This window comes from Moorella naiadis (nom. illeg.) (genome assembly GCF_051020825.1).
Classification (GTDB): Bacteria; Bacillota; DSM-521; order Neomoorellales; family Neomoorellaceae; genus Neomoorella; species Neomoorella naiadis.
Genome location: NZ_JAXGFQ010000005.1, coordinates 56649 through 112161, shown reverse-complemented (window position 1 = coordinate 112161; position 55513 = coordinate 56649). Strand labels below are relative to the sequence as shown.

Below are 55513 nucleotides of genomic sequence, written 5' to 3'. Positions count from 1 at the left end.
CACCTCCTATGCGCGAGTTTCCACCTTGACCAGGTGGGCGAGTTTCTGAATCTGTCCCCTGATCACCGGTGTATCCGGACGTACCACCTGGCTGTGGAGTTTCCTCAACCCCAGGGCCCGGGCTGTTTTTCTTTCCGTCTCCGGCCGGCCGATGAGGCTCCGGACCAGGGTAATTCTAAAATCCGCCACTGACTATTCCTCCTAGCCGATGAGTTCGGCCGCCGTTTTACCCCGGAGGCGGGCCACTTCTTCCGCTCTTTTCAGGCCCCGCAGGCCTTCAATGGTAGCATAAACGGCATTATTGGGATTGGCCGAACCCAGGCTTTTTGTTAAGATGTCCCGAATTCCCGCAGCCTCCAGGACCGCCCGCACCGGACCACCGGCGATAACACCAGTACCGGGGGCCGCCGGCTTTAATAAGACCCGGCCTGCACCAAAGTGACCAATAATTTCATGGGGAATGGTCGTGCCGACCATGGGTACTTTGATCAAATTCTTTTTAGCGTCTTCGATGCCCTTGCGAATGGCTTCCGGCACTTCACTAGCCTTACCCAGGCCGGCACCAACATGACCCTTGCCGTCGCCGACGACTACCAGGGCAGCAAAACTAAAACGACGACCACCCTTGACTACCTTGGCTACCCGGTTGACATGGACCACCTTTTCCGTCAGATCGAGTTCCCTGGCTTCAATACGCGCCATTTTTTCCCTCCTTCCCTCCTTAAAAGTCGAGTCCCGCTTCCCGGGCACCTTCGGCCACGGCAGCGATCCGACCATGATAGATATTTCCACCGCGATCAAAAACCACTTTAGTGACGCCCTTCTCCCGGGCCTTCCGGGCGATGAGCTCGCCGACCTTCCTGGCGGCCTCTTTGTTCCCGGTGGCTCCCAGGTCCTTTAAAGCCGGATCCAGGGTCGAGGCTGCCGCCAGGGTTACGCCCCGGCTGTCATCGATGACCTGGGCGTAGATATGGTGGAGGCTCCGGTAAATGCTTAAACGGGGCCGCTCGGAGGTGCCCACCAGGCGCCGCCGCACCCGCAGGTGCTTCTTTTGCCGCGCGCGTTTCCGGTCTTTCTTGATGAACATCCCTTTACCTCCTATTTCTTGCCGCCCTTGGCACCGGTCTTACCGACCTTGCGCCGGATATGCTCGCCCTCATATTTAATGCCTTTGCCTTTATAGGGTTCCGGCGGACGTACCTCGCGGATATTAGCCGCCAAGGTGCCGACTGCTTCCTTGTCAATCCCCTTGACAATGACCTTATTGGGGGCGGGCACTTCTATTTCCAACCCTTCCCCGGGGATCATCTCCACGGGATGGGAATAGCCCACCGTCAAGACCAATTTTTGGCCCTGTTTGGCAGCCCGGTAGCCGACGCCGACCAACTCCAGCCCCTTTTCAAACCCCCGGGTTACGCCATCGACCATATTCTGCAATAAGGCCCGGGATAGGCCGTGCAGGGAACGGTGGGGTTTGGCGTCCGAGGGCCGGCTAACCTGGAGTTCCTCTCCTTCCCGGGCAATGGTTATCACCTCCGGGAACTGGCGGGTGAGCTTTCCTTTGGGGCCTTTGACAGTGACGGTATTGCCTTCGATATTAACCTCTACTCCAGCCGGTATTTTAACCGGCTTCCTGCCTATCCGTGACACCTGATCACCTCCAGTCCTACCAGATGTAGCAGATTACCTCGCCGCCGACGCCTTCTCGGCGGGCTTCTTTATCCGTCAGAATGCCTTTACTGGTAGAAATCACCGCGATTCCCAGGCCTCCCAGGACCCGGGGTACTTCCCCCTTTTTGGCATAAACCCTGAGACCCGGGCGGCTGATCCGTTTCAAACCGGTAATTATTTTTTCCCGGTTGGGACCATATTTGAGGTACAACCGCAGGATACCCTGCTTGTTATCCTCAACGTATTCATAGCTTTTAATATACCCTTCGGTCTTTAAAATCTCGGCCAGGGCCCGCTTGACCCTGGATGCCGGCACCTCGACCTTTTCCTGATAGACCATATTCGCATTGCGGATGCGGGTCAGGAAATCGGCGATGGGATCGGTCATCAATGCAACTACCCCCTTCCTTCTAGTCCCCGCGGTTACCAGCTGGCTTTATTGATGCCGGGGAGTTCCCCTTTATAGGCTAGCTCCCGGAAACAGATCCGGCACAGGCCAAACTTCCGCAGATAACCATGGGGACGCCCACACCGCCAGCACCGGTTATAAGCCCGGACGGAGAATTTGGGTGGGCGGGATTGCTTGATGCGCAAAGACTTTTTGGCCATGGATGTCCTCCTTATTAATGTTCCCGGAACGGCATGCCAAAGCCGCGTAAGAGTTCCCGGGCCTCTTCATCGCTCTTCGCCGTCGTGACCATGATGATATCCATTCCCCGGACCTTATCGATTTTGTCGTACTCGATCTCGGGGAAAATCAATTGTTCTTTGATGCCTAGGGTATAATTCCCGCGGCCGTCAAAGGAGTTGGGCGATATGCCGTGGAAGTCCCGCACCCGGGGTAGGGCGACGCTTACCAGGCGGTCTAAAAACTCGTACATCCGGTCACCCCGCAGGGTTACTTTGCAACCGATGTTAGTACCCTGGCGCAGCTTAAAGGCGGCGATGGATTTCTTGGCTTTGGTGACTACGGGTTTCTGCCCGGTGATGGCCAACAGATCCTGGACGGCACCATCGATAGCTTTCGGATTCTGGGTAGCCTCACCTACGCCCATGTTAATGACGATTTTCTCCAGCTTGGGGATCTCCATGATATTTTTATAGCCAAATTTAGCCTGCATGGCTTTACGGATATCCTGCAGGTATTTATCTTTTAGTCTGGCCACAAGCAGCCCTCCTTTCCCTGGGCTTAATCAAGGACTTCGCCGCACTTCTTACAGACCCGGGCTTTACTCCCATCGGCCAGGATCTGGCGCCCAATCCTGGTGGGGCGATTGCATTTGTTACAAAAAAGCATCACGTTGCTACTGGCAATGGGGGCCTCTTTTTCAATAATACCACCCTGGGGCAGTTTCTGGGTAGGACGGGTATGCCTTTTAACAATATTGACGCCTTCCACGATTACCCGGCCTTTGGCAGTGGCAACGCTCAGGACTTTGCCTTTTTTACCGCTATCCTTGCCGGTAATTACCATGACAGTATCGCCTTTTTTAACGTGCACTCTGGGCGTGGTCAAGGTTTTTCCACCTCCCTTTCCCTAGAGCACTTCCGGTGCCAGGGAAATGATCTTCATAAAATCCTTTTCCCGCAGTTCCCGGGCCACCGGTCCAAAGATACGGGTACCCCTGGGGTTATTCTGGTCGTTAATAATTACTGCCGCATTTTCATTGAAACGAATATAGGAACCGTCTTCACGTTTAACTGCCTTTTGGGTCCGGACGACTACCGCCCGGACAACGTCGCCTTTTTTAACCACGCCCCCCGGCGTTGCTTCTTTGACGGAGGCGATAATGACATCACCTACCCCGGCATAACGTCGTTTCGACCCGCCCAGGACGCGGATACACATCAGCTTCCGGGCACCGGTATTGTCGCCGACTTTGAGGAGCGATTGTTGCTGGATCATAATTTACCTCCTTCCCTGTGCAGATGCGGCTATTTGGCTTTTTCCATAATCTCCACTACCCGCCATCTTTTGTCTTTGCTCAAGGGACGGGTTTCCATGATCTTGACCTTGTCACCAATGTGACACTCGTTCTTTTCATCATGGGCCTTAAATTTCCTGGTGTTGCGGATAATCTTATTAAAAAGCGGGTGCCGCACCCGATCTTCAACGGCCACTACTACTGTCTTATCCATTTTATCGCTGACCACATTCCCGACCCGGATCTTGCGGTAGTTGCGCTCCAACAAAGCTGCCCCCCTTCCTTCGCGTCCTTAGCTTAAGCTCGTTCCAACTTTAATTCCCGCTCGCGCAGAATGGTCTTGGCCCTGGCGATATTGCGCCGGACCTCTTTTAAACGCATCGGGTTATCCATCTGGTTGGTTGCCAGCTGGAAACGCAGGTTAAAGAGTTCCTGTTTGAGTTCGTTAACCTTCTGCTGGAGTTCCTCGGTGGTCAAATCACGTATCTCTTTAGCCTTCATTGGCCTCACCACCCAGTCCCGTCCGCTTGACGAATTTAGTTTTGATGGGCAGCTTGTGGGCTGCCAGGCGCATGGCCTCCCGGGCGATCTCTTCGGTTACACCCGCCATCTCAAAGAGAATCCGGCCTGGCTTCACTACGGACACCCAGTATTCCGGAGCCCCTTTGCCGCTACCCATGCGGGTTTCGGCCGGCTTGGCGGTAATGGGGGTATCGGGAAAGATTTTAATCCAGACCTTGCCGCCGCGTTTAATATAACGAGTCATGGCAATACGGGAGGCCTCAATCTGGCGGCTGGTTATCCAGGCCGGTTCCAGGGCCTGCAGGCCATAATCGCCAAAGGTCACCTCATTGCCCCGGGTGGCCTGGCCCTGGGTCCCCGGCCGGTGGGGTTTGCGGTATTTTACCCTTTTGGGCATCAACATTATTTTTTGCCCCCTTCCTGGACCCGGGCCCGTTCAGGCAGGATTTCACCTTTGTAAATCCAAACTTTAACCCCGATTTTGCCGTAGGTGGTATTGGCCTCGGCAAAGCCGTAGTCAATATCGGCCCGCAGGGTGTGGAGGGGAACCTTGCCTTCGCTGTACCACTCCGTGCGGGCGATCTCCGCCCCGGCCAGGCGGCCACCGCAGGCAATCCGGATCCCCTGGGCGCCCAGGCGCATGGCCCGGCTGACAGCCTGCTTCATGGCCCGCCGGAAGGCGATCCTCTTTTCCAGCTGGGTAGCCACGTTTTCCGCCACCAGCTGGGCGTTGAGCTCGGGCTTTTTGATCTCGGCGATATTTAAATTAACTTGTTTACCGGTTAGCTGCTCCAGGTCCCGGCGCAGGGCTTCCACTTCGGTGCCGCCGCGACCGATGACAATCCCGGGTTTGGCAGTGTTGACAATGACTTTAATCCGATTGGCCGCCCGCTCAATCTCCACACTGGCAATTCCCGCCTGGTAGAGGCGTTTCTTGATAAACTCGCGGATTTTGAGGTCTTCGTGGAGTAGCGCTTTATATTCTTTGCCAGCGTACCAGCGGGAGTCCCAATCGCGGATGATCCCCAGGCGCATGCCCTTAGGGTGTACTTTTTGACCCACGAAATCAGTCCTCCTTTTCCCCGACCACTATAGTTATATGGCTGGAGCGTTTCCGCCGGACATTGGCCCGGCCCATGGCCCGCGGCTGGTAGCGTTTCAGGGTTGGCCCCTCATCCACGTAAGCGCGGCTGACCACCAGGTCGCTGGCATCCAGGTCATAGTTATGTTCGGCATTGGCTACGGCCGATTGCAAAACTTTGGCCACGGCCCGGCTGCCCCTTTTGGGTGTCACCATTAAAATGGCTTCGGCTTCCCGCACCCCTTTGCCACGAATCAGGTCGATTACCTGGCGCACCCGGCGCGGGGAAATCCGGATATACCTGGCCACTGCTTTAGCTTCCACCTTTTCAATTTACCCCCCTTACTTCAGCGCCGTGGAGCGCTCCGTATGGGCGCCATGCCCCCGGAACATACGGGTGGGAGCAAATTCACCCAGTTTGTGGCCGACCATATCTTCGGTAATATAAATCGGTACGTGCTTGCGGCCATCGTGAACGGCGATGGTATGCCCCACCATTTCGGGAAAGATGGTCGAACGGCGGGACCAGGTTTTGATTACCCTTTTCTCGCCCCTGTCATTCATGGTGATGACCTTTTTCAGGAGCCTCTCTTCACAATACGGTCCTTTCTTCAGGGACCGGCCCATACCAGGGAACCCCCTTTCAGCCCTTTATTTATTACGCGGCTTGACGATTAGTTTATCGGAAGGCTTCCGTTTCTTGCGGGTCTTGGCACCCATGGCCGGTTTACCCCAGGGGGTAACCGGGTGCTTGCGTCCCACCGGTGCCCGGCCTTCACCACCACCGTGGGGGTGATCAACGGGGTTCATAACCACGCCGCGGACTGTGGGCCGGATGCCCAGCCAGCGCTTACGACCGGCCTTGCCGATGCTGATATTCTCCCAGTCGAGGTTACCCACCTGGCCTACTGTCGCCCGGCAATTCTCCTGGACCTTGCGTACCTCACCGGAGGGCAACCGCAGCAAGGCATAACCGCCCTCCTTGGCCATTAACTGGGCGCCGGCCCCGGCGGAACGGACCATCTGCCCGCCCTTGCCCGGTTTGAGTTCGACGTTATGGACCATGGTACCAACAGGTATCTGGCTCAGGGGCAGGGCATTACCTACTTTAATATCAGCCTGGGGGCCGCTGATTACCTGGTCCCCGACCTTGAGATTCTCCGGGGCCAGGATGTAGCGCTTTTCCCCGTCGGCATAACTGACCAGGGCAATGTTAGCGGAGCGGTTGGGATCATATTCAATAGTTGCCACGCGGCCGGGAATGCCGTCTTTGTCGCGCTTAAAGTCAATTATTCGGTAGAGGCGTTTGTGTCCCCCACCCTGGTGGCGCACACTCAGGCGACCCTGGCTGTTGCGGCCCCCCGATTTTTTTAACGGTGCCAGCAAGGGTTTGTAGGGATCCGCCGCCGTGATCTCCGCGAAGGCCGAAACCGTCATCTGCCGCCGGCCGGGGGAAGTCGGTTTAAACTTTTTAATGGCCATCCCTGTTCTCTCCTTTCAGGTTAGGCTACTCCAGGCCTTCAAAAACCTGGATTTTATCGCCAGGCCGCAAGGTGACTATAGCTTTTTTGCGGTCAGATTGGCGACCCTGGAAACGGCCCACCCGGCGCAGCTTGCCTCGATCGACCAGGGTATTCACCTTTAAGACCTTGACGTTAAAGAGCTTTTCGATGGCATGCTTGATCTCGATCTTATTGGCACCGGGAGCGACTAAAAAGGTATATTTATTGTCGGCCATGAGGCCGGTGGATTTCTCCGTCACCAGGGGCCGGATGATAATTTCTTCAGGAGCCCGCATCAGGCCAGCACCTCCTCTACCCGGGCCACGGCGTCTTTGGTCATGACCAGTTTGTCGTGGGCCAGGAGATCATAAACATTAATCCCGTCGGAGGTTAAATAGCTTACTCCTGGAATATTGCGGGCCGAAAGTTCAACATTGGGTTCCCGGGTGGCTGTAACTACCAGGGCTTTATCTTTGCCGGCCAGGGTCTTTAAGATGCCAGCCATCTCCCTGGTCCTGGGTTGTTCCAGTTTGAGCTCATCGAGGACGATAATGTTGCCGTCGCGCACTTTACTGGCCAGGGCGGAACGCAGGGCCAGACGGCGTACCTTCTTGGGCAGTTTATAGCCGTAGGCCCGGGGTTGGGGGCCAAAGATTACCGCCCCACCCCGCCATAGGGGCGACCGGATACTACCGGCCCGGGCCCGGCCGGTACCCTTCTGGCGCCAGGGCTTGCGACCCCCGCCGCTAATGTCAGCCCAGCCGCGGGTCGCCGCCGTACCCTGGCGCCTGCTGGCCAGTTGCATGACTACTGCGTCGTGGAGTACGGCCTCATTGACTTCGCCGCCAAAGACCCGTTCATCCAGGTCCACTTCGCCTACCTGCTGGCCGTTGATATTGTATAAGGCTACTCTGGGCATTCCCTGTTAGCCTCCCTTTACCGAATTCTTGATTACCAGCAACCCGTGCCGGGGCCCGGGTACGGAACCCTTGATTAACAGCAGGTTCCTCTCCGGATCCTGCCTGACAACCTCCAGGCCCTGGACAGTTACCCTGGTGGCCCCCAGGTGGCCGGGCAACCGGCGCCCTTTGAAAACCCGGGCCGGGCCCTTGGCTGCCAGCGAGCCGGGCCGGCGGTGATACTTGGAACCGTGCTCCATGGGGCCACGATGGAAACCGTGACGCTTAATGCCCCCGGCAAAACCCTTGCCCTTGGATGTGCCGGTAACGTCTACCCTTTCGCCGGGGGTAAAGACATCCGCCTTTATCTCCTGGCCTACCTGATATTCCCCCGGGTTCTCCACGCGCAATTCGCGTACATAACGGAAAGGTGTGACCCCCACTTTGCTAAAGTAACCCTGCCGGGGTTTGTTAACCTTTTTCTCTTTTACCGGTTCAAAGCCGACCTGCAAGGCATTATAGCCATCGGTGGCTGCTTCTTTACGGCGCAGCACAACGCAGGGCCCGGCCTGCACTACCGTCACCGGGACGACCCGCCCCGCCGGATCAAAGACTTGGGTCATACCGATTTTTTTGCCTAAAATACCCTTCTGCACCTGATCTTACCCCCTAGAGCTTGATCTCAATATCGACCCCGGCCGGGAGATCCAGGCGCATTAAGGCATCTACCGTTTTTGGCGTCGGTTCGAGAATATCGATTAACCGCTTGTGGGTCCGCATCTCGAACTGCTCCCGGGAATCCTTGTTCACATGGGGTGAGCGTAAAATGGTAAAGATATTCTTTTCCGTCGGCAAGGGTATGGGACCGGAGACTACTGCTCCGGTGCGCCTGGCGGTGTCGACGATTTTTTGCGAGGATTGATCGAGAACCCGATGATCAAAGGCCTTCAGGCGGATACGAATCTTCTGTGTCGCCATGCGTTAATTACCCTCCTTCATGGCACGGGATCAGGCTGTTAAGCCTGATCCCTCGCCGCGTAAGTTATGCGTTAATCCCGGTAACAACGCCGGCGCCTACAGTTCGACCACCTTCACGGATAGCGAAGCGCAAGCCTTCCTCAATAGCAATGGGGGTGATAAGTTCGATGTCCATGCGGATGTTATCACCCGGCATGACCATCTCGACACCCTCCGGCAGGGTCACAACCCCGGTAACATCCGTCGTCCGGAAGTAGAACTGGGGCCGGTAGCCGTTGAAGAAGGGCGTATGCCGGCCGCCTTCTTCCTTAGTTAATACGTAAACCTGACCTTGGAATTTGGTATGAGGCTTGATGCTGCCCGGCTTGGCCAGAACCATACCGCGTTCGACTTCTTTGCGATCGACGCCCCGGAGCAGGGTGCCGATATTATCGCCAGCTACGGCTTCGTCCAGGATCTTGCGGAACATCTCCACGCCAGTGACGACTGTCTTCCGGGTCTCATCCCGCAGGCCGATAATCTCGACTTCGTCACCGACTTTAATTTTACCCCGCTCCACCCTGCCGGTAGTCACGGTACCGCGGCCGGTAATGGTGAAGACGTCCTCAATGGGCATCAGGAAGGGTTTGTCAACATCGCGTTCGGGGGTAGGAATATAGCTGTCCACGGCATCCATGAGTTCCCACACCTTACCGCACCACTCGCACTCCCTCTTGCCGCAACCGCATTCCATGGCCTTCAGGGCGCTACCAGTAATGATGGGGATCTCGTCGCCGGGGAATTCGTACTCGGTTAACAGTTCCCGGACTTCCATCTCTACCAGTTCCAGGAGCTCGGGGTCGTCGACCTGGTCAACTTTATTCAGGAAAACGACAATGTAAGGAACACCGACCTGGCGGGCCAGGAGGATGTGCTCCCGGGTCTGGGGCATAGGGCCGTCGGCCGCCGATACTACCAGGATGGCACCGTCCATCTGGGCGGCACCGGTAATCATGTTCTTAACGTAGTCAGCATGACCCGGGCAGTCGACGTGGGCATAGTGGCGTTTTTCAGTCTCGTACTCAACATGGGCGGTGGCAATGGTAATCCCGCGCTCCCGCTCCTCCGGCGCCTTGTCGATTTGGTCATAGGCCGTCGGTGTCGCCCCGCCGGCCTTGGCCAGGCAGAAGGTGATAGCTGCCGTCAGGGTGGTTTTCCCGTGGTCAACGTGGCCGATGGTGCCGACGTTGACATGGGGTTTCTTGCGTTCATATTTTTGTTTGGCCATGATCTTTTAGCCTCCTTAAAAATATAGCTCTTTTAGTGTGAGTAGAATCCTTAACACCAGGGGAAGGCCTCTCCCCTCCCCACCCAAAACTTTTCCTAGGCGCCCTGGCGCTTGGCAATAATGGTTTCGGCTATATTCCTGGGCACCTCGTCATAATGGTCAAACTGCATGACATAGGTGCCGCGACCCTGGGTTCGTGACCGCAGGTCAGTGGCATAGCCGAACATCTCGGCCAGGGGTACATGGGCGCGAATGATCTGGGCCCCGGCCCGGGGTTCCATGCCCTCGACCCGGCCCCGACGGGAATTGAGGTCGCCGATGACGTCGCCCATATACTCATCGGGCACGACGACCTCGACCTTCATTACCGGTTCCAGCAGGACTGGCTGCGCCTTCCGGGCGGCATCCTTGAAGGCCAGGGAACCGGCGATCTTAAAGGCCATTTCCGAGGAGTCAACCTCGTGGTAGGAGCCATCGACCAGGGTCGCCCGGACATCTACCACCGGGTAGCCCGCTAAGACACCATTGGCCATGGCTTCCTGAATGCCGGCGTCGACTGCCGGGATGTATTCCTTGGGAATGACACCGCCGACAATCTTATTAACAAATTCGTAACCCTGGCCGGGTTCCTGAGGCTCGATCTCAATGACCACATGGCCGTACTGGCCGTGACCGCCGGTCTGGCGAATGAACTTGCCCTCCGCTTTAACAGACCGGCGCACCGTCTCTTTGTAAGCCACCTGGGGCCGCCCGACCTTGGCGCCGACCTTAAACTCCCGCAGCAGGCGGTCGACAATAATCTCCAGGTGCAGTTCACCCATACCGGCGATAATGGTCTGGCCGGTCTCCGGGTCAGTATGCATCCTGAAGGTCGGATCTTCCTCCGCCAATCTTTGCAGGGCGATGCTCATCTTCTCCTGGTCGGCCTTGGTTTTAGGCTCAATGGCCACGTCAATAACCGGTTCCGGAAATTCCATGGCTTCCAGGATAATGGGATGCTGCTCATCACACAGGGTATCTCCGGTGGTCGTTTCTTTCAAGCCCACGGCGGCCGCAATATCACCGGCATAGGCCTCTTCGACCTCTTCCCGGTGGTTAGCGTGCATGCGCAGGATCCGGCCCACCCGTTCCCGGCGCCCTTTGGTAGAGTTGTAAACGTAAGAACCCGACTTTAAAGTCCCGGAGTAAACCCGGAAAAAGGTTAGTTTGCCCACATAGGGGTCGGCCATAATCTTAAAGGCCAGGGCGGCAAAGGGCTCCTTATCGCTGGAATGGCGCTCGTCCTCGGTGCCGGTTTCCGGATCGACGCCCTGGATCGCCGGGACATCGGTAGGGGCCGGGAGGAAGTCGACAATGGCATCCAGAAGGGGCTGGACGCCCTTATTCTTAAAGGAAGACCCGCAGAGAACGGGGACCATCTTGACGGCTATAGTTGCCTTGCGAATGCCGTTTTTGATCTCCTCCGGCGTTAGTTCCTCGCCTTCCAGGTATTTTAACATTAGTTCTTCGTCACTCTCGGCTACGGCTTCCAGCAGCTTTTCCCGGTATTCCTGCACCAGGTCCTGCATAGCGGCAGGAATAGGCTCCTCATCAATGGTGGTCCCTAGTTCGTCGGTATAGTAAATGGCCTTCATGGTGATCAGGTCTACCAGACCCCGGAAGCTATCCTCAGCGCCGATGGGTAACTGTACGGGTACCGGGTTGGCCCCCAGGCGTTCGGCAATCATCCGTACGCCCCGAAAGAAATCGGCGCCGACGCGATCCATTTTGTTAATGTAAGCAATCCGGGGGACGCCATACTTGTCAGCCTGGCGCCAGACGGTTTCCGACTGGGGTTCGACCCCGCCCACGGAACAGAAAACGGCCACGGCTCCGTCCAGGACCCGCAAGGAGCGTTCCACTTCCACGGTGAAATCCACGTGGCCTGGCGTGTCGATAATGTTAATCCTGTGATTCCGCCAGAAGCAGGTGGTTGCCGCTGAGGTAATGGTGATCCCGCGTTCCTGTTCTTGAACCATCCAGTCCATGGTAGCATTACCATCATGGACCTCGCCCATACGGTGTAAGCGACCAGTATAAAAAAGTATCCGCTCGGTGGTAGTAGTCTTACCGGCATCAATATGGGCCATGATGCCGATGTTCCGCGTTTTTTCCAGTGGGTATTCTCGAGCCATGGTTTCATCCCTTCTATTAATCAGGTTGCCGGTCACCGGTGGTCACCACGTGGTGAGCCCCAGTCCCCCGGGCCCCTGACCCCCACGCCTACCACCGGTAATGAGCAAAGGCTTTATTGGCTTCTGCCATCTTGTGGGTATCTTCCCGCTTCTTTACGGCCCCGCCGGTATTATTGGCGGCATCCATTAATTCGGCCGCTAGCTTTTCCTGCATACTCTTGCCGCTCCGGGCGCGGGCGTAATTGACCAGCCAGCGCAGGCCCAGGGTCTGGCGGCGTTCCGGCCGCACCTCAATGGGTACCTGGTAGTTGGCGCCACCCACCCGGCGCGCCTTAACCTCCAGGACCGGCATGACATTTTTTAAAGCCTGTTCGAAAACCTCTACCGGCTCTTTGCCGGTTTTGCTTTTGATGGTGGCAAAGGCCTGGTAACAAATCTCCTGGGCTGTTGACTTTTTACCATCCAGCATGATCTGGTTAATCAATTTGGCAACTTTGGTATTCCCGTAGAGCGGGTCCGGTAAAACGGCCCGTCGGGGAATTCTGCCGCGACGTGGCAATCTTATCCCCCCTTTACCTGCTATTTCTTCGGCCGTTTGGCCCCGTATTTGGAGCGGCCCTGGTTACGATTCTGCACGCCGGCAGAATCCAGGGTACCCCGTACGATATGATAGCGGACACCTGGCAGGTCCTTAACCCGGCCGCCCCTTACCAGGACTACCGAGTGTTCCTGCAGGTTATGGCCAATGCCGGGGATATAGGCGGTTACTTCAATGCCATTGGTCAAGCGGACCCGGGCGACCTTACGCAGGGCCGAATTCGGCTTCTTAGGGGTAGTGGTATAAACACGGGTACAGACACCGCGTTTCTGGGGCGATTCCTTGAGGGCCGGAGCCGTTGACTTGACCGTGACTTTTTCCCTCGCCTGCCGCACCAGTTGCTGTATTGTCGGCATCCCTTCCACCTCCTTCCCCGGTTTACTCTTCTAGAATAGCGGCTGAGGCAGAGCCGACTTCAATGGCGCAGGCCTGCCCCAGCTCTTTCATGGAATCTACTTCGACTACTTCCACACCCCGTTCACGGCAAAGCTGGTAGAGGGGCCCGGTTATATGGCCCTCGGCATCCCGGGCGATATAAACCACGCGGGCCTTTCCCTGGCCGACGGCCTTGGTTACCTGCTTGGTACCCACGGCTCGCTTTTTAGCTGTCCGCAAACGTTCATAGGGCATAAATCAACCCCCCAGGACAGTCACACTAATAGATATTATCATTTTCCAGTAGCCGTGTCAACAGTTTCCGCCGGAACTTCCCTGGTATCGACGGCAGGGGCTGTCAGTTGCAGCTGGCGGTAACGGTTCATGCCGGTCCCCGCCGGAATTAGTTTGCCGATGATAACGTTCTCCTTGAGGCCCAGGAGGGGATCGACCCGACCCTTGATAGCCGCCTCCGTCAGCACCCGGGTGGTCTCCTGGAAGGAGGCCGCCGAAAGAAAGGAGTCCGTAGCCAGGGAGGCCTTGGTGATGCCTAGCAGCACCGGCCGGGCTGTAGCCGGTTTACCGCCGCTGGCCGCGACCTTGAGGTTGGCTTCTTCAAAGTCAAAGATGTCCACCAGGGAACCGGCCAGGAGGTCGGTATCCCCCTGGTCCTCCACCTTCACTTTACGCAGCATCTGCCGGATCATCACTTCGATGTGTTTATCGTTGATATCGACGCCCTGAAGGCGGTAAACCCGCTGCACCTCCCGCAGGAGATAGAGTTGGACGCCGCGGACACCTTTAACCTTTAACAGGTCATGGGGATTGACGGAGCCCTCGGTCAACTCATCCCCGGCCTCCACCTGGTCACCCTCAACCACCTTCAAGCGGGAACCATAGGGCACCTGGTAAGAGGACTTCTCACCCTCGACGGTGGTAATCTCGATCTCCCGCCGGCCCCGGATCTCGCTGATCCCGGTGACTGTCCCGCTGGACTCGGCAATGATAGCCTGGCCTTTGGGTTTACGGGCTTCGAAGAGTTCTTCTACCCGGGGCAGGCCCTGGGTAATATCGTCCCCGGCCACGCCGCCGGTATGGAAGGTACGCATGGTGAGCTGGGTGCCGGGCTCGCCGATGGACTGGGCAGCGATGTGGCCGACGGCTTCGCCGATCTCCACTTCCTTGCCGGTGGCCATATCGCGGCCGTAACACTTACGGCAGACGCCGTAACGGGTCCGGCAGGTAAGGACGGAGCGGATCTTGACTTCTTTGATCCCGGCGGCCACTATGGCCCGGGCCTGCTCGTCGTTGATCATGGTGCTGGCAGCTGCCAGGAGTTCTCCGGTTTCCGGATGGCGAACATCTTCCAAGGCGTAACGGCCAGCCAGTCGCTCTTCCATCTTTTCGATGACCTGGTTGCCTTCCTGGATCTCCCGGACCTCAATGCCATTGGTGGTACCGCAGTCGTCTTCCCGGACAATAACGTCCTGGGCGACGTCCACCAGGCGCCGAGTCAGATAACCGGAGTCAGCCGTCCTTAAGGCGGTATCGGCCAGACCTTTACGGGCGCCGTGGGTGGAGATGAAGTACTCCAACACCGTCAGGCCTTCCCGGAAGTTGGCTTTAATGGGCAGGTCGATAATCCGGCCGGAAGGGTCGGCCATGAGGCCGCGCATCCCGGCCAGCTGGCGGATCTGCTGGATATTACCGCGAGCGCCGGAGTTAGCCATCATGAAGACCGGGTTGAATTTATCCATGCCCGCCATAAGCTGTTTGGTCAGGGTATCGGTGGCGTTGTTCCAGAGGGAGATGACTTTCTGGTAACGCTCTTCTTCGCTGATTAAGCCCTTGCGGTACTGCTGGTCGATCTTCTCGACGTTGGCCTCGGTGCTAGCGAGAATCTCCTTTTTCTCCCCAGGCACGACGATATCATCGATGCCGATGGTAAAGCCAGCCAGGGTGGAGTAGTGGAAGCCCACCTTTTTAATGCCGTCCAGAAGGGTGGCGGTGGCTTCTGTACCCAGCAGATCGTAACACCGGGCGATAATCTCCGTTAGTTTCTTTTTGTCGACCTCGCAGTTGTAATAACCGAGTTCCTTGGGGATAGGAATTTCCCGGTTAAAGATGAGGCGACCCATGGTTGTTTCCTGCAACTGCCCGTCTTCCTGGCGGACTTTAATCAAGGCGTGAATGTCAATAACCCGGTTGAGATAGGCCATATGGGCCTCATCATAACTGCTGAAGACCTTGCCCTCCCCCCGGGCGCCCGGGCTGGCAGTGGTCAGGTAGTAGGAGCCCAGGACCATATCCTGGGTGGGGGAGACCACCGGTTTGCCGTCCTTGGGGTTTAAGATATGATGGGCGGCCATCATTAAAATCCGCGCCTCGGCCTGGGCCTCGGCCGACAGGGGCACGTGGACGGCCATCTGGTCGCCGTCGAAGTCGGCATTGTAGGCCGTACAGACCAGGGGGTGGATCTGGATGGCCCGGCCTTCCACCAGCACCGGTTCAAAGGCCTGGATACCAAGCCGGTGCAGGGTCGGCGCCCGGTTTAAGAGCACCGGGTGCTCGGCGATGACCTCTTCCAGAACGTCCCAGACCTCGTTTTTGACTCTTTCCACCATACGCTTGGCGCTCTTGATGTTGTGGGCCAGGCCGGTATCCACCAGACGCTTCATGACGAAGGGCTTAAAAAGCTCCAGGGCCATCTCCTTGGGCAGGCCGCACTGGTGCATCTTTAACTCCGGGCCGACGACGATGACCGAGCGGCCGGAGTAGTCCACCCTCTTGCCTAGCAGGTTCTGGCGGAAGCGGCCCTGTTTGCCTTTCAGCATATCGCTCAAGGACTTCAGGGGCCGGTTGCCGGGGCCGGTTACCGGCCGGCCCCGGCGGCCGTTATCGATGAGGGCATCGACGGCTTCCTGGAGCATGCGTTTTTCATTGCGGACGATAATGTCCGGGGCGCCTAAATCCAGCAGCCGCTTTAACCGGTTGTTCCGGTTGATGACCCGCCGGTAAAGGTCGTTCAGGTCGGAGGTGGCGAAGCGGCCGCCGTCCAGCTGGACCATGGGCCGCAGTTCCGGCGGGATCACCGGTACGACATCCATTATCATCCATTCCGGCCGGTTACCCGAGGCCTTGAAGGCTTCTACTACTTCCAGGCGGCGCAGGGCGCGGATCTTGCGCTGGCCGCTGCTGTCCTTTAACTCCTGGCGCAGTTCGGCGGCCATCTGTTCCAGGTCAATCTCCTGCAGCAGCTCTTTGATGGCTTCTGCTCCCATGGCCGCCCGGAAGGTGTTACCGTATTTATCCCGGTATTCCCGGTACTCGGCCTCAGTCAGGAGCTGCTTTTTGACCAGGGGTGTGTCCCCGGGGTCAATGACGACATAGGAGACAAAGTAAAGAACCTTTTCCAGGGAGCGGGGGGACATATCTAGAATCAGACCCATCCGGCTGGGGATGCCTTTAAAATACCAAATATGGGATACCGGGGCGGCTAGCTCAATATGACCCATGCGTTCCCGGCGCACCTTGGCCCTGGTGACCTCCACGCCGCAGCGATCGCAGACAATGCCTTTATAACGGACCCTTTTATACTTGCCGCAGTGACACTCCCAGTCTTTGGTCGGGCCAAAAATCCGTTCACAGAAAAGGCCGTCGCGTTCTGGCTTCAGGGTGCGGTAATTGATGGTCTCTGGTTTTTTCACCTCACCGCTGGACCAGGCCCGGATCTGTTCCGGTGAAGCCAAACCAATGCGCATCCGTTCAAAATTACTTACATCCAGCATGGAACCAGCCCCCTTAAAGACCAGGATTATTCGTCATCGCCATAATCATCGTCCGGTATAGCCCGGTCATCGCCTCCACTGACATCCAGTTCCAATTCTGAGGGGTCCAAATCGGCGGGATCAAAGTCCAGGTCCTCATCCCTCTCTTCCTCGTTCTCCCCCCCATTTTCCGGTACCGTCTCTGGCTGGCCGTGAACATCCAACCCCAGCTCCTGGGCGGATTCGCCAACGTCGTCGTCATCGTCTTCTTTAATCTCGATCTCTTCATTCTCCTCGGAGAGAACCTTGACGTCCAGCCCCAGGCTCTGGAGCTCTTTAATCAGGACCTTGAAGGATTCCGGCACGCCGGGTTCGGGGACATTCTCCCCTTTGACGATGGCCTCGTAGGTCTTCACCCGGCCGACAACGTCGTCCGATTTGACTGTCAAAATCTCCTGGAGGGTGTAGGCGGCGCCGTAAGCCATCAGCGCCCAGACCTCCATCTCCCCGAAGCGCTGGCCACCGAACTGGGCCTTGCCGCCCAGGGGTTGCTGGGTTACCAGGGAGTAGGGCCCGGTAGACCGGGCGTGAATCTTATCGTCCACCAGGTGGGCGAGTTTGAGCATATACATGTAACCTACAGTTATCGGACGGTCAAAGGGTTCTCCACTGCGGCCGTCATAGAGGATTGTCTTGCCGTCCTCTGGCAGGCCGGCTTTGCGGAAAGCCTCTTTAATCTCTTCCTCTGTGGCCCCGTCAAACACCGGTGTGGCCACGGTAATCCCCAGTGCCCTGGCCACCCGGCCCAGGTGGGTCTCCAAAATCTGGCCCAGGTTCATCCGCGAGGGGACACCCAGGGGGTTGAGGACAATCTCGATGGGGGTACCGTCGGGCAGGAAGGGCATATCCTCTTCCGGCAGGATCCGGGAGATAACACCCTTATTACCGTGCCGGCCGGCCATCTTATCGCCTACTGATATCTTGCGTTTCTGGGCGATATAGACCCGCACCAGTTCATTAACCCCCGGCGCCAGCTCGTCGCCGTTCTCCCGGGAAAAAACCTTGACATCAACAATGATGCCGGATTCCCCATGGGGGACCCGCAGGGAGGTATCCCGGACCTCCCGGGCCTTCTCGCCGAAGATGGCCCGCAGGAGCCGTTCCTCGGCTGTGAGCTCAGTTTCCCCCTTGGGGGTTACCTTGCCCACCAGGATATCGCCGGGTCGCACCTCAGCGCCGATGCGGATAATGCCCCGCTCGTCCAGATCCTTGAGTACGTCTTCACTGACGTTGGGGATATCGCGGGTGATTTCCTCGGGGCCTAGTTTAGTGTCCCGGGCGTCACACTCGTATTCTTCGATATGAATGGAGGTAAAGACGTCTTCTTTGACCAGTTTTTCACTGATCAAGATAGCGTCTTCATAGTTATAGCCCTCCCAGGTCATAAAGGCTACCAGTATATTGCGACCCAGGGCCAGCTCACCCTGGTCGGTCGAGGGCCCGTCAGCAATAGCCTGACCGGCGGTCACCCGTTCGCCCTTGCGGACAATGGGTTTCTGATTAATGCAGGTGCCCTGGTTGGAACGTATGAACTTCTGCAGGCGGTGGGTCTCCTGCTGGCCCTGATCGGTGCGGATAACGACCTCACGTCCGGTAACCCTTTCAACTACGCCATCATTCCGGGCCAGGACCACTGTACCGGAATCGTGGGCCGCCCGCCACTCCATCCCTGTTCCCACCACCGGGGCCTCCGTCCGCAGGAGGGGTACAGCCTGACGCTGCATGTTGGCGCCCATGAGGGCCCGGTTGGCATCGTCGTGTTCCAGGAAAGGGATCATGGCGGTGGCCACACTGACCATCTGTTTCGGGGAGACGTCCATATAGTCTACCTGGCCGGCCGGCACTACCAGGATCTCGCCGCCCTGGCGGGCGTTAACCCTCTTCTCTAAAAAGTGGCCTTCGTCATCCAGAGGGGCATTAGCCTGGGCGATAACATACTTGTCCTCTTCATCAGCAGTTAGGTAATCCACTTGATCGGTAACAATACCCTTTTCCTTGTCCACCCGGCGGTAAGGAGTTTCGATAAAGCCAAACTCATTAATCCGGGCGTAGGTACTCAGGGAACCGATCAGGCCGATGTTGGGGCCCTCCGGAGTCTCAATGGGGCACATGCGGCCATAGTGGGAGGTATGCACGTCCCGGACTTCGAAACCGGCCCGCTCCCGGGAGAGACCGCCCGGGCCTAGGGCCGACAGCCGGCGCTTATGGGTCAGCTCCGCCAGGGGGTTAGTCTGATCCATAAACTGGGATAGCTGGCTGGAGCCGAAGAATTCTTTAATGGCCGCCACCACCGGGCGGATATTGATTAAAACCTGGGGGGTAATGACGTCGACGTCCTGGATGGTCATCCGCTCCCGCACGACCCGTTCCATACGCGCCAGGCCGATGCGGAACTGGTTCTGCAGTAGTTCGCCGACGGAACGCAGCCGCCGGTTGCCCAGATGATCGATATCGTCGGGTTTAACCTCGCCGTCCATGAGACGCAGGAGGTATTTTATGGTATAGATAATATCTTCCTTGGTCAGGGTACGAATGTATTCTTCGTGACCATCTATCTCCTGGGTCAGGATGCCGTGGCCCAGTTTTTTATGGAGCTTGTAGCGGCCGACATTGCCCAGATCGTAGCGCCGGGGATCAAAAAACAGGGATTCCAACAAGTTCCTGGCGCTATCTACCGTCGGCGGTTCCCCGGGTCGTAACCGCTTGTAAATTTCAACCAGGGCTTCTTCTTCGGATTCGGTATTATCTTTTTCCAGGGTGTTTTGAATGCGCCCGTCGTAATCGAAAAGCTCGAGAAGCCGGGCATTGGTGTTATAGCCCAGGGCGCGCAAGAGGATAGTCGCCGGGATTTTCCGGGTGCGGTCAATCCGGACGTAGATGCTCTCGGTATTATCCGTCTCAAACTCCAACCAGGCGCCACGGTTGGGAATCACCGTCGCCCCGTAAACCCGGGCGCCATTGGTATCAATGCCCACGGCATAGTACGCCCCCGGGGAACGAACTAGCTGGCTGACAATAACCCTTTCGGCACCGTTGATGATGAAGGTACCTTTATCGGTCATTAAGGGGAAATCCCCCATAAAGACCTCTTGCTCTTTAACCTCGCCTGTTTCTCTATTAATCAAGCGCACCTTGACCCGCAGGGGGGCAGCGAAGGTCATGTCCCGCTCTTTACATTCATCTTCTGAGTACTTGGGCTCACCTAGGGAATAGTCCACAAACTGCAGGATCAGGTTGCCGGTGAAATCCTGGATCGGTGAGATATCCCGGAAGATCTCCCGCAGGCCGGTGTCGATAAACCACTGGTAGGAGTTACGCTGAATTTCAATGAGGTTGGGTAACTCCAGGGTCTCTTTAATTTTGGCAAAGGTCCACCGTTCCCTGGCCCCGACCTTGACTGGATAAGCCAAAGTTCAAGCCCCCCCACAAGAAATTCAAAAGCAAGGTACTAAAAAACCTCGCTTTTGTAATCTAGTGTTCCTGTTACCTATTATTTCCGTATAAGCCAAAGCTTAATCCTACGCCCATAATTAATGGCATTTTAGTATGATAGCACAAGGGGCGGCTGATGTCAAGAAAAATTTTATAAATTAAAGCCAGGGTTCCCTGGCTCCCTGGCTTGCGACCTGGTTATTTTATCTCGACAGTGGCCCCAGCTTCTTCCAGCTTGGCTTTAATGCCTTCGGCCTCTTCTTTGCTAACCTTTTCTTTAACCGGCTTGGGGGCTTCGTCAACCAAGGCCTTAGCTTCCTTCAAGCCCAGGGCGGTAATCTCGCGGACGACCTTGATGACGTTGATCTTCTTATCGCCGGCTGCTTTTAAGATGACGTCAAATTCGGTTTGCTCTTCCGCCGGAGCTTCCGCCGGGGCGGCAGCACCCGGGGCTACGGCCATGGCCACAGGGGCTGCGGCACTAACGCCGAATTCCTCCTCCAGGGCCTTGACCAGCTCGGACAGTTCCAGAACCGTCAGCCCTTTGACGGCTTCGATGATCTCCTGCACTTTGCTCATAATCAGAGTTCCTCCTTTGAAAATAGACTTCTCCTACGCGGCTTCTTCTTTTTGCTTGCGGATGGCCTCCAGAGCGTAGACCAGGTTGCGGATGTTCCCGGCCAGGACGTTGACCAGGCCGGCCAAGGGTGCCTGGAAGCCACCGACAACCCGGGCAAGGAGCTGTTCGCGGGACGGTAAATCTGCCAGGGCTTTGATGTCGCTGGCGCTAATGACCTTGCCTTGCAGGACGCCGACTTTTATTTGAAAGGTCTTGCTGTTACGCATTACCTCACTCAAAATTTTGGCCGGCGCTACTGGGTCAGTGGAACTGAAGGCGATAGCCGTGGGACCTTCCAGGTACGGTTCCAGGCCTTCCAGGCCTAGTTCTCGGATCGCCCGGATCGTCAGGGTATTCTTAACTACTTTAAATTCCACCCCGGCTTCCCGCAGTTGCCGGCGGAGTTTGGTCATCTCCGCTACATTGAGTCCCCGGTAATCGGCCAGGAGCGAGACTATGGAGGAGCCCAGTTTCTCTTTTATCTCCTTGGTAACTTCTACCTTGGCTGCGCGCTGCTTGTTCACCTTACCACCTCCTGTCTGCCAGAAAAATTTAAGCCCCCGCAGACATACGAGGGCAATATGCAAGTAACCGTTGAGAACGGTTACCCTTCTTCACCTCGGCAGGCAATTTTAGGCCCCTGGGCACCTGCTGTCTCCGGTAAAAACGCTATTTAGTTAGGTAGTTTACCTGCTATTTTACAGCCCGCAGGGGGTTGACATTTATCCCCGGTCCCATGGTCATGGCCAGGCTGATGCTCTTTAAATACTGCCCCTTAGCCGCCGCCGGTTTGGCCTTCACCAGCGCTTCCATAAGTACCCGGAAGTTCTCCTTCAACTTATCGGTCTCAAAGCTGGCCTTACCTATGGGGGCATGGACAATAGCTGTTTTATCGACCCGGAACTCAATTTTACCGGCTTTTACCTCTTTAATAGCCCGGGCCAGGTCCATGGTCACTGTTCCCGCCTTGGGGTTGGGCATCAGGCCCCGGGGACCCAGGATACGACCCAAACGGCCAACCAGGCCCATCATATCCGGAGTGGCGATGGCTACATCGAAATCCAGCCAGCCGCCCTGGATCTTCTCGACCAGGTCTTCCGCCCCGACAAAGTCAGCCCCAGCTTCCTCGGCTTCCCTGGCCTTGTCACCCTTGGCAAAAACCAGGACGCGCCGGGTCTTGCCGGTACCGTTGGGTAGGACCACTGTCCCCCGCACCTGTTGATCGGCGTGGCGGGGGTCGACGCCCAGTTTTACCGCCACTTCCACCGTCTCATCGAATTTGGCGCTGGCCGTCTTTTTTAAGAGTTCAATAGCCGCGTCGGGGTCATAGAGTTCCTGCCGGGATACCAGTTTGCTAATTTCCCGGTACCTTTTTCCATGTTTGGGCACTTGTTATTCCTCCTTGTGGTGCTAGCGGATTGCTCCTCCCACCGGATAATTGTCAGCCTTCTACTTCCACGCCCATGCTTCGGGCAGTGCCTTCGATCATGCGCATGGCTGCCTCGACGCTGGCGGCGTTGAGGTCTTTCATTTTTAACTCGGCTATCTCCCGGACCTTTTCCCGGGAAACCTTGCCCACTTTTTTCCGGTTGGGCTCGCCGGAAGCTGTCTCAATACCCAAGGCTTTTTTCAGCAGCACAGCAGCCGGCGGTGTTTTGGTGATGAAGGTAAAGGAACGATCCTCAAAAACGGTAATCTCCACCGGAATAATCAACCCGGCCTGGGCCGCCGTCCGGTCGTTAAATTCCTTGACAAAGGCCATAATGTTAACCCCGTGCTGGCCCAGAGCCGGGCCCACCGGGGGGGCTGGCGTCGCTTTACCTGCCGGTACCTGCAACTTAACAATCGCCGCTACCTTCTTGGCCATCTCTAAGCACCTCCCTGTTAACCTATTTTTTCAATCTGGTTAAAATCCAACTCAATGGGTGTTTCCCGGCCGAACATGGATACCAGGACCCGCAATTTACCTTTATCAGGCAGAATCTCTTCGATGGAACCAATAAAATTCTCGAAGGGCCCGCTGGTTACCCTGATATTTTCGCCCACGGCGACATCGATACGCGGCCGCGGTTCCTCGACACCCATTTGCTGTAAAATCTGTTCGACTTCGCTTTCCTGTAGAGGAATGGGTTTGTTACCCGTACCCACAAAACCGGTAACCCCGGGGGTGTTACGCACCACATACCAGGAAGCGTCGGTTAAAACCATTTCCACCATGACGTAACCAGGGTAAACCTTGCGTTTGACTATTTTGCGCTTGCCGTCCTTGATCTGGACTTCGTCTTCCATGGGCACGACGATCCGGAAGATCTTATCGCCCATATTCATGGACTCAACGCGTTTTTCCAGGTTGGCCTTAACCTTGTTTTCATAGCCGGAATAAGTGTGGATGACAAACCATGCCTTGTCCATTTTTAACCTCGCAGCCTTAGCGCAAGATCAATTTGCTCAGCAAAAAGCTAAAGGCTGAGTCAAAAATAGATAATAACACGGCCACAATAAGTACTGCTACCAGTACCACCGCGGTATAGGTACCCAGCTCCCGGCGGCTCGGCCAGTGGACTTTCTTGAGTTCGGCCCAGGAACCCTTGAGGAATCTGGTAACCCGCTCGCTGAAGGCTACTTTGTTGGCGGTCGGTTTAGCCACACTCTTGGTTACCATCAATGCAAACTCCTATCTTATTTCGTTTCCTTGTGGACAGTATGCCTACCGCAGAAACTGCAATACTTCTTCAATTCGATGCGATCGGGGTCATTTTTTTTATTTTTGCTGCTCATATAATTACGCCGTTTGCACTCGGTACAGGCAAGGGTAATTCCCACCCGCATAGCCGGCCACCTCCTCCAAAAGACACTCAAGTTAATTTAGCATAAATATAAAGCCCTGTCAATGTCTGTTTGTTGACGCCTTCGGGCCAGATAAGGCCTGGAGTTATATTCTACACCCGCAGGGCTCTTTCCTGCCTGTCCATCTATATTATTGCCGGCTACCTGGAAATTAACTCCTGCGAAATGAGATATGAGATGTGGGAGGTGAGAAGCGGGATTCCTGTAGAAACTGGCTACGCGAGTTTCAGATTAAAGATTGCCTGCCTCTCATTTTTTCCCTTCGTTGGTGGTCCGCCGGTTCGTGGATCGGCCCCAGCCCCCATGAATGACTTCTAATGCTCCAAGGGGGTTGCTTATGACCGGCAATGAGTTATATTAGATTAGTATAGTACGGCCGGTTTAATATTTCCATGGGAAAGGAGGCAGGGTTATGCCTGTCCTGTTTTTCATTCTTATTTCGGTATTCCTGGGTGCCGCGGCCCAGGTCCTGTTCAAGGTCGGCGTCCAGCATCTGGACGGGGTAGTTTTTGACTTGCAGGGATTTATTCGTCTGGGTCTAAGTCCCTTTATCCTGACCGGATTGGTGTCCTTCGCCGCCAGCTTTATCCTCTGGCTGAAAGTCCTGGCCGATGTGCCCCTGAGCTACGCCTACCCCATGGTCAGCCTGGGCTATGTCCTGGTCTTCCTGGTTTCCTGGTTATTCCTGGGGGAAAGCCTGCCACCTTTACGCATCCTGGGTCTGGTTCTAATCATTGCCGGCATCCTGGCTATCGCCCGCAGTTAAAAGGGGGCGCCGGTGCGCCCCCAGGCAATAGCCTCTTCTAAAGCTAATTGCCGAAGAAAAGCAGGATCAGTACCAGAAAGAGGATAAAAGCCCAGTTACCAAAAACAAAACCGTCCGCCATAGTTGGCCCCCCTTCCAATCTCCCCAGGTTTTAGTTTAATCTATGCCGCAGGCTGGGAGTTGGTTACTGTACGGCCGGCGCCGGGTTATATAAAGATAATCAGGCCGATAAGCAACAAGAGAAAAAGAAAGAGCAGGCCGCCGTCGGCAATAATATCCCGCACTTCTACTTCCGGTAGGCTCTGGACTTCAACCATGGATATCCCCTCCGAAAATGATTCTAGCGCCCTTATGGTATTTTATGTCGCTCCTCCGGAACAGGTTACTTTGGCAAATCTATGTCGTCTGGTCACGTTTACCCGGGCAGCGGCCAGGGCTGCCCGAATGGCAAAAAAATCCCCCGTGGATATGGGGGACAAGTGGCTAAAGGTCAACTAAACATTAAAGCGGAAATTGATAATATCACCATCCTGGACTATATAATCTTTACCCTCCAGACGGGCCAGGCCCTCTTCCTTAACTTTATTCATATTGCCGCACCGCTCCAGGTCGGCAAAGTTGACTACCTCGGCCCGGATAAAACCCCGTTCAATATCGCTATGGATCTTACCGGCCGCCGCCCGGGCGTTGGTGCCGGCCTGGATGGTCCAGGCCCGGACCTCATCTTCGCCGGCAGTCAAGAAGGAGATCAAACCCAGGCGGTGATAGATCGCCCGGGCCAGGCGGTCAATGCCCGGTTCGGCGATGCCCATCTCCCGCAGGAAGTCTTCCCTGTCGCCCGGCTCCAGGCGGGCAATCTCGGCTTCCAACCCCGCGCAAAGGGTCAATATCGGTAAACCTTTTGGTTCAGCATAGGACTTGACCTCTTCTTCCCCAGCATAATGCCCGGAGCGGAGCTGGTCTTCATCGATATTGACCACTATAATCATGGGCTTAGTTGTCAAAAAGCCCATATGCCGCAGGTCCTGCCATTCGTCCGCCGTCAAGCCGGCTTCCAAGAGGGGCTTTTCGGCTTCCAGGGCCTCCCGGCATTTCTCCAGGGCCTCCCGTTCGGCCTGCATTTCCGGCTTTATTTTCTTACTGGTGGCAATCCGCTCCAGCCGGGTTTCCACCAGCTGCAGATCCGCCAGAAGCAGTTCCGCATTAATTGTCTCCAGGTCCCGTACCGGATTGAGCTCGCCTTCCACATGGATTACTGCTTCATTACGGAAGGTACGGACGACATGGATCAGGGCATCTACTTCCCGGACAGCACTCAAGAAAGCCGCTCCGGAGCCCCGCATCAAGCCCGGGACATCGATAATCTCCAGGGTGGCGGGGGTGACCTTGCGAGGATGATAAAGGGATGCCAGGAAATCCAGGCGGGCATCGGGTATGGGAGCCGTGCGGATGTTGGTCCTGATACGGCCGGCAAAGGCCGAGGTTTCCGCCTCCGCCTGGGTTAGAAGGTTAAACAGGGTTGTTTTGCCTACCAGGGGTAAACCGATAATACCGCAGGTCAGGGGCAATGCACTTCACCTCGGCCTAAGTATAGCAGTTTCGCCAGCAAAAGGGAAGGCCAGACCCCATTCCGATAGTCGAACTTTATTCCCGGGCGGAGTCCCAAGTGGCATAAAAAAAGAACCAGGCATCTTGTCCGGTTCTCTACGGAAAATGTTTGGAGCCCATAACCGGGATTGAACCGGTGACCTCCGCCTTACCAAGGCGACGCTCTACCTACTGAGCTATATGGGCATGGTTGCGGGGGATGGATTCGAACCAACGACCTTCGGGTTATGAGCCCGACGAGCTACCAACTGCTCCACCCCGCAATATGGATGTGGGATGTGAGATGTTAGAGGTGAGATACTTGTTGGAATTGGCTGCGCCAATTCCTATCTTTATAATCCCACTTCTCATATCCCACTTCTCACTTCTCAAATGGTGGAGGGGGCTGGATTTGAACCAGCGAAGGCTGCGCCAGCAGATTTACAGTCTGCCCCCTTTGGCCAACTCGGGAACCCCTCCATCTTACCTTAATAACCGCTTTTCCTACGCAGCTTCTTCCGAAGCGCGAAGATTATTTTAGCACCCTTTAAGCCCGTCGTCAAGGCTTGTTTGGCTGTAATTTACTGGGTGTCGCCGTCCCGCCGCTCCAAATAGCGCTCTAGTTTGCGCTTAACCCGCTGGAGGGCGTTATCAATGGATTTAACATGGCGTTTCAGGTCCACGGCGATTTCCTGGTAGGACTTGCCTTCCAGATAAGACATTAAGACCTTCCATTCCAGGGAGCTCAGGATCTCCCCCATCTTCTCCTCGATATCCCCGAATTCCTCCCGGCTGATAATCAATTCTTCCGGGTCGGTAATGCGGGTGCCGGAGATAATGTCCAGCAGGGTCCGGTCGGAATCCTCGTCATAAATGGGTTTATTCAAGGAAACATATGAGTTCAGGGGGATATGTTTCTGCCGGGTGGCCGTCTTAATGGCCGTGATAATCTGGCGGGTAATACATAACTCCGCAAAGGCCCGGAAAGAAGAGAGTTTGTCACCGCGAAAGTCGCGAATGGCCTTGTATAGGCCAATCATGCCTTCCTGGACGATATCCTCCCGGTCGGCACCGATGAGGAAATAGGATCGAGCTTTAGCCCTGACAAAGTTACGGTACTTATTAATCAGGTACTCCTGGGCTACTTCATCGCCCTCCTGGGCCTGACAAACAATATCCTCATCACCCATTAACTCATATGGTTGGAAGGATTCCTGCTGCACATTAACGCTCATGTCAACGCCTCCACCCTGGATTTCCAAGCAACAACTGCAGGAGGCCGGTATCTTGTCCAACGACATTTCTAATTATACAAGAAACCACCGTCAACCGCAAGAGTTAACCATCCGTCCCTGTCAGCGCTGGCGCCACCTTTCCAGGATTTGACGCACCGTCTGATGAATCCGCGTATCCAGGCGCACGGTCGGGCCATCATCCTGCCCGGCCCGGTCTATCTCCTGCCGGGCCTGTTCTACATAAACCTTTAATTCGCGGACCGGTATACGCAGGGCTCCTTTGCCTAGGATCATGCGTTGTTCAGCCTGATCAGAAGTGGCGACGTAGACTTGCCCCTGAGTATTGATATTACCTACTAGCTTTTCAATGACCGCATCGGCCGTTTCCCCCTCACGGCTGTAAATGACCTCCACTTCCCCTACCCGTTCTCTTTTTTCGGTGGCTCCGGGGACTTTATGGGCGTCAAAGACGATGATGACCCGCCCGCCCCAGTAAGCCTGGTAGTTAACCAGTTCTGTTATTAGTTTATCGCGGGCGTGGTCAAAACTTGCCTCCTTTAAGCGGGCTAATTCCGGCCAGTTATAGAGAAAATTGTAACCATCCACGATCAACACGTCAGGCACAGGCTCCACCCCGTTCTAAGACCGGACCCGGCCGCGCTGGCGCAATACTTCGTACATCAGAACAGTAGCTGCCGAGGCTACGTTAAGGGAGTTAATCCGGCCGCGCATAGGCAGGCGCACCGTCAAATCGCAATAGGAACGTACCAGGTGGGAGAGGCCCCGGCCTTCGCTGCCTAAAACCAGGACTAGCGGTAGGGTAAAATCAGCGGCATAGGCTTCTTGCGGGGCGTCGCCAGCAGCGCCGACGGCCCAAATACCCTGATCCTTAAGCTCGGTCAAGGTCCGGGCCAGGTTGGTCACCCGGGCTACCGGGACGTATTCCTGGGCCCCTGCCGCCGTCCGCGCAACAGCCGCCGTCAACCCTACCCCCCGCCGCCGGGGGATAATGACTCCATGGACGCCGGCGGCCTCTGCCGAACGCAGAATGGCCCCCAGGTTGTGGGGGTCCTCCACCCCATCAAGCATGACCAGGAAAGGTGGCTCCCCCTGTTCCCGCGACCGGGCCAGGAGATCCTCCAGATCAGCATAGGCTGCCACCGCAGTCAAGGCGACGACCCCCTGGTGATGGGGGCCAGCCATTTTATCCAGGACTGTCCTGTCTACCCGCTGCAGGGGTACACCCTGCTGTCGGGCCAGGTTAACAATCTCGGTGATGATCCGGCCTTCCAGGTGGGGAGCCAGGAAAAGCTTATGTAACGGCCGGCCGGCCCGGAGGGCTTCTCGGACCTGGTTCCGGCCGGCCAGGGGTTCAGTCATAGGCTTTCCTCCCTGCCCCGGGCCGCGGTGACCCGCGGGGTTCCGGTCAACAGTCTGCCTCCTGACAGCAGAAGAGATCATCGGTGATGATCACCCGGGCATAGTGTTCCCTGGGAAAGGTTTGATCAAAATTGATATCGTTAAACAGTACGGGTAGTTTTTCCTTGAAAAGTAGGAGAAGGGGTATGGCCAGCTGCCGCATCTGGGGATGGGCGGTGCTGGCACAGCGCAGGCGGAAAAAGTGCCGCCATTCCCGCAAATTATAAGTAACTACCAGTTCGGTTTTCAGGGAGGTGGGTAGGACGGAACGGGCCTCCTGGGGAGAATTGGTCTGCAATAAAGCCAAGTAACTTTTCTCGGCGGCCAGGCAGGCCTCCCGCCAGATCTCGTAAGCCCCACCAGTAAAGAAAAAGGGTTCAATGACCGTTATCCCGTTGCCGAAGTTATCCTTACCGTAGTTACAGTATCTGGTCGACTCCTGACTGTAAGAACCGATGCGGTGACGGACAATCTCGTGGGATATACCCCGATCGGCGATAATCAAGACGGTGATCTTTTCATGCTCAATAACCGATTCGTGTCCCCGGGCCAGGATCGATTTTAAAAAGGAAGATGCCGAATCGCCCTTGATTTTGTTCTCGGACTTGTAGCAAACCCGGGCGTAACGCTCCAGCCTGGCCAGCAGGCTGTGGTCCAGGGCTCTTTCCGGTACCAGCACTTGGGGTTGCTCAATCAGCATTATCCGTTTTCCCCTCCTTCCCGGCCAGGGTAAAAAGCAGGCTGCCGATCTCCGCCAGCCTGGCGTTATTGCCCTGGAGGTAGAGATAACCCAAGAGGCTTTCTAAAGCTGTGCTGAAGTGATACTCCGCCGGTGCCGTGGTACGGGGCAGGTGTCCAGGACGGGCGTTACGGCCCCGACGCAGGATATCCCGTTCGGCGGGAGTCAAATACTCCTCCAGGACCGGGACCAGCCGGGCCTGGGCCGTGGCCCGCACGTATTTCATAGCCTCCCGGTGCAACTGTTCCGGCCGGGCCGGTCCCTGGCGGACCAGATAGGTCCGGACCAAAAGCTCGTAAACGGCATCACCGATATAGGCCAGGACCAAAGGTGAAAGATCAGCAGTGGGATCCACATTAAACCCCCTTACCCTCTTTTCCAACCTGCACCCGGTCGTTCTTGGTCCCGCGGCTCACTTAATTCCTCTTCCAGCGTGAGCCTTGTAGAGGGCCCGGGCCTGGTCCAGGGAAGTCAGACCCACTCAACTCCTCTTCCAGCGGAAGCCGCGGGGGGTGTCCTCAAGGGTGATCCCCAGTTCCTTAAGGCGGTCGCGAATAGCGTCGGCCGTAACCCAATCCCGACGCTGGCGGGCCTCCTGGCGTACCTGGAGGATCAGGTTCATCAAGCCGTCGAGGAGTTCATCGTCCACCGGCCCGGCAGCCCGGCTAAAGAGGCCCAGCACCTCTCCCCCCAGCTCTGCAAAAACATTAGCCGCCGTTTTCAGGGTTACCGGGTCAATAGCCGTCGCCCCGTTCAAGTAGGTGTTAATTTCCCGGGCCAGGTCATAAAGGGCCGCCAGGGCCCGGGCCGTATTAAAATCATCATCCATAGCGGCTATAAACTCCTGGCGCAGCTTTTCGACCCTGCCGGCCAGGGTGGTCCCCCCGTCCGGGGCCGCTGTTCCCACCCCGCCTGTTATCTGACAACGGGCTTCCCCCAAGAGGCGGCGGGTATTCTCCAGCCGCTCCAGGCCCTTTTCCGCTGCTTGCAGGCCGTCGTCATCAAAGTCAATGGGGCTGCGGTAATGGGTGGCCAGCAGGTAAAGGCGTACCGCCAGGGGCCGGAAATGGCTGCAGATATCCCTTACCAGGAAGAAGTTGCCCCGGGATTTGGACATCTTTTCCTGGTTAATGGTTATAAAGCCATTGTGGAGCCAGTAGCGGGCAAAGGTGCAGCCTGTCTGGGCCTCTGCCTGGGCGATCTCATTCTCATGGTGGGGAAAAATAAGGTCAGCACCGCCCCCATGGATATCGAATCCCGGCCCCAGGTATTGGAGGGCCATGGTCGAACACTCAATATGCCATCCCGGTCGCCCCGGTCCCCAGGGGCTCTCCCAGGATGGTTCCCCCGGGGTGGCCCCCTTCCACAGGGCGAAATCTAGGGGATTGCGTTTGCAGGTATTGACCTCCACCCGTGCCCCGGCCCGCATCTCCCCGGGGGTCCTTTTAGACAGGCGGCCATAGGCCGGAAATTTGGTCACCTCGAAATAAACATCCCCCCCGGCGGGGTAAGCATAGCCCCGCTGGACGAGGGTGGCGATAGCGGTGATGATGGCGTCGATATGCTGGCTGACCCGCGGGTACAGGGAGGCACGCTTGACGTTCAGGGCGTCGGCGTCTGTAAAGAATTCCCCAATATACCGTTCGGCAATAGCCAGGGGATCCTGGTGTTCCTCCCGGGCCCGGTTGATCACCTTATCGTCGATGTCGGTAAAGTTCTGTACGTAAAAGACGTCATAGTGACGGTACTCCAGGTAACGGCGAATGGTGTCGAAAACCACCAGGGGCCGGGCGTTACCCAAATGGATATAATTATAGGTTGTCGGGCCGCAGACATACATGCGTACCCGGCCCGGTTCAGCCGGTGTAAACTCCTCCTTGCTTCCCGTCAGGGTATTGTAAAGATAAATGCCCATCCTTTTCGGCCTCCAATTCTTCAACCCTTTGCTCTAAACGCTGGATCTGTCTCTGCAGGCAGAGGAGCATCTCCGCCACCGGGTCCGGTAGTTCTTCATGGCGGAGGTCTACGGCACTCACTTCGGCGTCGGCAATCTTGCGGCCGTTACGTACCACCACTTTCCCCGGCACGCCGACCACGGTGCAGTTGGGTGGTACATCCCTAAGGACGACGGAACCGGCGCCGATTTTGACGTTGTCACCGATGGTGATGTTGCCTAAAACCTTGGCCCCGGCGCTGATAACCACGTTGTTGCCGATGGTGGGGTGGCGTTTGCCTTTTTCTTTGCCGGTGCCCCCCAGGGTGACTCCCTGGTAAAGGGTGACGTTATTGCCCACTTCTGCTGTTTCGCCGATAATCACGCCCATACCGTGATCGATAAAGATCCCTTCTCCGAGTTTGGCCCCCGGGTGGATTTCAATACCCGTCAGGAAACGGTTAAACTGGGAGATAATCCGGGCCAGCAGGATCAGGCCCCGGCGGTAGCAGGCATGGGCCAGGCGATGGAGGATCAAGGCATGGAAGCCCGGGTAACAGAGGATGACCTCCAGGACACTGTGAGCCGCCGGATCCCGCTGGAAGACAACTTCAATATCCTTCTTCAGCCGCCGCCACAAAGCCGTCATCTCCTTCGCCGCTAAAATAAAACCCCCTCTCCGGTCAGGGACGAGGGGTTCTCGTGGTTCCACCCTGGTTGAGGATTACTCCTCCACTCAGCAGGCTATAATCTCCCGGGCCGTAACGGGGCCGGCCGGCAGGACCTACTCCCTCAAAGATTTCAGCCCTGCAGCTCCCAGGTGCATTTCAACGTCCGGTCATCCAGGGCCACTCCCAGCCACCGATGGCCCTTCTCTGGCGACTCCCGGTACGCTTACTCTCCTGTTCCTCGCTGTTAATACAGGGTAATTATAAACCGGGTCCGGCTGCACTGTCAAGGAGCAATACTACGGCCTGGGCGGCGATACCCTCCCCCCGCCCGGTAAAACCCAGACCCTCGGTAGTAGTAGCCTTGACACTTATTCTATCTGGATCCACTCCCAGGGCGGTGGCGATATGCGCCCGCATGGCGGTAATATAGGGGGCCAGGCGGGGTTCCTGGGCGATAATAATGGTATCGGCGTTGGCCAGGGAGTAGCCCGCCGCGCGGACGTGCCGGTAGGCCTCCTTTAAAAGAAGGAGGCTGTCGGCGTCGCGATAGCGGGGGTCGCCGGGGGGGAAGTAGTGGCCGATATCCCCCAGGGCGGCCGCTCCCAGAAGGGCGTCGGCCAGGGCATGAAGCAGAACGTCGGCATCGGAGTGCCCCTCCAGTCCCCGGGTGTACGGAATGGTTACCCCCCCCAATACCAGCCTCCGGCCGGGAACCAGGCGGTGCACGTCATAACCGCAGCCAATTCGCATTAACTCGCACCCCCCAGGATGGCCCCAGCCAGGACCAGGTCGCCGGGAGTGGTAATCTTAATATTCGTCTCTTCGCCGGGAACCAGCTTGACGGGGTAACCCATTCTTTCTACCAGGGTGGCGTCGTCGGTTGCCTGCCAACCCTTCGCCGCCGCCTCGCGATAGGCCTCCACCAGCCATTCGTGGCGGAAAACCTGGGGCGTCTGAACCGACCAGAGACCGCGACGGTCCAGGGTAGCTGTCACCAGCCCGGCTGCGCCTCCCTGCTTAAGGGTCTCCTTGACCGGCAGGGCCACAATGGCGGCCCCGGTAGTCCGGGCCGCCATAATCACCCTCTCCAGCAACTCTACCGTCAAAAAAGGCCGTGCACCATCGTGCACGGCCACCCATTCTGCTGCCGGCGCCACGGCTTGGAGGGCTGCGGCGATGGAATCCTGGCGTTCGACGCCGCCGGCAACTATCGCCCTGACTTTGTCGCCCCCGTCCCTGGCCGCTACCTGCCAGCAGCGAGGAATATCCTCCGGCCGGGTAACGATTATGATTTCATCCACCAGAGGGGAGGAACAGGCTACCGCCAGGCTATAAGCCAGCATGGCTTTGCCGGCCAGGGGTAGAAAGACTTTATTATCCCCGCAGCCCAGGCGTTTTCCCTGGCCGGCGGCGGCAATAATCAGACTCAAGAAAGGCACTGGTACTCGCTCCGTTCCAGGGTCTGGTGATGGGTGCCCAGCTTGCGTTCGGCACCCTTCGGCCGTGCGAAGATCATTCTCCCGGCAGCCGTCTGTAGGACACTGGTTACCAGGACGGCCACGGTCTGGCCGATGAAACGCCGGCCGTTCTCCACGACAATCATTGTCCCATCATCTAAGTAAGCTACTCCCTGGCCCATTTCCTTACCGTCTTTAATAACCTGGACGGTCATTTCCTCCCCCGGCAGGACAACGGGTTTAACGGCATTGGCCAGTTCATTAATATTCAAAACCCTGACGCCCTGAAGCTCGGCCACCTTGTTCAGATTGTAGTCATTGGTGAGGACCGGGGCGCCCATCTTCTGGGCCAGGCGGACCAGTTTACTGTCAACCTCCGCCAGGTCGTCAAAATCGACCTCGGAGACCTTCACGGTGATATTATTCTCCTTGCGGATCTTATTGAGGATGTCCAGGCCGCGCCGCCCGCGGTTGCGTTTCAGCAGATCCGAGGAATCCGCTATATGGCGCAGTTCTTCCAGGACAAAGGCCGGAATAATGACTGTTCCTTCTATAAAGCCGCTTTTAATAATATCGGCGATCCGGCCGTCAATAATGACGCTGGTGTCCAGGATCTTAGCCCCCGATCGGGCGGCTTCGGCCTTGCCTTTATCCCGCTCCTTGCCTCCCCAGCGGGGGAAAATATTAAAAAGGGCCCACATTTCATCCCGGCGCTTGGTACCCAGGCTCCAACCCAGGTAACCGAAAAGGAGACTCCCGGCCATGGGAATATAGGGTCCCACCAGGGGCAGATGAATAAAGGACGCCCCTAATAAATTGGCGATTATAAGTCCGCAGATTAATCCCAGGGCCCCGCTAATAATCTCCTGCGCCGGAGTGCGTTGCAACCTCCCTTCCAGCCAGTGCATGGACTGGGTAACCAGGTTAATTATGTGCTGGGCCAGGCTATAACCCAGGAGACCGGCTACCAGGGTCACTAGAGCCAGCAGGGTCCAGGTCACCCCCACAGGCGGGCTCACCCCGTGGCCCACCTGCCACAAGTTTAGCCCTACCTGGCCGGCGTAGAAGCCCAGGGCCGCACCCAACAAGCCGACAACCCCGCGTAAGATACGATACAACATCTCTTCACCTTCTTTTTACTTCCTTTCCCTTGGATTCTGCCTCAGGGGACGGCATCTTATACCATCCCAACTTCAGGAATTTCAAGCTAAAAGTTTTTCTAGCAAGTTTTCCACTTGATTCCTTTCGGTGTTGCGGGCCAGGACTAGTTCACTAATCAACATCTGCCGGGCGCTCTCCAGCATTTTCCTTTCTCCCGTGGAAAGACCCCGGTCGTGATCCTGCCTGGCCAGGTTACCCACCACCTCGGCCACTTGATAGATGCTACCGCTCCGCATTTTCTCCAGGTTAGCCCGGTAACGCCGGTTCCAGTTGCCACTGCCGCTCCCCTTGGGCTCCTTGAGGATCTTGATTACTTCCTGGATACCCTTTTCGTCAATCACCTCCCGCAGGCCTACGGCCCGTTCGCTCTCCAAGGGAATCATCACCTTCATGTCACCCAGGGGGAAACGCAGGATATAGTACTTCCGTTTACTGCCCAGGACCTCGCGATCTTCAATGGCCTCGATAACCCCGGCCCCGTGCATGGGATATACCACTTTATCGCCGACTTTAAACATTATGCAACCCTCCCTTTATCGCCCTTCAGTATTTATTATAACAGATTAATTGCTTTCATGCTGCTCGGTGCTAGCTATTTTATTCACATTTATACATCTACCCTTTAACTTCGGGGTTTAACCAGGGCCAGTTCCAGGGCTTCGCCTACTATATGCACATCATATACTTCGTAACCGGGCCGATCTTTCAGGCCCTTACTATTGCCAGCTGGGACGATAAAGCGGTTAAACCCCAACCGGGCAGCCTCTTCAACCCGGCGCTCCAGTTGCGTTACAGCCCGGACTTCCCCTGCCAGGCCGACCTCCCCCAGGACCAGGGTCCGGGATTCCAGGGGACGATCCTGAAGGCTCGAGGCTATGGCCAGACAGACGGCCAGATCCGCCGCCGGTTCGTTGATGGCAATGCCCCCGGCGACGTTGAGATAGATATCATACCCCCCCAGGGGCAGCTTGGCCCGCTTTTCCAGCACGGCCGCCAGTAACAGGGCGCGGTTGAAATCGATACCCGTGGCCAGCCGGCGGGGATTACCAAAATTGGTCCGGCTCACCAGGGCCTGGATCTCCAGCAGCAAGGGCCGGGTCCCCTCCAGGCAGGCCACCACGCTGGAACCGGCTACCCCGGCCGGCCGCTCGGCCAGGAGCAAGGCCGAGGGATTACGGACCTCCTCCAGGCCGGAACCGGCCATTTCAAAGACACCGATCTCATTGGTAGAGCCGAAACGGTTCTTAACGGCCCGCAGGATACGATAGGCCTGGTAACGTTCGCCCTCCAGGTAAAGGACACAATCAACCAGGTGCTCCAGGACGCGGGGCCCGGCCAGGAAGCCTTCCTTGGTAACGTGGCCCACCAGTAATACCGCCGGGCCGCCACCCTTGGCCAAGCGTAAAAAACGGGCCGCTCCTTCCCGTACCTGGGAAACACTGCCCGGGGCGGCCTGGACCTCAGGAAGGATCATGGTCTGGATAGAATCAATAATAACTACTGCCGGTTGCAGTTTTTCAATCTGGTCAATAATGGCTTCGATATTGGTCTCGGCCAGCAGGTAGATGGCGCCGTCCAGGGCACCCAGCCGCTGGGCCCGGAGACGGGTCTGCCCGGCGGATTCCTCACCAGTGACATAGAGGATACAGCCGTACTTGCAGGCCAGCAGGTGCGCCACCTGCAAGAGCAGGGTGGACTTACCAATTCCGGGGGCCCCGCCCACCAGGACCAAAGAACCAGGTACCAGCCCGCCGCCCAGGACCCGGTCCCACTCACCCAGTGAGGTTACCAGCCTCCTGGTGCTGATATCGTTAACTTCCGCCAGCAAGACCGGCGTGGCGGCTGGTGCCGCGGGGTTCTGGGAGATTGTAGTTATTTCTGGTTCCAGCACCAAACTGTTCCAGCTGTCGCAACCGGGACAGCGGCCCAGAAACCCCAGCGATTCATAACCGCACTGCTGGCAGACATAACGTTCTTTGAGCTTGGCCAGTGCTTTTTCCTCCGCAAATAGACTTCTAACAAACCTGTTTCTGGGGGAGCCCCGCATGGGGGCTGACGCGCCCGTCACGAAGGACGAAAATGCAAGTGGAGGCAGGGGCTGGCGGATACAGGCGGAAGGCGACTTGGTTCGCGGCGTTAGCAAACTCAGCGAAGCCGCGGCGGTGAACGGGATAGGGATCGTAACGTAAATTAAGGAACGAAAAATTACGTTCTCCGCGGAGCCTGTACCGCCAGCCCCGCGGCTGTTACTGTAAGTTGCAACCACTTTTGGCTGAACCCTATTTTAGGAGAAGTGGCTCCGCACCCCTGCAGCACACCGCGTGCCTATAGCCTCCGGGGTCATTATAGCACCAGAAAACCTTCTTGGGAAGTCCTGCCATCTTAGACTCTGCCTTCCTGGACTGCTTCCCGGTGGCGGCGATGCCAGCCCAGGTACTCCTTAACGCGATCGACCGTTTTATTCATCACCTGATCCTCGCTAATCCCAGCACTACGGGCGACCTGCCAGGCGCGGGTGAAATTACCGACTGAAGTAAAGATATGAGCATCGCTATTTAACGCTACCTGCACTTTATGCCTTTGGGCGAGTTTGGCCAGTAACTGGCAGCGTGGCAGGCTCCCCTGGCGGCTGACGCTAAAGGAATTATTGTTGATTTCCAGGGCTTTATGCTCACTAGCCGCCGCCAGGACCAGCTTTTCGATATCCACGGGGAACTCAGGGTTGCCTGGATGGACGATAAGGTGGACCCGGGGGTTGGCTATGGCTGCCAGGACGGCCCGAGTATATTCTTCTACGGAGCGACCGTCAAAACCAGTCAGGGCATGAAATCCCGCCAGGACTATATCCAATTCCTCCAGGAGGCGTTCTGGTAGATCCAGGTGCCCCTCGGTATCAATGATATTAGCCTCCACGCCCCGCAAAATTTCCACGCCGCCAATCTTGCGGGGCAGGGCCGCCAGGTTGCCAAAATAGTATTCGTGGGGACCACCGGGCATCTTCAGCCCGTGGTCGGTAATGGCGATCATTTTTAAACCGCGCTTTTCCGCCGCCGCGGCCATCTCTTTAACAGTGCTGTAGGCATGACCGCTGGCGATGGTATGGGTGTGGAGATCGGCTTCAAATAACACTGGCTGCAACTCCCTTCTTATTTACGCTTGCTTCCTCTTGCTAATCCTTTTTGTCCTTCTATAGTATAGCAACAGGTTATTAATCTAATATTAAAGGTCTTTTATTTTAATTTTAAGCTGCCCCTTCTATAAATAATATCCGCCAGGGGGGATTAATACTAACACAGGGTCGGCCGGGGGGCAGATCAGTAACCGCCCGTCGCGGCTTGGCGTTAGTCAATCAGGATTAACGTTGGGTTGGTAAGGGTAGTTGCTGACCTAAAAAAGTGGCCCAGAAAATCTGGGCTGTAAAGTAGTATATATTAAGGAGGTCAGAGGACACCTGGTTGAAGGTAATCAGGTCTTCCTTTCACTGATATTATAACTCATTACTGTTAAAAATCAATATCAGGCCTGTTAAGGTTAGATTAATTTTCAAAGCCCCTTTGCGACGCCAGGCGGTTATTCTTTTTTAACAGTCGCAGGATCATGGTAAAAAAAGCCGGCACCAGTTCCGGGTCAAACTGGGTTCCCGCGTTATCTTCAACTTCTTTTAAGGCTGCTGTTAGCGGGCGAGGTTGCTGGTAGGGTCGGGAGGAAGTCATAGCTTCAAAGGCGTCCGCTAAGGCGATAATCCTGGCTCCCAGGGGGATGTGCACGTCCTTAATACCATTATAGCCGCGCCCATCCCAGCGTTCATGATGATAGGCTACCAGCTCCAGTACCATCCGGTTGGTGCTGGTAGAGGCCAAGAGCTTAACCCCCGCCCGGGCATGGTTCCTGATAACCTGCCACTCCTCCGGCGTCAGGGGGGTTTTCTTGTTCAGGATAGAGCTGGTGATGGTTAGTTTACCAACATCATGTACCAGCGCTCCTTCATAAATAGCCTGGCAATTATTTGTCTCTAAACCGCAGGTCTGAGCCAGGTTCAGTGCCAGGGCGGCTACGCCCAGAGAATGCCGGTAGGTAAAGGGGGAATGGGCTGCCAGCCGGCCCAGCCAAAACTTAATCTCCTGCCACTCCAAGAAACGTTCATCCTCTTCCCCCCAGGGCCGATCCGTCAGATAATAAAAAAAGCCTTGCTCCTCAACAAGACTATGCCGCCACTACGAGCCGGCAGCCTGGCGATCATAGCTTCCCGCCAGTTTCTCCAATGGGGAAGCCTTAGACCCATGGCTTTGTGCCCCCGCCTTTCGACGGGTTTACCCTTGAGCAGCCCTGGTTACAAAAAAATATGCTTTTTAAGCTTTACTTCGACATCTAACGCAATTTCCCTTTCTTGTTGTTTAAATTCCCACTTGCTCCCACCTCTCCCAGGCCCAGTTTTTGGGCCAGGGCCCGATAGTACTTCTCCGCACACCGGCGACAAAGGGTATCTCTACCGATGGTTACCAGATCTACTTGCAGGCCGCAATAACGGCAACTTGGCTGGGAGTCGGCCCGCCGCAGATACCACTCCCCGCCTTCCTTCACCAGAAACTCAATTTCAGCGCCGGGGTATAAATCCAACTGCTGGCGTAACTGGGCCGGCAGGGTTACCCGCCCCTTGTTATCAATAATCCGCCTGTTACCGTCCGGGGCCTGACTCCCAGGTGCTCTGCGCTTCCCGGTAATTTATTCCGCCTCCCCTCCCCCGTTAGCGATCGGAAGGGTAAAGAAGAAACAGCTACCCTGTCCGGGTTTGCTGGTCACATTGATGCTCCCGCCATGGGATTCGACGATATGTTTGACGATAGCCAATCCCAGGCCAGTACCACCCATTTCCCGGGAACGGGCTTTATCCACCCGGTAGAAGCGTTCAAACACCCGGGGCAGGCTTTCGGGTGGAATGCCAATGCCGGTATCTTCCACTTCTACCTGAACTACATCCCCTTCCGGGATGGCCCGCACCATTACCCTCCCCCCAGCCGGGGTATACTTAATCCCATTATCAATAAGATTAAGCAACACCTGGTTCAAATAACTCTCACTAATAGCCAGTGCCGGTATACCCTCAGGGATTTCCGTCTGCAGGTCAACGCCTTTATCGCCGGCCAGGGGGGTTACCGTAGCCAGGATCCGTCCCAGAGTACTCGCCAGGTCAGCCCGGTCCGAAGTCTGGCGCTGGGGCTGGTTCTCCAACCGCGATAAGGCCAGGAGATCCTCAATTAACTGTTGCAGGCGGCGGGCTTCGTTATTAATGATGCCCAGAAAGCGCCGGCTTACCTCCGGGTCTTCCAGGGCGCCTTCCAGTAATGTCTCGACAAATCCCCGGATTGAAGTCAAGGGGGTACGTAATTCATGGGAGACATTGGCCACGAATTCCGTCCGCATCTGCTCCAGGTGGCGGATAGTGGTAATATCACGCATGGTCAGGACAGCACCTACCACCCGGCCTTGCTCGCTGGTAATGGGCATGCCGTGCACCTTAAATAACTGGCTGGTAGTGGGGAAGAGCCTGACCTCCTGTTCCAGGGGCAGGCCGCTGGCCAGGATTTCCTTGACCATTTCATCAATCTCATGGTTACGGATAACCTTGAGGAGGTATTTATGCACAATTTCAGGGCCTTTTTTGCCGATCATTTCCTCAGCTGCCGGGTTCACCATAATCACCCTGCCGACCTGATCGACGGCTACCAGGCCGTCCGTCATACTGGCCAGGATAGCCTCCATCCGGTTACGTTCGGCCGCTAGCTCCCGGAAATTATTGCGCAGGTTTTCCACCATAACATTTAAGTGGTGGCTTAATAAACCTACCTCGTCATCGCTCTGTATCTCAATCCGCTGTTCCAGGTCCCCGGCGGCAATCCGGCGGGTAAGGGGCAATATAGCCCTGAGGGGGGTGATTATACCACCGGCCAGGATAAAGGTGCCTCCAGCCAGGAACAGGAAAACCAGGAACATGACCTTTAAGAGCTCCCCTTCCAGCTTGCCGGCCAGGGGCCCCGCCTGGAAGGGAGGAAGCAGAGGCAGGCTCAAGGCATTGAGGATGACCAGGTGGAGGTAAAGATAGGCCCCCAGCAAGGTTAAGAAAAGTAGCGCTACGAAGTTCAGGGTGATTCTCCAGCGTAAGGAGTGCATAATCCTGATCCCTCGCCTTCCACTGCGGTTTATCCGGTTTGTACCAGACTATGTAGGTTATGTTAGCAGGCACGAGGCGACACCTACAATCTTCGGGTCAAACTGGCTCCCGGCACCTCCGGCCAGGACCTGGACGGCCTCCGCGGGGGTACGCGTCCACTGGTAGGGCCTGTTGGAAGTCATGGCATCAAAGGCATCGGCAACGGCAATAATCCTGGCTCCAGCTGGAATCTCGCCGTCATGGAGGCCATAGGGATAACCTTTACCATCATAACGTTCGTGGTGCAAGCCGGCATCCCTGGCCAGGTCCTTCAAGCCGCTCACCCCGCTTAATAACTCAATGGTCCGGACAGGGTGACGGCGCACGACCTGCAGTTCATCCCTGTCCAGGCGCCCTGGTTTATCCAAAACAGCCCGGGGTACGGCAATCTTACCAAAGTCGTGCAGCAGGCCGGCAATCTCCAAGCGCTGTAATTCCTCTACCCCGTACCCCAGACAGCGGGCCAGTTTTAAGGCATAGGCCGCCACCCGGTGGGAGTGTCCGGCAGTATAGGCATGTTTGGCGTCGATAATGCCGGCAAAGAGGTCGATAGTTATTTTCATCGGATCCTGTACCTGGAAGTTAACCGGCGGTAGAGCCATTATAACCTGGAACATCTTTAATTCCAGGGCCACGTTGGTGGCTATTTCCCCATAAAGGGGCCCCTGCAGTAGTTTGTCCAGGGTAGCCAGAAGTTCCGGGGGAAACCCTCCTCTAACCTTCCTGAGAAGTGTACCCCTGAGGCTAGACCAAGGGGCGCCGGGATGGGCGCGTAAAACCAGGTCCAACTCATCAGCCAGGCCTAAAATCAGGGCTCCCGGGGCCAGGTCCTGGCCTTTAATACCCCGGGGGTAACCGGAACCATCCCAGCGCTCATGGTGATCCCGGATCATGGCTGCCGCCTCGTCCCCCAGGCCGGGAATGGCCGCTACCATGACCGCGCCCTTTTGGGGGTGGTCCAAAATCGCCGGGTTACCACTGGCTTCCGGTTTCACGACAAGGTGGACCAGGTGATCGTCCAAGCCTATGGCGCCCAGGTCGTGGAGCAGGCCGGCATAAAACACCCGGTTCGCCAGTTCAGGCAGTTCTCTCCGGGCTAGTTCCTGGGCCACCAGGGCTACCCGCCAGGCGTGATAGAGTTTCGTTTCTTGTTCAATGTCCAGGATAGTCGATAAAGCTACCACCAGTTCGCTAAAGGTACGGTCCGGCGAGTATATCATGATTTTTCCTCCCCCGGTTAAAACTCCGTACTACAAAAAAATCGCCCTTTACGTTTAGGCAAAGAGCGATTCCCTGGATCCTTGATTGCCTTCCTATTCAGCCACCTGTGACACTTTCTTATTCAGGGCAGTAATAAGGCTATCAACGTCAATGCCATGGGCCAGTGCTCCCTGCTCGATATTCTCGAAACGAGCCGCGGCGCAACCCAGGCAACCCATGCCATGCTCCATAAACACAGGTACAGTCTGGGGATATTTGCTGACAACTTCCGTGATACTCATTTCCTTGGTGATGGTGGCCAAATATATTCACCTCCTATTTCCCTTGCCTGGCGGCGACGGTAATCAAAATTTAATTTATTTGAAGCAACCCATCATGTTAATCATTATAATACGGCCAGGGTCCTTTTGTAAAGAAAATAGCAGCATTAAAGCTGCCCTCCTAAAAACTGGCGGGAGTGTGTGGGAATCGAACCCACCGCGCCCGGGTTCGCCGCGCGCCAGCTGGATTTGAAGTCCAGGCAAGCCACCAGGCCCGATCCACCCCCAGGACATTATACAATCCCCGGACATACCCCGTCAAGGTACTGGTAATCTAGCTAAGCTGGCACGTGTACCCGCTGGCGCCGGTGTGCCAGAAGTGGCGCCATTGATGGTCATCATGGCCCTTAGCTGGCCGGATTGGTAGGCGGTCCCTTTTCCTACCCGCCCAGATAGGCCCGGCGCACCGCCTCGTTGGCAGCCAGTTCTTTGGCCTTACCCTGCAGGGTAATCCGACCGGTTTCCAGGACGTAACCCCGGTGGGCGACGCTGAGGGCCATGTTGGCGTTCTGTTCTACCAGCAAAATGGTGGTTCCCTGCTGGTTAATCGCCCGGATGATATTAAAGATCTCCTGCACCAGCAGTGGGGCCAGGCCCATGGAGGGTTCATCCAGGAGCATGAGGCGGGGCCGGGACATGAGGGCGCGGCCGATGGCCAGCATCTGCTGCTCGCCGCCGCTTAAAGTGCCGGCCAGTTGCTTCCGGCGCTCTTGCAGGCGGGGAAAATGCTGGAAAACCTCGGCCATGCTTTTACTGATACCTTCCCGGTCCCGGCGCAGGTAAGCGCCCAGTTCCAGGTTTTCCTGCACTGTCAGGTTGGGAAAGACCCGCCGGCCCTCGGGTACCTGGGAGATGCCCATCTGGACAATGGCCGGCGCCGGTAAGCCCTTGAGATCCCGCCCCTGGTAGATAATGCTGCCATTACGCGGGCGTAAAAGCCCGCAGATGGTATTCAAGGTAGTACTTTTACCGGCGCCGTTGGCGCCAATCAGGGAAACAATTTCGCCTTCCTCAACCTCCAGGGAAATCCCCTTCAGGGCATGGATGGCTCCATAGTAGACATCTATATTCTCAACCTTGAGGAGCATCGCCATTCACCTCCCGGCCGAGATAAGCCTCAATTACCCGTTCATCGGTACGGATATCCTCCGGGGATCCCTCGGCGATAACCTGGCCGTAATCCAGGACGTAAATGCGTTCACAAATACCCATGACCAGGGACATGTCGTGTTCGATCAAAAGGATGGTCAGCCCAAACTCGCGGCGGATCCAGCCGATCAGATTCATCAGTTCCCTGGTTTCCTGGGGGTTCATCCCGGCGGCCGGCTCATCCAGCAAAAGGAGCCTGGGCCCGGCGGCCAGGGCCCGGGCAATCTCCAACCGGCGCTGCTCCCCGTAGGGGAGGTTGCGGGCCTTTTCAGCCCGGTAGGCGACCAGGTTGAATACCCGCAGCAGTTCCTCGCTTTCCTTGAGGATCTCCTCCTCGCCCCGGTGAAAAGAGGGCAGGCGCAGGATGGCACTGGTGACCCCGTAATGGTTACGACAGTGATAGGCTATCCGCACGTTATCCAGGACACTCAGGTTACTGAAGAGACGAATATTCTGGAACGTCCTGGCAATACCTTTCCGGGTAATCTGGTAAGGCTTTAACCCCACCAAACTCTGGCCGGTAAAAATAATATCCACTCTGGTAGGGCGATAAACGCCGGTAAGGAGATTAAAGATGGTCGTCTTCCCGGCGCCGTTGGGGCCAATGAGACCGACCAGCTCCCCCGCATCCAGGGCGAGATCCACGTTGGCTACCGCCGTCAGACCCCCGAAGGAAATGGTCAAATCCTTAGTTTCGAGCAGGGCCACTGGCCGCACCCCTTTTCTTCAGCCACCGGTCTAGGCTAAACTCCCAGTTACCCATTAACCCCTGGGGACGGAAGATCATTACCACCACCAGGAGGACAGCGTAAATGACCATCCGCAAAACCGCCAGTTGCTGCAGGGCGGCATTAATGAGGGTAATGCCCGCCGCAGCAATGATGGAACCGGTTATGCTGCCCAAACCGCCGAAAACCACCATGACCAGAATGTCAAAGGAACGGAAAAAGGTAAAGGTAACTGGTTGAATCAGGAAAAAATAATGGGCATAAAGCGCGCCGGCAACGCCGGCAAAAAAAGCCCCCAGGGCAAAGGCCAGGACCTTGTAGTAAGTGGTATTGATCCCCATGGTTTCCGCGGCGATTTCATTTTCCCTGATGGCCACGCAGGCTCGTCCGTGGCTAGAATTAATTAAGTTAACCGTTACCAGCACGGTGAAAACGATCATGATATAAAGCCAGGTCCAGTTAGTCAGGCGGGGAATACCGATCATCCCGGCCGCGCCGCCGATATAATTAATGTTATTGGCGGCACCACGGATAATCTCGCCAAAACCCAGGGTGGCGATGGCCAGGTAATCCCCCTTCAGGCGCAGAGTAGGTAAACCAATAATAAACCCGGCCATAGCTGCAGCTAAGGCCCCGGCTACCAGGGCCAGCAGGAAGGGCTGATGCAATTTCATAGTTAAAATGGCTGCTACATAGGCCCCTACAGCCATAAAACCAGCATGGCCCAGGGCCAGCTGGCCGGTAAAACCAACAATGAGGTTTAAACTGACGGCCAGGATAATATTGATCCCCAGCATCATCAAATTGATTTCCTGGAACTTGCTAATCAGCCCCCCTGCTTGCATTCCTAGAACCAGGAAATAGAAAAAGATTACACCGGCCATGGTGATTAGGTTTTTTTTACTGAACCGCACCATAGTCACCTACACCTTCTCCGCGTTGTTCTTGCCCAGCAGGCCGGAGGGCTTGACCAGCAGGATTAAAATCAATAAGAGAAAAACAATAGGGTCGCGCAGATTGCTGCTCCAATAACCGCTCACCAGGGCCTCAAAGATGCCCAGGGCAAAACCACCCACCATAGCGCCGGGGATCAGGCCGATACCACCGATGACGGCCGCCACAAAGGCCTTTAAACCGGGCATGATACCCATCAGCGGCTGGATGGTGTTGTAATAAAGCCCCAGCATGATTCCGGCCACGGCGGCGAAGGCCGAACCCAGGGCAAAGGTAAAGGAAATGGTACTGTCGACGTTAATCCCCATGAGCCTGGCGGCATCGGCGTCGTAGGATACGGCCCGCATGGCCTTACCCCTCCGGGTGTAGCGAACAATATACTGCAGGATAAGCATCATCAGGATAGTGATTGCCAGAATTAGAACCTGCAGGGTGGTGGCCGTGAGCTGCATACCGAAGAGCGTCAGGGGTAACTGCCTGTTGGTAATCAGCCCTCCCGGGTAGGACCTGATATCTGTGCCCAGGACCATCAAGCCCCCGTTTTCCAGGAAAAGGGACACGCCAATGGCCGTAATCAGTGGGGCCAGGCGAGTAGCATTACGCAAGGGCTTATAGGCAACCCGCTCGACGATAACGCCCAAAAGGGCGGAAGCAGCCATGGAAATGATAAAAGCCCACCAGATGTTGAGCTTTCCATAAACGACGACAAAAAAGCCAATATATGCCCCCACCATCATAATATCACCGTGGGCGAAATTAATAAGCTGAATAATACCGTAAACCATGGTATAGCCCAGGGCGATGAGGGCATAGATACTGCCCAGAGATAAACCATTAATTATCTGCTGCAGAAATACGGCCATGGTACCAACTCCTATCCTACCCCGAAAATAACCCCGTTGATCATTTTCATCCTTCTGCTGGTGCCGCATCGGCGGCATGAGCGCTATCCTAAAATAAAAAATAAACTCCAATGAGGGGGCTGGGCCCCCCCATTGGTAATGCTCCCGACCGGACTGCTGCCGGGTTTAATACGTGATCTTCTTCTTCAGGGTCTGATTGCCGTCGACCATGGCAATAATGGAGACATCTTTAATCGGGGTATGGGTCTCATCAATGGTCATTTTACTAGTAATACCATCGAAATCCTTGGTGGCGGCCAGAGCTTTACGAATAGCCTCCGGGTCAGCGCTACCGGCCCTGTTAATGGCATCGGCCAGCATATAGGCGGCATCATATCCCAGAGCGGCAAAGGCATCCGGCTCTTTATTATACTTGGCCTTAAAGGCCTTGATAAAGGCCTGTAGCCGCGGGTTGGCGTCGCTAGCGGCATAGTGGTTGGTGAAGTAGGTGTTATTCAGGTTGGCCGCCCCGCCGGCATACTCGGCCAGTTTGGGCGAATCCCAGCCGTCGGCACCCAGCATGGGTACCTTAATTCCCAGTTCCCGGGCCTGGTTGACAATCTTACCGACATCACCGTAATAGGCCGGGACGTAGATCAGGTCGGCACCGGCGTTCTTCACCCGGGTCAGGGCCGGGCGGAAATCCTGGTCACCGGAATTAAAGCTCTCCTCGGCCACTATCTGGCCGCCGTCTTTGGGGAATTCCTCTTTGAAAACCTGGTACAAGCCCTTGCTGTACTCGTCCGAATTGCTATAAAGGATGGCCGCCTTTTTGGCTCCCAGATCCTTGGCCGCAAACTGGGCGCCCACAATGGCCTGGGTGGGGTCAATAAAGCAAACGCGGAAGACGTAATCCCGCACCTTTTTCGTCTGGGGGTCTACCGTCACGTCTGGGTTCGTGGCTGAAGGGCTAATGATGGGGACCTTATATTCAGTGGCCATGGTGGAGGCTGCCATGGTGGCCCCGGAAGTAGCCGGGCCCAGGAGGGCGACGACTTTATTCTCGGTAATCAATTTGGCGGCCGCGCTCATGGCCTCTTCCCTTTTACCGCCGTTATCCAGGACGATGGGGTTGAGCTTTTTGCCCCCCAGGACGCCGCCTTTCTGGTTGATCTCCTCAAAGGCCAGGAGGATCGCGTCCTTGGAGTTGGTACCATAAGTAGCTACATCGCCGGAGAGTTCATAGTTAACACCAATGTTGATGGTGTCACCACTGCTGCTACTGGCTGCTCCCTGTTGCCCGGTCCCTGATTTGTTCTGGCCGCAGCCGGCAATCAGGGCCACCGTCAAGATCAGGGCCAGCGTTAAGAAGGCGATCTTTTTGATACTCCCCACTCTCACAAACCCCCTCGATTTTTGCCTCCTCGGGCATATTTAAAATCATTATAAACCTGTCCCCTAATAACGTCAATTGCCAATAGAACCCTTATCCAATCCTGGCACAGGCGCGAGACCGGCTAAATAAACATTCTTGGCTCTCCGGGTCACCGGCAGTGGCAACGCCCGCGGCGCCTTCCATGCGGGTTCAGCCGATAACCACCCGCCTGTCCCCTATACGCCGGGTAAACCTTACCTGATCCAGGTACTCCAGCAGGGGCAGGACGTATTTACGAGAACTACCCAGGGCGTCCCTGGCCTCGGCCAGGCCAAAGGGACCATTGGTCCCCAGCTTTTTCATAGCCTCCCGGGCTGTTTCCAGTGCCTCCCGGTACCAGTAAAACTCCTCATTGATTTTTACCAGGACCCCCTGGCGGACCAGGTAATGGAGTAGCTCCTCCAATTCAGCCGGCGGAAGCTGATAGGCCTCCAGAAGCTCTTTGCACGTTGGTGGCTGCCAGCCAGAGGTGCGGTATTTCTCTTCCAGGCTGCGGGCCAATTGTTGCTGTTCAGCGCTGATGCGGGGGGTAAAGCCCGCCAGGGATACCGTATTGGCTGCTAATTGTATCCGGCCCTCCCGCTCCCAATTCTCCAGCAAAGCCTGGAAGACCCGCGCTGGCAAAGCAGAAAAATGCCGGGAGCGAAGTTCCTCCCTGGTTAATCCTGAGCGCAGAGGATAACGGCGGTGAAAATCTTCCAGGGTCCGGGCCACGTTCTGCCACCATTCCTGGTAGCGCCCGGCATCGACGACATAGAAGTCGTTATCCCCGGCCAGCAGGACAACCTGCCCTGCTGTGGCCATATCCTGCAGCAGGGATCTAGTTTCCTCCAGGGATAGGGAGGCCCTGGCAGCTGCCTCGCGCCATTCCAGGCCATCCCGGTGCTCCAGCACCACCTGGGCTAGGATCTTCTCCGGAGAACCCTCCAGGCGCCGCTGCAGGGAAGCCAGAACCCCCGCCTGGAAACGCCGGTGCCGGGGTGGTAAAGGATCGAGGATTAGGCCGCCGCCAATGGTGTCCATGGGGGAATAACTCCGCAGGATGAAACGGTCTTCCCGATTGGCCACTACTGGCTCCTCCATCAGCAGCTGCACCAGGGCCTCCTGGCCACCGGTTAATTCGTCGCGATCCAGGAGAACTACCCGGCCCAGGGCCTCGCTGGTACCCAGGTAAAAGTGGACCCGGCTGCGATTGGCCAGGGGGCGGGCTTCTGCCAGGAGCTTAAAACCGGCATCAAGGCGCAAGGTAGGCTTAAGAAAGTTGGGTGTTAGCAGGGAACTCCCCCGGTGGATGGCCTCCGTTTCGATGCCTGCCAGGTTCACGGCTACCCGCTGGCCGGCCCGGGCCTCCTTGACCGTCAGGCCATGGACCTGGAGGTTGCGGGCCCTGGTCTTAAGGCCTTCCGGCTGGATCTCCAGTTCATCGCCGACACTGATGCTCCCTGACCAGAGGGTACCGGTCACAACAGTTCCAAAGCCAGTGACGCTAAAGACCCGATCAATGGGCAACCGGACCTGGCCGGCTGCCGGCCGGGGTGGGGTAACTGCCGCCAGGGCGTCCAGCTGTTGCCGCAACTCCGCGATTCCTTCTCCGGTAAAGGCCGAGACGGTGACCAGGGGTGCATCCGCCAGTACTGTTCCCTTGACTGCCTGGCGGACCTCATCCCGGACCAGTTCCAGCCATTCGGCTTCGACCAGGTCGATCTTAGTAATAACAATTATCCCCTTTTTGACCCGCAGGAGATCGATAATGGCCAGGTGTTCCCGGGTCTGAGGCATGACACCTTCGTCAGCAGCCACTACCAGCATGACCAGATCCATGCCGCCGACACCGGCCAGCATCTGGCGGATAAAGCGTTCGTGGCCGGGTACATCGACCAGGCCCAGCTGGCGACCGCTGGGAAGGGTCAAGGGCGCAAAACCGAGTTCGATGGATATGCCCCGTTCTTTTTCTTCCTTCAGCCGGTCAGTGTCCACTCCAGTTAGCGCTTTGACCAGCACAGTTTTACCGTGGTCAACATGGCCGGCAGTGCCGACAATAATGTAATCCACTGGCATACCTTCTTCCTGTATCGTGGTGGGGCGTTAGCTCCCCTAAGGGGCTCCCTCCAGGGCCTGGACCAGGGCCCGGGCCAGTTCCTCCCCCTCACCCGGCAGCAGAGTCCGGACATCTAAAATCATGATGTCTTCCTGCACCCGACCTAAGACCGGGGGCTCCGTCCGGCGGAGGGCCAGGGCCAACTCTCTTATTCCCAGCTGCGCCGGTTGGATAGTTACTCCCCAGGAGGGCAATTCGGTCAGGGGCAGGGCACCGCCGCCAGCCTCAGAGGTAGTAGCCACCAGGCCTACCCTGGCCCTGGTCCCCAGTACCCCGGCCAGCAGCTGCTGCAGCTGTTCAGCCCGGCGGCGTAGTTCTGGCGCTGTAAGGGTCAGGGCCGCCAGGGTGGGGATCTCCTGTAAGGCCCGGTCAGGATTCCTGTAAGCGTGGAGGGTAGCTTCCAGGGCTGCCAGGGTCATCTTATCAACCCGCAAGGCCCTGGTCAGGGGATGCCGGGCCATGGCCGCCACCAGATCATGGCGTCCGACGATTATACCGGCCTGGGGCCCGCCCAATAACTTATCACCGCTAAAGGTAACCACATCAACACCCTGCTTTACCTCCGCCTGAACGGTTGGTTCACCGGTAATACCATGGGATTCCAAGTTGTAAAGAAAGCCACTACCCAGGTCCTCCATTACCGGTAACCCCACTCGACGGCCTAGAGCTACCAGTTCGGCAGTGGTGACCTCCCGGGTGAACCCCTGGATCCGGTAATTGCTGGGATGGACCTTGAGGAACAGGGCCGTTTCCGGGCCCAGGGCCTTTTCATAATCCTGGAGGTAGGTTTTGTTGGTAGTTCCTACCTCAACTAGTTTTGTGCCGCTTTGACCCATAACATCTGGTATCCGAAAGGAGCCGCCGATCTCTACCAACTGGCCACGGGAAATAATGGTCTCCCGCCCCTCGGCCAGGGTCGACAGGGCCAGCAGGACGGCAGCGGCATTATTGTTGACCACCAGGGCATCTTCGGCCCCGGTAAGTTCCCGTAACAACCCCGTTACGTGGCTGTAACGGTTACCGCGCTGGCCGTTCTCCAGGTCGAATTCCAAATTGGTATAACGGCTGGCGGCCTGCAGGGCCGCTTCTCTGGCAGCCGGACTCAAAACGGCCCGTCCCAGGTTGGTATGAAGGACAACGCCGGTGGCGTTGATTACCGGCCTAAGGCTGCTGCGGCCGGCAGCGTCATACCTGGCCGCGATCTCCCGGGCGAGTTCCGCCGCCGCCGGCAGGATAGTAATCCCGTTTTTGATCCTCTGGCGCCAGTCATCCACGACCTGCCGGGTAATGGTCAGCACCAGCTGGTGGTCCTCCCGGCTTAAATCCTTCAGACGCGGCTGTTGCAGCAGCTGGTCTACGGCCGGCAATTGCCGCAGTAAGTCCTTTTGTTCCATAACACTCCTCCGCAATAAGATATATCAATATTATAACCCGCTGGCATAAAAGTTGGAACCGGGCTCCCAGCCCGGTTCCAACTTTAGCCGCACCAGTTGTATAAACCCCTGGCTCTTGAGCTAAAATAAGAGATAGACATCCCATTACTTCCGGAGGTGGTTCACATGAGTATTGGCCCCTGGCGCCCCTGGCGCGAATTGGCCACTACACCCAATGAAATGCTACGTAGTCTTATCTCTGGCTTCGGGGAAATGAGCCCCCGTATTGATGTCTATCAAACAGACCATGAGGTAGTCGCTACCGCCGAATTGCCCGGTCTGGTCAACAAAGATGACGTGGAGATAACGGCTACGGAGGATACCCTGACGGTACGGGGAGAGATGCGCCGGAGTGAGGAAGGGGAGGAGCGCAATTACTTCCACTCCGAACGCTTTTATGGTAATTTCTCCCGGACGGTGAGCCTGCCGGTCCAGGTGCAGCCGGAAAAAGCCACGGCCACCTATAAAAACGGTATCCTGGAGGTTCGCATCCCCAGGGCTGAAAACCAGAAACAACGGCGCATACCCATTGATCTTCACTGATGGTTCAGGGGATTGAGGGCCTCCGGCCTGCTCAAGGGTTTATTGATCGGGGTGCCTTCGGGTAGATACTCCCGCTTTTGCCCTTCAATGAGTATCTGAACTCGATCCAGGCCAGCAAACTGGGTGAGGGTAAAGAGCAGGGATTTTATAAAAGCCGTTTCCACGGCGCTACCACCGCCATACCCGATTACCTGTCTGCTGAAATCAACTGTAGCTAGGTTGCCTTCAACCTTCAAATCCAGGAGCCTGGTTCCGGGCCAAATAGTCCGGGTAAGGCCGCTGTCCGCCGGGGGCCCTGCCAGCAGGGCCAGGACCGCCGCCCGGGGCAGGTTATTCTCACTGGCACCCGGCGGTAGGGGCACTGTCACCGGAACCAGGTACTGGGCCTCGGCATCGCCGAAAAACACCTGGACCCCCTTTTGCCCCTCATCCTTCAGAAGACTGTTGACATTCCCCGGGCGCGGCAGGGGAGCATCGAGTTTCACCCCGGCTACTTCAGATACTTTACTGCCTTCCACCAAAATCTGAACCTCTTTTACTCCGGTAAGGTTCGTCATCGTCAGTACCAGGGCCTTAACTGCCAGGTCTACCTGTCTGGCGTCCTTAATCTGCAGGAATTCCCGCGTTAAATTAACGTATACCGTTTGCTGATCATTAAGAAGATAGATATCCCGGAGCTTAACGCCCTCGGGGAATACCGGTTTCAAGCTGTCGCCCTGGGGCCCGGCCAGAAGTTTCTCCATGGCCACCTTTGCTACTTCCCTGGTGGGGTTAAAGCTAACCGTCACCGGCACCAGGTAACGGCCGTCTCTGGTTAGAAAATACACAAGGACCCGATCTAGTTCCCGGTCGTACAACAGGGGCCTGGTTTCCCTTGGTTTCTCACCTGGACCCGGTACATTGTCGCCTGCATTGCTGCCTAGTGAACTTCCGGCTGGCGTTGGTGCTTTGCGCCCGCAGCCGCTGACCACCAGGATCATGAACAACAGAACAAGGCATAAGAAAACTATCCGGGGCCGCCCCCTGCGCCAATAATCCGGGGGGGCTGCTACCATATCCTTCACTCCTTTCCATCAGACTTGAGGACTTAAAAGACTTTTTCTACAATGGAGGCTAAAAATCCTGCCTGGTTTCTAAATCTTAAACATCCTGGCCAATCTACGCCCCAGAGCGAGGAGGATCAGGAGCAGGCCCAGATAACCAAAGAAAGGGTAAATCAAACCAATCAGACGGGCAAAGCCGCCACCTGCCAGGGGTACAGCCAGGACCAGTATTACTACAGCTACCAAGTGGGGGGGAAAACGGGAATCCCGGCCCAGCCTTTTCGCCAGGCCGAAAAGATTGCTAGCTGCAGTGGTAATCATAGCCAGCAACAGAGCCAGGGCATACCAGCCCTGTAATTCGGGGTGATAGCGGCTGACCAGGCTTAAAAGGGGTAATTCAGTTAGCAAATCCTCCCAGGGCAGCTGGCCCAGGGCCTGCACCAGCAAGTAAATAACAAAGCCCAAAAAGAGCCCTCCCAGGGCCGCGCCTAAGGAACCCCGCTGGTAACCGGGCAGGGAAACCAATAAGACTGTAACACCGACCATATTGTAGGTTACGTAGAGGCAGGCATTGAGGATCCAGCTATTGCTGACCAAAAAACCTGCCGGGACCGGTCGTAAGGGACCCCCGGCCAGGGACCGGCCCAGCAAGGCGATTAAAACTAAAATCCCTGTCATTAGCGGTACCAGCAAGCCATTTAGGAACAGGACACCCCGGCCCCGGCCCAGGCTTCCCGTAAAGGCCAGGCCGGCGCAGGCTAGAATGCCGACTTGTTTGGGCCAGCCGAAGTATTGCCGGGCTACGGCGCCGGCACCGGCGAACATAATGGCCAGCCCCCCAAACAGGAAAGCGGTAATGGCTATATCCGCCGGCCAGTACCAGCGACCCAGTAACCGGAAGAGGAAATCGTTGTAAGAGGTGCTTTCCCATTGCCGGGCTAGGAAACGCACTAGGAAGGAGGCGCCCATTAACAAGCCGGTCATCAACACTACGGCCCTGGGCGCCCCGGTACCCAGGCTAAGAAAAAACTGCACCAATTCTTGCCCCGAAGCAAAACCGGCGCCGATCATGGTCCCCATGAGGGCTCCGGCAACCGCCAGCTCGCGTAAAAACGCCACAGGCCGCCCCCCTTACCTGTACATCATATGAAGGGGTGCCAGCCCTTTAGTATAAAAAAAAACAATCCGGCATATACTCTAGCCACAAGGATTTCCAGGAGGTTAAGGATAGTAACTATGCCCTTTATTAGCCGCACTTCTAACCGCGATACTTATAATGGAGTGCATCTGCCCCCAAAACTGAAATATAATTATCAGGATCCCCTGGCAGCTGAAAAACTTGGTGAAGCCCTGGCTGAACACCTCCAGTGGCTCAACCCCGACGGTCACCGCCCAGTAGTAGTGGTTAGTATAGGTACCGATCGCTCCACCGGGGACTGCCTGGGCCCTCTGGTCGGCAATAACCTCTTGCAACGGCCTGATTTGCCTTTGGCCGTCTTTGGGACTCTGGAGGAGCCTGTTCACGCCAGCAACCTGGCGGAGAAAATAAACCAAATTAAAGCCCTTTATCATGACCCCTTAATCATCGCCGTTGATGCCTGCCTGGGACAATCGGAGAACGTCGGGGCCATCACCCTGGCCCCGGGGGCCTTAAAACCTGGCGCCGGGGTTAATAAAAACCTGCCGGCGGTAGGGGATATCCATTTCACCGGCATTGTCAATGTTGGGGGTTATATGGAGTATTTTGTCCTGCAAAATACGCGCCTGAGTATTGTCATGAACATGGCGCGGCAAATTGCCGCCGCCATTTATCGGGGTATAAGCCTGGTCTACGAATACCGCCACCAAGCCGTTGCCCAGGGCTTACAGTAAAGCTTTTAGGTGTTAATTTAAGCCCAGGCAGGCCCGCACCTCGGTATCGGCCACCTGGCGAAAGTCCTCATAAAACTGGCCTACAGCGTAGAAGGGTTCGGGGCTGGCCAGGCAGACCAGGTCATCAACTAGGGGAGCCAGGATTTCCAGGCTCTCCGGCGGCGCTACGGGTACAGCCAGGACCAGGTGTCCTGGTTTTTTATTGCGCAGGGAAGTTAAGGCTGCCGCTATGGTTAACCCGGTGGCAATACCATCGTCGACAACTATAACTACCCGGTCCTTAATGTCCGGGTGGGGCCGGGAACCCCGGTACAGGGCCTGGCGCCTTTTAATCTCGGCCAGTTCGGCTGCGATGGCTCCTTTTAAGTCGGCCGACGTCACATTATAGGCCTGTAGGACCCGGTAGTTATAAATAACGGTACCATCGGGAGCAACTGCGGCAGCAGCTAATTCCGGATTAGCCGGTAAGCCCACCTTGCGGGGGATTAGTAAATCTAGTTCGCCGTCCAGGTCCCGGGCCACCGGTAGAGCTACGATTACACCTCCCCGGGGAATGGCCAGTACTACTGGATTCTGCCCCCGGTAGCCCTTTAAGGCAGCAGCCAGCTGCCGGCCTGCATCCTGCCGATCTTTAAAAAGCATCATAGCCTCCCTTCGCCTTCCGCCTTTACTCGTCGGACCTTCTAGCAGCAAGTAGTATATCCAGAGGATTATGAAGTTATGTGTGAATCTCCCGGCTACCCTGGTTATCGCCTAATAATCCCTTTCCTCGCTCCTACCATCATCGGGCTGCGACCTATCCTCGGGCAGGGGCATCTGGCAATGGCCCCGGAGCAAGCCGCCGGGTTCGACTATTAACCTGCCGGTCTGGACATCGCCATCGATCCTGCCTGTAGGGGCGATCTCTAGCTGGCCGCCGGCCACTACATCGCCCTTAATCCCCCCTACCACCAGGAGATTACGGGCCCGGACGCTGGCAATC

67 protein-coding genes, 4 tRNA genes, 1 riboswitch and 2 other annotated features (1 of these 74 running past the window's edge) are annotated in these 55513 nt (G+C 56.5%); of the genes, 3 read left to right on the top strand and 68 right to left on the bottom strand.

What is annotated here, in order from left to right; genetic code table 11:
- Nucleotides 1–6: 6 nt before the first annotated feature.
- The 34 genes from rpmD to rpmG form a co-directional block, all read right to left on the bottom strand.
- The gene (gene rpmD / locus SDD30_RS04945) at nucleotides 7–189 is read right to left on the bottom strand and encodes a 50S ribosomal protein L30 (RefSeq protein WP_434073817.1); all 183 of its coding nucleotides are present in this window, start codon (nucleotides 187–189) and stop codon (nucleotides 7–9) included.
- 12 nt (nucleotides 190–201) lie between these two features.
- Nucleotides 202–702 carry a 30S ribosomal protein S5 gene (gene rpsE / locus SDD30_RS04940; RefSeq protein ID WP_434073816.1) on the bottom strand — a complete coding sequence of 167 codons (501 nt, stop codon included), beginning with the start codon at nucleotides 700–702 and terminating at the stop codon, nucleotides 202–204.
- Nucleotides 703–721: 19 nt separating this feature from the next.
- The gene (rplR, locus tag SDD30_RS04935) at nucleotides 722–1087 is read right to left on the bottom strand and encodes a 50S ribosomal protein L18 (protein WP_434073815.1); all 366 of its coding nucleotides are present in this window, start codon (nucleotides 1085–1087) and stop codon (nucleotides 722–724) included.
- An 11-nt stretch (nucleotides 1088–1098) separates the two neighbouring features.
- The gene (gene rplF / locus SDD30_RS04930; RefSeq protein ID WP_434073814.1) at nucleotides 1099–1650 is read right to left on the bottom strand and encodes a 50S ribosomal protein L6; all 552 of its coding nucleotides are present in this window, start codon (nucleotides 1648–1650) and stop codon (nucleotides 1099–1101) included.
- 16 nt (nucleotides 1651–1666) lie between these two features.
- Entirely contained in the window at nucleotides 1667–2059 is a 393-nt protein-coding gene (gene rpsH, locus SDD30_RS04925; protein ID WP_109207007.1) for a 30S ribosomal protein S8, read from the bottom strand.
- A gap of 35 nt (nucleotides 2060–2094) precedes the next feature.
- Nucleotides 2095–2280: a type Z 30S ribosomal protein S14 gene (locus SDD30_RS04920; RefSeq protein WP_434073813.1), complete on the bottom strand. Its 186-nt coding sequence runs from the start codon at nucleotides 2278–2280 to the stop codon at nucleotides 2095–2097.
- A 14-nt stretch (nucleotides 2281–2294) separates the two neighbouring features.
- Nucleotides 2295–2837, bottom strand: coding sequence for a 50S ribosomal protein L5 (gene rplE, locus SDD30_RS04915; RefSeq protein WP_434073812.1), 543 nt, complete (start codon nucleotides 2835–2837; stop codon nucleotides 2295–2297).
- Nucleotides 2838–2860: 23 nt separating this feature from the next.
- Complete coding sequence (gene rplX / locus SDD30_RS04910; protein WP_434073811.1) at nucleotides 2861–3187, bottom strand: 50S ribosomal protein L24; 327 nt, start codon at nucleotides 3185–3187, stop codon at nucleotides 2861–2863.
- Nucleotides 3188–3208: 21 nt separating this feature from the next.
- Entirely contained in the window at nucleotides 3209–3577 is a 369-nt protein-coding gene (gene rplN, locus SDD30_RS04905) for a 50S ribosomal protein L14 (protein WP_434073810.1), read from the bottom strand.
- A gap of 29 nt (nucleotides 3578–3606) precedes the next feature.
- Nucleotides 3607–3864 (bottom strand): 30S ribosomal protein S17, encoded by a 258-nt coding sequence (rpsQ, locus tag SDD30_RS04900; RefSeq protein ID WP_434073809.1) that lies wholly within the window; start codon nucleotides 3862–3864, stop codon nucleotides 3607–3609.
- Between the two features lie 29 nt (nucleotides 3865–3893).
- Nucleotides 3894–4097: a 50S ribosomal protein L29 gene (gene rpmC, locus SDD30_RS04895; RefSeq protein WP_434073808.1), complete on the bottom strand. Its 204-nt coding sequence runs from the start codon at nucleotides 4095–4097 to the stop codon at nucleotides 3894–3896.
- The gene (gene rplP, locus SDD30_RS04890) at nucleotides 4087–4521 is read right to left on the bottom strand and encodes a 50S ribosomal protein L16 (protein ID WP_109206939.1); all 435 of its coding nucleotides are present in this window, start codon (nucleotides 4519–4521) and stop codon (nucleotides 4087–4089) included. The genes rpmC and rplP overlap by 11 nt, the downstream gene beginning before the upstream one ends.
- Nucleotides 4521–5180 (bottom strand): 30S ribosomal protein S3, encoded by a 660-nt coding sequence (gene rpsC, locus SDD30_RS04885; protein ID WP_434073807.1) that lies wholly within the window; start codon nucleotides 5178–5180, stop codon nucleotides 4521–4523. The genes rplP and rpsC overlap by 1 nt, the downstream gene beginning before the upstream one ends.
- 4 nt (nucleotides 5181–5184) lie before the next feature.
- The gene (gene rplV / locus SDD30_RS04880) at nucleotides 5185–5523 is read right to left on the bottom strand and encodes a 50S ribosomal protein L22 (RefSeq protein WP_109206937.1); all 339 of its coding nucleotides are present in this window, start codon (nucleotides 5521–5523) and stop codon (nucleotides 5185–5187) included.
- A gap of 18 nt (nucleotides 5524–5541) precedes the next feature.
- The gene (rpsS, locus tag SDD30_RS04875; RefSeq protein WP_434073806.1) at nucleotides 5542–5826 is read right to left on the bottom strand and encodes a 30S ribosomal protein S19; all 285 of its coding nucleotides are present in this window, start codon (nucleotides 5824–5826) and stop codon (nucleotides 5542–5544) included.
- 24 nt (nucleotides 5827–5850) lie between these two features.
- Nucleotides 5851–6681 (bottom strand): 50S ribosomal protein L2, encoded by an 831-nt coding sequence (gene rplB, locus SDD30_RS04870; protein WP_434073805.1) that lies wholly within the window; start codon nucleotides 6679–6681, stop codon nucleotides 5851–5853.
- A gap of 25 nt (nucleotides 6682–6706) precedes the next feature.
- Entirely contained in the window at nucleotides 6707–6997 is a 291-nt protein-coding gene (gene rplW / locus SDD30_RS04865; RefSeq protein ID WP_434073804.1) for a 50S ribosomal protein L23, read from the bottom strand.
- Nucleotides 6997–7620 (bottom strand): 50S ribosomal protein L4, encoded by a 624-nt coding sequence (gene rplD / locus SDD30_RS04860; protein WP_434073803.1) that lies wholly within the window; start codon nucleotides 7618–7620, stop codon nucleotides 6997–6999. Before rplD ends, rplW begins: the two co-directional genes overlap by 1 nt.
- 6 nt (nucleotides 7621–7626) lie before the next feature.
- A complete protein-coding gene (gene rplC / locus SDD30_RS04855) occupies nucleotides 7627–8256 on the bottom strand; it encodes a 50S ribosomal protein L3 (protein WP_434073802.1) in 630 nt (209 codons plus the stop codon).
- 13 nt (nucleotides 8257–8269) lie between these two features.
- Nucleotides 8270–8578 (bottom strand): 30S ribosomal protein S10, encoded by a 309-nt coding sequence (rpsJ, locus tag SDD30_RS04850; RefSeq protein WP_109206931.1) that lies wholly within the window; start codon nucleotides 8576–8578, stop codon nucleotides 8270–8272.
- A 64-nt stretch (nucleotides 8579–8642) separates the two neighbouring features.
- Complete coding sequence (tuf, locus tag SDD30_RS04845; protein ID WP_434073801.1) at nucleotides 8643–9845, bottom strand: elongation factor Tu; 1203 nt, start codon at nucleotides 9843–9845, stop codon at nucleotides 8643–8645.
- A 95-nt stretch (nucleotides 9846–9940) separates the two neighbouring features.
- Entirely contained in the window at nucleotides 9941–12019 is a 2079-nt protein-coding gene (gene fusA, locus SDD30_RS04840) for an elongation factor G (RefSeq protein ID WP_434073800.1), read from the bottom strand.
- 88 nt (nucleotides 12020–12107) lie between these two features.
- Nucleotides 12108–12578 (bottom strand): 30S ribosomal protein S7, encoded by a 471-nt coding sequence (gene rpsG / locus SDD30_RS04835; RefSeq protein ID WP_434073799.1) that lies wholly within the window; start codon nucleotides 12576–12578, stop codon nucleotides 12108–12110.
- Nucleotides 12579–12598: 20 nt separating this feature from the next.
- Nucleotides 12599–12973: a 30S ribosomal protein S12 gene (rpsL, locus tag SDD30_RS04830; protein WP_109206928.1), complete on the bottom strand. Its 375-nt coding sequence runs from the start codon at nucleotides 12971–12973 to the stop codon at nucleotides 12599–12601.
- 22 nt (nucleotides 12974–12995) lie between these two features.
- The gene (locus SDD30_RS04825) at nucleotides 12996–13247 is read right to left on the bottom strand and encodes a L7Ae/L30e/S12e/Gadd45 family ribosomal protein (protein ID WP_434073798.1); all 252 of its coding nucleotides are present in this window, start codon (nucleotides 13245–13247) and stop codon (nucleotides 12996–12998) included.
- 38 nt (nucleotides 13248–13285) lie between these two features.
- On the bottom strand, nucleotides 13286–16780 hold the full coding sequence (rpoC, locus tag SDD30_RS04820) for a DNA-directed RNA polymerase subunit beta' (RefSeq protein ID WP_434073797.1): 3495 nt from the start codon (nucleotides 16778–16780) through the stop codon (nucleotides 13286–13288).
- Between the two features lie 26 nt (nucleotides 16781–16806).
- Nucleotides 16807–20229 carry a DNA-directed RNA polymerase subunit beta gene (gene rpoB, locus SDD30_RS04815; RefSeq protein ID WP_434073796.1) on the bottom strand — a complete coding sequence of 1141 codons (3423 nt, stop codon included), beginning with the start codon at nucleotides 20227–20229 and terminating at the stop codon, nucleotides 16807–16809.
- Nucleotides 20230–20449: 220 nt separating this feature from the next.
- Nucleotides 20450–20830 (bottom strand): 50S ribosomal protein L7/L12, encoded by a 381-nt coding sequence (rplL, locus tag SDD30_RS04810; RefSeq protein WP_434073795.1) that lies wholly within the window; start codon nucleotides 20828–20830, stop codon nucleotides 20450–20452.
- Between the two features lie 33 nt (nucleotides 20831–20863).
- Entirely contained in the window at nucleotides 20864–21394 is a 531-nt protein-coding gene (rplJ, locus tag SDD30_RS04805; protein ID WP_434073794.1) for a 50S ribosomal protein L10, read from the bottom strand.
- Nucleotides 21395–21411: 17 nt separating this feature from the next.
- Nucleotides 21412–21549: a sequence feature (ribosomal protein L10 leader region), on the bottom strand.
- Between the two features lie 14 nt (nucleotides 21550–21563).
- Nucleotides 21564–22259, bottom strand: a complete 696-nt coding sequence (gene rplA, locus SDD30_RS04800) for a 50S ribosomal protein L1 (protein WP_434073793.1) — start codon at nucleotides 22257–22259, stop codon at nucleotides 21564–21566.
- A 52-nt stretch (nucleotides 22260–22311) separates the two neighbouring features.
- Entirely contained in the window at nucleotides 22312–22737 is a 426-nt protein-coding gene (rplK, locus tag SDD30_RS04795) for a 50S ribosomal protein L11 (protein ID WP_109206921.1), read from the bottom strand.
- Between the two features lie 17 nt (nucleotides 22738–22754).
- Nucleotides 22755–23282, bottom strand: a complete 528-nt coding sequence (gene nusG, locus SDD30_RS04790; RefSeq protein WP_434073792.1) for a transcription termination/antitermination protein NusG — start codon at nucleotides 23280–23282, stop codon at nucleotides 22755–22757.
- 16 nt (nucleotides 23283–23298) lie between these two features.
- Nucleotides 23299–23532 carry a preprotein translocase subunit SecE gene (gene secE / locus SDD30_RS04785; protein WP_434073791.1) on the bottom strand — a complete coding sequence of 78 codons (234 nt, stop codon included), beginning with the start codon at nucleotides 23530–23532 and terminating at the stop codon, nucleotides 23299–23301.
- Between the two features lie 17 nt (nucleotides 23533–23549).
- A complete protein-coding gene (gene rpmG, locus SDD30_RS04780) occupies nucleotides 23550–23699 on the bottom strand; it encodes a 50S ribosomal protein L33 (protein WP_109206918.1) in 150 nt (49 codons plus the stop codon).
- Nucleotides 23700–24129: 430 nt separating this feature from the next.
- Between rpmG and SDD30_RS04775 the strand changes: the two genes are divergently transcribed.
- On the top strand, nucleotides 24130–24483 hold the full coding sequence (locus SDD30_RS04775) for an SMR family transporter (RefSeq protein ID WP_434073790.1): 354 nt from the start codon (nucleotides 24130–24132) through the stop codon (nucleotides 24481–24483).
- A 494-nt stretch (nucleotides 24484–24977) separates the two neighbouring features.
- Here SDD30_RS04775 and ychF read toward each other — a convergent pair whose 3' ends face one another.
- The 30 genes from ychF to selA all read right to left on the bottom strand — a co-directional run bounded on the left by ychF (nucleotide 24978) and on the right by selA (nucleotide 51034).
- Nucleotides 24978–26051: a redox-regulated ATPase YchF gene (gene ychF, locus SDD30_RS04770; RefSeq protein ID WP_434073789.1), complete on the bottom strand. Its 1074-nt coding sequence runs from the start codon at nucleotides 26049–26051 to the stop codon at nucleotides 24978–24980.
- A 150-nt stretch (nucleotides 26052–26201) separates the two neighbouring features.
- Nucleotides 26202–26277: transfer RNA gene (locus SDD30_RS04765), tRNA-Thr, on the bottom strand.
- 1 nt (nucleotide 26278) lies between these two features.
- Nucleotides 26279–26354 (bottom strand) — tRNA-Met (locus SDD30_RS04760).
- A gap of 110 nt (nucleotides 26355–26464) precedes the next feature.
- Nucleotides 26465–26550 (bottom strand) — tRNA-Tyr (locus SDD30_RS04755).
- 101 nt (nucleotides 26551–26651) lie between these two features.
- Nucleotides 26652–27305 carry an RNA polymerase sporulation sigma factor SigH gene (sigH, locus tag SDD30_RS04750; protein WP_434073788.1) on the bottom strand — a complete coding sequence of 218 codons (654 nt, stop codon included), beginning with the start codon at nucleotides 27303–27305 and terminating at the stop codon, nucleotides 26652–26654.
- A gap of 120 nt (nucleotides 27306–27425) precedes the next feature.
- The gene (locus SDD30_RS04745; RefSeq protein WP_434073787.1) at nucleotides 27426–27929 is read right to left on the bottom strand and encodes an NYN domain-containing protein; all 504 of its coding nucleotides are present in this window, start codon (nucleotides 27927–27929) and stop codon (nucleotides 27426–27428) included.
- 15 nt (nucleotides 27930–27944) lie between these two features.
- Nucleotides 27945–28685 (bottom strand): 23S rRNA (guanosine(2251)-2'-O)-methyltransferase RlmB, encoded by a 741-nt coding sequence (gene rlmB, locus SDD30_RS04740; protein WP_434073786.1) that lies wholly within the window; start codon nucleotides 28683–28685, stop codon nucleotides 27945–27947.
- Nucleotides 28686–28731: 46 nt separating this feature from the next.
- Complete coding sequence (gene thyX / locus SDD30_RS04735; RefSeq protein WP_434073785.1) at nucleotides 28732–29424, bottom strand: FAD-dependent thymidylate synthase; 693 nt, start codon at nucleotides 29422–29424, stop codon at nucleotides 28732–28734.
- Nucleotides 29414–29818, bottom strand: coding sequence for a Mini-ribonuclease 3 (locus tag SDD30_RS04730; RefSeq protein ID WP_434073784.1), 405 nt, complete (start codon nucleotides 29816–29818; stop codon nucleotides 29414–29416). The genes thyX and SDD30_RS04730 overlap by 11 nt, the downstream gene beginning before the upstream one ends.
- Before the next feature lie 126 nt (nucleotides 29819–29944).
- Entirely contained in the window at nucleotides 29945–31372 is a 1428-nt protein-coding gene (gene cysS, locus SDD30_RS04725; RefSeq protein WP_434073873.1) for a cysteine--tRNA ligase, read from the bottom strand.
- Nucleotides 31320–32045 (bottom strand): serine O-acetyltransferase, encoded by a 726-nt coding sequence (gene cysE, locus SDD30_RS04720; RefSeq protein ID WP_434073872.1) that lies wholly within the window; start codon nucleotides 32043–32045, stop codon nucleotides 31320–31322. The genes cysS and cysE overlap by 53 nt, the downstream gene beginning before the upstream one ends.
- Before the next feature lie 33 nt (nucleotides 32046–32078).
- Nucleotides 32079–32315: a binding site (T-box leader), on the bottom strand.
- Nucleotides 32316–32325: 10 nt separating this feature from the next.
- A complete protein-coding gene (gene ispF, locus SDD30_RS04715) occupies nucleotides 32326–32817 on the bottom strand; it encodes a 2-C-methyl-D-erythritol 2,4-cyclodiphosphate synthase (protein ID WP_434073783.1) in 492 nt (163 codons plus the stop codon).
- Nucleotides 32817–33506, bottom strand: a complete 690-nt coding sequence (gene ispD, locus SDD30_RS04710) for a 2-C-methyl-D-erythritol 4-phosphate cytidylyltransferase (protein WP_434073782.1) — start codon at nucleotides 33504–33506, stop codon at nucleotides 32817–32819. The genes ispF and ispD overlap by 1 nt, the downstream gene beginning before the upstream one ends.
- Complete coding sequence (locus SDD30_RS04705) at nucleotides 33494–34645, bottom strand: PIN/TRAM domain-containing protein (RefSeq protein ID WP_434073781.1); 1152 nt, start codon at nucleotides 34643–34645, stop codon at nucleotides 33494–33496. The genes ispD and SDD30_RS04705 overlap by 13 nt, the downstream gene beginning before the upstream one ends.
- 81 nt (nucleotides 34646–34726) lie before the next feature.
- Nucleotides 34727–35203: a CarD family transcriptional regulator gene (locus SDD30_RS04700; protein ID WP_434073780.1), complete on the bottom strand. Its 477-nt coding sequence runs from the start codon at nucleotides 35201–35203 to the stop codon at nucleotides 34727–34729.
- 104 nt (nucleotides 35204–35307) lie between these two features.
- A complete protein-coding gene (radA, locus tag SDD30_RS04695) occupies nucleotides 35308–36675 on the bottom strand; it encodes a DNA repair protein RadA (RefSeq protein WP_434073871.1) in 1368 nt (455 codons plus the stop codon).
- A gap of 392 nt (nucleotides 36676–37067) precedes the next feature.
- Complete coding sequence (locus SDD30_RS04690) at nucleotides 37068–37814, bottom strand: phosphatase (RefSeq protein WP_434073779.1); 747 nt, start codon at nucleotides 37812–37814, stop codon at nucleotides 37068–37070.
- Nucleotides 37815–38221: 407 nt separating this feature from the next.
- Nucleotides 38222–38818 (bottom strand): HD-GYP domain-containing protein, encoded by a 597-nt coding sequence (locus SDD30_RS04685; protein ID WP_434073778.1) that lies wholly within the window; start codon nucleotides 38816–38818, stop codon nucleotides 38222–38224.
- A gap of 87 nt (nucleotides 38819–38905) precedes the next feature.
- A riboswitch (cyclic di-GMP riboswitch) is annotated at nucleotides 38906–39010 on the bottom strand.
- A 43-nt stretch (nucleotides 39011–39053) separates the two neighbouring features.
- Complete coding sequence (locus SDD30_RS04680; RefSeq protein WP_434073870.1) at nucleotides 39054–39350, bottom strand: AbrB/MazE/SpoVT family DNA-binding domain-containing protein; 297 nt, start codon at nucleotides 39348–39350, stop codon at nucleotides 39054–39056.
- Nucleotides 39351–39407: 57 nt separating this feature from the next.
- Complete coding sequence (gene pnpS / locus SDD30_RS04675; RefSeq protein WP_434073777.1) at nucleotides 39408–40853, bottom strand: two-component system histidine kinase PnpS; 1446 nt, start codon at nucleotides 40851–40853, stop codon at nucleotides 39408–39410.
- A 57-nt stretch (nucleotides 40854–40910) separates the two neighbouring features.
- The gene (locus tag SDD30_RS04670) at nucleotides 40911–42113 is read right to left on the bottom strand and encodes an HD domain-containing phosphohydrolase (protein ID WP_434073776.1); all 1203 of its coding nucleotides are present in this window, start codon (nucleotides 42111–42113) and stop codon (nucleotides 40911–40913) included.
- Between the two features lie 93 nt (nucleotides 42114–42206).
- Nucleotides 42207–42395, bottom strand: coding sequence for a DUF1858 domain-containing protein (locus tag SDD30_RS04665; protein WP_434073869.1), 189 nt, complete (start codon nucleotides 42393–42395; stop codon nucleotides 42207–42209).
- Nucleotides 42396–42563: 168 nt separating this feature from the next.
- Nucleotides 42564–42661: transfer RNA gene (locus SDD30_RS04660), tRNA-Sec, on the bottom strand.
- Between the two features lie 153 nt (nucleotides 42662–42814).
- A complete protein-coding gene (locus tag SDD30_RS04655) occupies nucleotides 42815–43522 on the bottom strand; it encodes an ABC transporter ATP-binding protein (protein ID WP_434073775.1) in 708 nt (235 codons plus the stop codon).
- Entirely contained in the window at nucleotides 43506–44291 is a 786-nt protein-coding gene (locus SDD30_RS04650; RefSeq protein ID WP_434073774.1) for an ABC transporter ATP-binding protein, read from the bottom strand. The genes SDD30_RS04655 and SDD30_RS04650 overlap by 17 nt, the downstream gene beginning before the upstream one ends.
- The gene (locus tag SDD30_RS04645) at nucleotides 44272–45228 is read right to left on the bottom strand and encodes a branched-chain amino acid ABC transporter permease (protein WP_434073868.1); all 957 of its coding nucleotides are present in this window, start codon (nucleotides 45226–45228) and stop codon (nucleotides 44272–44274) included. The genes SDD30_RS04650 and SDD30_RS04645 overlap by 20 nt, the downstream gene beginning before the upstream one ends.
- A 6-nt stretch (nucleotides 45229–45234) precedes the next feature.
- Entirely contained in the window at nucleotides 45235–46128 is an 894-nt protein-coding gene (locus SDD30_RS04640) for a branched-chain amino acid ABC transporter permease (RefSeq protein ID WP_434073773.1), read from the bottom strand.
- A 165-nt stretch (nucleotides 46129–46293) separates the two neighbouring features.
- Nucleotides 46294–47502, bottom strand: coding sequence for an ABC transporter substrate-binding protein (locus tag SDD30_RS04635; RefSeq protein ID WP_434073772.1), 1209 nt, complete (start codon nucleotides 47500–47502; stop codon nucleotides 46294–46296).
- A gap of 190 nt (nucleotides 47503–47692) precedes the next feature.
- Entirely contained in the window at nucleotides 47693–49600 is a 1908-nt protein-coding gene (gene selB, locus SDD30_RS04630; RefSeq protein WP_434073771.1) for a selenocysteine-specific translation elongation factor, read from the bottom strand.
- 36 nt (nucleotides 49601–49636) lie between these two features.
- Nucleotides 49637–51034 (bottom strand): L-seryl-tRNA(Sec) selenium transferase, encoded by a 1398-nt coding sequence (selA, locus tag SDD30_RS04625; RefSeq protein ID WP_434073770.1) that lies wholly within the window; start codon nucleotides 51032–51034, stop codon nucleotides 49637–49639.
- Between the two features lie 165 nt (nucleotides 51035–51199).
- On the opposite strand from selA, the gene SDD30_RS04620 reads away from it, so the two are divergent.
- Nucleotides 51200–51616, top strand: coding sequence for an Hsp20/alpha crystallin family protein (locus SDD30_RS04620; RefSeq protein WP_434073769.1), 417 nt, complete (start codon nucleotides 51200–51202; stop codon nucleotides 51614–51616).
- On the opposite strand, the gene SDD30_RS04615 is transcribed toward SDD30_RS04620, so the two are convergent.
- Nucleotides 51610–52671, bottom strand: a complete 1062-nt coding sequence (locus SDD30_RS04615) for a GerMN domain-containing protein (protein ID WP_434073768.1) — start codon at nucleotides 52669–52671, stop codon at nucleotides 51610–51612. The genes SDD30_RS04620 and SDD30_RS04615 overlap by 7 nt on opposite strands.
- A gap of 78 nt (nucleotides 52672–52749) precedes the next feature.
- Nucleotides 52750–53778, bottom strand: coding sequence for a YkvI family membrane protein (locus tag SDD30_RS04610; RefSeq protein ID WP_434073767.1), 1029 nt, complete (start codon nucleotides 53776–53778; stop codon nucleotides 52750–52752).
- A 117-nt stretch (nucleotides 53779–53895) separates the two neighbouring features.
- Between SDD30_RS04610 and yyaC the strand changes: the two genes are divergently transcribed.
- Complete coding sequence (yyaC, locus tag SDD30_RS04605) at nucleotides 53896–54531, top strand: spore protease YyaC (protein WP_434073766.1); 636 nt, start codon at nucleotides 53896–53898, stop codon at nucleotides 54529–54531.
- 12 nt (nucleotides 54532–54543) lie between these two features.
- Here yyaC and SDD30_RS04600 read toward each other — a convergent pair whose 3' ends face one another.
- Both SDD30_RS04600 and SDD30_RS04595 read right to left on the bottom strand, forming a co-directional pair.
- Nucleotides 54544–55176 carry a phosphoribosyltransferase gene (locus SDD30_RS04600; protein ID WP_434073765.1) on the bottom strand — a complete coding sequence of 211 codons (633 nt, stop codon included), beginning with the start codon at nucleotides 55174–55176 and terminating at the stop codon, nucleotides 54544–54546.
- 108 nt (nucleotides 55177–55284) lie between these two features.
- Nucleotides 55285–55513, bottom strand: the 3' portion of a protein-coding gene (locus SDD30_RS04595) for a bactofilin family protein (protein ID WP_434073764.1). 170 nt of this gene lie beyond the right edge of the window; 229 of the gene's 399 nt are visible here — the last part of the coding sequence; the start codon falls outside the window, past its right edge; its stop codon occupies nucleotides 55285–55287.

Bases quoted from the DNA above. Each gene is read 5' to 3' on its own strand.
- SDD30_RS04640 (WP_434073773.1), bottom strand. From the start codon at position 46,128: ATGGCCGTATTTCTGCAGCAGATAATTAATGGTTTATCTCTGGGCAGT.
- secE (WP_434073791.1), bottom strand. From the start codon at position 23,532: ATGGTAACCAAGAGTGTGGCTAAACCGACCGCCAACAAAGTAGCCTTC.
- rpsS (WP_434073806.1), bottom strand. From the start codon at position 5,826: ATGGGCCGGTCCCTGAAGAAAGGACCGTATTGTGAAGAGAGGCTCCTG.
- ispF (WP_434073783.1), bottom strand. From the start codon at position 32,817: ATGCGAATTGGCTGCGGTTATGACGTGCACCGCCTGGTTCCCGGCCGG.
- rplP (WP_109206939.1), bottom strand. From the start codon at position 4,521: ATGTTGATGCCCAAAAGGGTAAAATACCGCAAACCCCACCGGCCGGGG.
- SDD30_RS04670 (WP_434073776.1), bottom strand. From the start codon at position 42,113: ATGATATACTCGCCGGACCGTACCTTTAGCGAACTGGTGGTAGCTTTA.
- rpoC (WP_434073797.1), bottom strand. From the start codon at position 16,780: ATGCTGGATGTAAGTAATTTTGAACGGATGCGCATTGGTTTGGCTTCA.
- cysE (WP_434073872.1), bottom strand. From the start codon at position 32,045: ATGACGGCTTTGTGGCGGCGGCTGAAGAAGGATATTGAAGTTGTCTTC.
- rplW (WP_434073804.1), bottom strand. From the start codon at position 6,997: ATGCGGGCTCCTGAAGAAATTATCATCCGGCCCCTGGTGACGGAGAAA.
- rplD (WP_434073803.1), bottom strand. From the start codon at position 7,620: ATGCCCAGAGTAGCCTTATACAATATCAACGGCCAGCAGGTAGGCGAA.
- SDD30_RS04600 (WP_434073765.1), bottom strand. From the start codon at position 55,176: ATGATGCTTTTTAAAGATCGGCAGGATGCAGGCCGGCAGCTGGCTGCT.
- pnpS (WP_434073777.1), bottom strand. From the start codon at position 40,853: ATGCACTCCTTACGCTGGAGAATCACCCTGAACTTCGTAGCGCTACTT.
- rpmG (WP_109206918.1), bottom strand. From the start codon at position 23,699: ATGCGGGTGGGAATTACCCTTGCCTGTACCGAGTGCAAACGGCGTAAT.
- rplB (WP_434073805.1), bottom strand. From the start codon at position 6,681: ATGGCCATTAAAAAGTTTAAACCGACTTCCCCCGGCCGGCGGCAGATG.
- SDD30_RS04700 (WP_434073780.1), bottom strand. From the start codon at position 35,203: ATGTTTAAAGTCGGCGATAAAGTGGTATATCCCATGCACGGGGCCGGG.
- SDD30_RS04645 (WP_434073868.1), bottom strand. From the start codon at position 45,228: ATGGTGCGGTTCAGTAAAAAAAACCTAATCACCATGGCCGGTGTAATC.
- selA (WP_434073770.1), bottom strand. From the start codon at position 51,034: ATGGAACAAAAGGACTTACTGCGGCAATTGCCGGCCGTAGACCAGCTG.
- SDD30_RS04705 (WP_434073781.1), bottom strand. From the start codon at position 34,645: ATGTTGTATCGTATCTTACGCGGGGTTGTCGGCTTGTTGGGTGCGGCC.
- rlmB (WP_434073786.1), bottom strand. From the start codon at position 28,685: ATGACTGAACCCCTGGCCGGCCGGAACCAGGTCCGAGAAGCCCTCCGG.
- SDD30_RS04920 (WP_434073813.1), bottom strand. From the start codon at position 2,280: ATGGCCAAAAAGTCTTTGCGCATCAAGCAATCCCGCCCACCCAAATTC.
- SDD30_RS04655 (WP_434073775.1), bottom strand. From the start codon at position 43,522: ATGCTCCTCAAGGTTGAGAATATAGATGTCTACTATGGAGCCATCCAT.
- rplR (WP_434073815.1), bottom strand. From the start codon at position 1,087: ATGTTCATCAAGAAAGACCGGAAACGCGCGCGGCAAAAGAAGCACCTG.
- rpsE (WP_434073816.1), bottom strand. From the start codon at position 702: ATGGCGCGTATTGAAGCCAGGGAACTCGATCTGACGGAAAAGGTGGTC.
- SDD30_RS04620 (WP_434073769.1), top strand. From the start codon at position 51,200: ATGAGTATTGGCCCCTGGCGCCCCTGGCGCGAATTGGCCACTACACCC.
- yyaC (WP_434073766.1), top strand. From the start codon at position 53,896: ATGCCCTTTATTAGCCGCACTTCTAACCGCGATACTTATAATGGAGTG.
- nusG (WP_434073792.1), bottom strand. From the start codon at position 23,282: ATGGACAAGGCATGGTTTGTCATCCACACTTATTCCGGCTATGAAAAC.
- rpmC (WP_434073808.1), bottom strand. From the start codon at position 4,097: ATGAAGGCTAAAGAGATACGTGATTTGACCACCGAGGAACTCCAGCAG.
- thyX (WP_434073785.1), bottom strand. From the start codon at position 29,424: ATGCTGATTGAGCAACCCCAAGTGCTGGTACCGGAAAGAGCCCTGGAC.
- rplK (WP_109206921.1), bottom strand. From the start codon at position 22,737: ATGGCCAAGAAGGTAGCGGCGATTGTTAAGTTGCAGGTACCGGCAGGT.
- rpsJ (WP_109206931.1), bottom strand. From the start codon at position 8,578: ATGGCGACACAGAAGATTCGTATCCGCCTGAAGGCCTTTGATCATCGG.
- SDD30_RS04615 (WP_434073768.1), bottom strand. From the start codon at position 52,671: ATGGTAGCAGCCCCCCCGGATTATTGGCGCAGGGGGCGGCCCCGGATA.
- SDD30_RS04825 (WP_434073798.1), bottom strand. From the start codon at position 13,247: ATGCCCTATGAACGTTTGCGGACAGCTAAAAAGCGAGCCGTGGGTACC.
- fusA (WP_434073800.1), bottom strand. From the start codon at position 12,019: ATGGCTCGAGAATACCCACTGGAAAAAACGCGGAACATCGGCATCATG.
- rpsL (WP_109206928.1), bottom strand. From the start codon at position 12,973: ATGCCGACAATACAGCAACTGGTGCGGCAGGCGAGGGAAAAAGTCACG.
- sigH (WP_434073788.1), bottom strand. From the start codon at position 27,305: ATGAGCGTTAATGTGCAGCAGGAATCCTTCCAACCATATGAGTTAATG.
- rplL (WP_434073795.1), bottom strand. From the start codon at position 20,830: ATGAGCAAAGTGCAGGAGATCATCGAAGCCGTCAAAGGGCTGACGGTT.
- tuf (WP_434073801.1), bottom strand. From the start codon at position 9,845: ATGGCCAAACAAAAATATGAACGCAAGAAACCCCATGTCAACGTCGGC.
- rplN (WP_434073810.1), bottom strand. From the start codon at position 3,577: ATGATCCAGCAACAATCGCTCCTCAAAGTCGGCGACAATACCGGTGCC.
- SDD30_RS04665 (WP_434073869.1), bottom strand. From the start codon at position 42,395: ATGAGTATCACGGAAGTTGTCAGCAAATATCCCCAGACTGTACCTGTG.
- SDD30_RS04775 (WP_434073790.1), top strand. From the start codon at position 24,130: ATGCCTGTCCTGTTTTTCATTCTTATTTCGGTATTCCTGGGTGCCGCG.
- rpsH (WP_109207007.1), bottom strand. From the start codon at position 2,059: ATGACCGATCCCATCGCCGATTTCCTGACCCGCATCCGCAATGCGAAT.
- selB (WP_434073771.1), bottom strand. From the start codon at position 49,600: ATGCCAGTGGATTACATTATTGTCGGCACTGCCGGCCATGTTGACCAC.